The organism is Pseudomonas sp. NPDC098740, from assembly GCF_044760065.1.
GTDB lineage: Bacteria > Pseudomonadota > Gammaproteobacteria > Pseudomonadales > Pseudomonadaceae > Aquipseudomonas > Aquipseudomonas rossensis.
In genome coordinates this window covers 115,344-173,014 of the sequence record NZ_JBIWAM010000002.1, presented here as the reverse complement: position 1 = coordinate 173,014, position 57,671 = coordinate 115,344, and the positions used below count along the sequence as shown (strand labels likewise).

Below are 57,671 nucleotides of genomic sequence, written 5' to 3'. Positions count from 1 at the left end.
GGATCAGCGCGACCACACCTACGTGCTCGAAGCCGCTGGCCTGCCGGACCTCAAGCTGCAAGGCAAGCGCGAGATCAAGGTCGCCGCCGGGGAGATTTTCAGCCAGCCGGTCGAACTGTCCAGCGCACCGGAGAAACTGCCATCGAGCACCAACGAGGTGATATTCATCCTCAAGGATGCCGATGACGACAGCGTCCACATTGAAGCCAAGAGCCGGTTCATCGGCCCACAAGTTCGTTGAGAGAAGTGATCATGCCCACAGCAACTGCCGCAAGTCCCTGGTACAAGCACCTTTGGCCGTGGATCATCATCGCCATCCTGGCGTGTTCCGTGACCCTGACCTTGTCCATGGTGACGATCGCGGTGAACAACCCGGACAACCTGGTCAACGACAACTATTACGAGGCCGGCAAAGGGATCAACCGCTCCCTCGACCGTGAACTGCTGGCGCAGACCCTGCTGCTGCGCGCCAGCGTTCATCTGGACGACGTGACCGGCGAAGTCGACCTGCGCCTGAGCGGCAACAGCCAACCGAAAACCCTGGAGCTGAACCTGATCTCGCCGACCCAGCCGGAGAAGGATCGCAAAATCACCCTGGCACGCAGCGAAACCGAACAGGGCCGCTACATTGGCCAGTTGAACGACAAGGTCGACGGTCGACGCTTTGTAGAACTGCTGGGCGTACAGGATGACAAGACCTGGCGCATGTTCGAAGAAGAACAGGTCAGCCATGACAAGGATCTCCTGCTGGGTGATGAACCGCTGCAAGGCGCCGAACACTTGTAGGAGTTGTCGAGTGAAACGAGGCTGCGATCTTTTGATCTTGCTCTTTCAAAACAACATCAAAAGATCGCAGCCTCGTTTCACTCGTCAGCTCCTACAGGCATGAGCCTTTCCCGGACGATATAGACTTCTCCTCATGACCACTCCACTCCCCTGCTACCACTGCGCCCTGCCCGTCCCGGCCGGCAGCCGCTTCACCGCTGCCGTCCTCGGTGAAACCCGCGAGTTCTGCTGCCCGGGTTGTCAGGCCGTGGCCGAAGCCATCGTGGCCGGCGGACTGGAAACCTATTACCAGCATCGCAGCGAGTCATCGGCCAACCCCGAAGCGCTGCCGGTGCAGTTGGTGGACGAACTGGCGCTGTACGACCGTGCCGACGTGCAAGCCCCCTTCGTTCGCCACGAAGGCGAACTCGCCGAAACCACCCTGTTGATGGAAGGCATCAGTTGCGCCGCCTGCGGCTGGCTGATCGAGAAACACCTGCGTGGCTTGCCGGCGGTAGCCGAAGCGCGCCTGAACCTGTCCAACCATCGCCTGCACGTACGATGGGCCAATGCGCAACTGCCGCTGAGCCAGGTACTCAGCGAATTGCGCCACATCGGTTACGCCGCCCACCCCTATCAGGCCGACCGCGCCAGTGAACAACTGGCCAGCGAAAACCGCCTGGCCCTGCGCCAACTTGGCGTGGCCGGGCTGCTGTGGTTCCAGGCGATGATGGCGACCATGGCCACCTGGCCGGAATTCAACATCGACCTCAGCCCAGAGCTGCACACCATCCTGCGTTGGGTCGCGCTGTTCCTCACCACACCGATCGTGTTCTACAGCTGCGCGCCATTCTTCAAAGGCGCCATGCGCGACTTGCGCACCCGCCACCTGACCATGGACGTCTCGGTGTCGCTGGCGATTGGCAGCGCCTACATCGCAGGGATCTGGACCTCGATCACCGGCGTCGGTGAGCTGTATTTCGATGCGGTCGGCATGTTCGCGCTGTTCCTGCTGGCCGGGCGTTATCTGGAACGTCGCGCCCGCGAACGCACCGCCGCCGCCACCGCACAACTCGTCAATCTATTGCCCGCCTCGTGTCTGCGCCTGAGTGCCGACGGCCAGAGTGAGCGAATCCTGCTGAGTGAACTGCGCGTGGGTGATCAGGTGCTGGTGCACCCCGGCGCGATCCTCCCGGCTGACGGCAAGATCCTCGAAGGCCAGTCGAGCATCGACGAATCCCTGCTCACCGGCGAATACCTGCCGCAACCGCGCACGCCGGGCGATGCCGTCACCGCCGGCACCTTGAACGTCGAAGGTGCGCTGACCGTGGAAGTCCTGGCGCTGGGTCAAGATACCCGACTGTCCGCCATCGTCCGCCTGCTGGATCGTGCTCAGGCCGAGAAGCCGCGACTGGCGGAAATTGCCGACCGCGCCGCGCAATGGTTCCTGCTGCTGTCGCTGATTGCCGCTGCCGTCATCGGCCTGATCTGGTGGGAACTGGATTCGTCGCGAGCCTTCTGGATTGTGTTGGCGATGCTCGTTGCGACATGCCCGTGCGCCCTGTCCCTGGCCACGCCAACCGCCCTCACTGCCGCCACCGGAACGCTGCACAAACTGGGTTTGCTGCTGACTCGCGGCCATGTGCTGGAAGGCCTGAACCAGATCGACACGGTAATTTTCGACAAGACCGGCACGCTTACCGAAGGGCGCCTGGCGCTGCGTTCGATCCGCCCGCTCGGCGAACTCAACAGCGATCAATGCCTGAGCCTCGCCGCGGCACTGGAAAACCGCTCCGAACACCCGATCGCCCGCGCGTTTGGCCGGGCACCGCTGGCCGCCGAAGAAGTCCACAGCACGCCGGGGCTGGGCCTCGAAGGGTTGGTCGGTGAGCAACGCCTGCGCATCGGCCAACCGGGTTTTGTCTGTGAACTCAGTGACGCTGCCGTGCCATCGATGCCGGATGAAGCCGGCCAATGGCTGTTGCTCGGCGACAGCCAGGGACCGTTGGCATGGTTTGTTCTCGACGACCGTCTGCGTGCCGATGCACCCGCCCTGCTCGCCGCCTGCAAGGCTCGCGGCTGGCGCACATTGCTGCTGTCCGGCGACAGCTCGCCGATGGTCGCCAGTGTCGCCGCGGAACTGGGCATCGATGAAGCCCGAGGCGGCTTGCGCCCGGACGACAAATTGCAGGTCCTGCAACAGCTGCACAAGGAAGGCCGCAAGGTGTTGATGCTCGGTGACGGAGTCAACGACGTGCCAGTGCTGGCCGCCGCCGACATCAGCGTGGCCATGGGTTCGGCCACCGATCTGGCGAAAACCAGTGCCGACGCCGTACTGCTGTCGAACCGCCTCGATGCATTGGTCCAAGCCTTTAGCCTGGCTCGACGCACCCGCCGGGTAATCATCGAGAACCTGCTGTGGGCCGGGCTGTACAATGGCCTCATGTTGCCGTTCGCCGCCCTCGGCTGGATCACTCCGGTATGGGCCGCGGTCGGCATGTCCATCAGTTCGTTGACCGTGGTGCTGAACGCCCTGCGCCTGACTCGCATGCCAAACACGCCTGCGGTCAGCGCCACGCCAGAAACCCGTCCGCTGCCGGCCTGAGCCGCGCGGGCATGGAGTCCAGATGCCAGCTCTCTACGTGATGATCCCAGCCGCGCTGCTGATCGTGGCCATCGCTATTTATATCTTCTTCTGGGCAGTCGACAGCGGTCAGTACGACGACCTTGACGGCCCGGCCCACAGCATCCTGTTTGACGACCAGGATCCGAACCACAAGGCCGCAGTCGACGAAGCCAGCGGTCATCCGGCCAAACCGGACGATAAGGCGCCACCCCATGCTTGAGTTGGCGCCGCTGCTGGTGTCTGCGGTGATTCTCGGTCTGCTTGGTGGCGGGCATTGCCTGGGCATGTGCGGCGGCTTGATGGGCGCGTTGACCCTGGCGATTCCCAAGGAGCAACGCAGCCGTCGCTTTCGACTGCTGCTGGCCTACAACCTGGGGCGAATTCTCAGCTATGCAACGGCCGGCCTGCTGATCGGCCTGGCGGGCTGGGCGGTGGCCAACAGCCCGGCGGCGATGTTCATGCGCGTCATCGCCGGATTACTGTTGGTCGCCATGGGTCTGTACCTCGCCGGCTGGTGGAGCGGCCTGACCCGCATCGAAAGCCTCGGTCGCGGCCTGTGGCGGCACATCCAGCCGGTTGCCAATAAACTGCTGCCGGTGTCGAGCGTACCCCGCGCGTTACTGCTGGGCGCGCTCTGGGGCTGGCTGCCGTGCGGATTGGTTTACAGCACGTTGCTGTGGTCGGCGAGTCAGGGCAATGCGCTGGACAGTGCGCTTTTGATGCTCGCGTTCGGGCTCGGCACATGGCCGGTGTTACTCGCCACGGGGTTGGCGGCTGAGCGGGTCACGGCGTTGTTACGCAAACGTAGCGTGCGGATGACGGGCGGACTACTGGTGATCCTGTTCGGCATCTGGACCTTGCCGGGGCCGCATCAGCATTGGCTCATGGGGCATTAAAGCAAAGATCAAAAGATCGCAGCCTTCGGCAGCTCCTACATGGATTGGCGTACACCTGTAGGAGCTGCCGAAGGCTGCGATCTTTTGATCTTGAAGCCCGTTGATGCAAATCAACATGCCCCACCGCCGCGCCCCCTAGACTCGCTGACACTGCCAGCCTATCCGGGGAATGCCCGCATGATGCTCGACGCCATTCGTTGGGACACCGATCTGATCCGCCGTTACGACCTGGCGGGACCGCGCTACACCTCCTACCCGACCGCGGTGCAATTCGACGGTCAGGTCGGCACGTTCGACCTGTTCCACGCCCTGCGCGACAGCCGTAAAGCCCTGCGCCCGTTATCGCTGTATGTGCACGTGCCGTTCTGCGCGAACATTTGCTACTACTGCGCCTGCAATAAAGTCATCACCAAGGACCGCGGCCGGGCCCAGCCCTATTTGCAACGCCTTGAGCAGGAAATCCAGCTGATCGCCTGCCACCTCGACCCCACGCAAAAAGTCGAGCAACTGCATTTCGGCGGCGGCACCCCGACCTTTCTCAGTCACGATGAACTGCGCCAGCTGATGGCCCAGTTGCGCAAAAGCTTCAACTTGCTGGACGACGATTCCGGCGACTACGGCATCGAAATCGACCCTCGCGAAGCCGACTGGTCGACCATGGGCCTGCTCCGTGAGCTGGGATTCAATCGGGTCAGTATCGGCCTGCAAGACCTCGACCCGGCGGTGCAACGGGCGGTCAATCGCCTGCAAAGCCTGGAAGAAACCCGCGCGGTGATCGACGCTGCCCGCACGCTGCAGTTTCGCTCGATCAACATTGACCTGATCTACGGCTTGCCAAGGCAGACACCCGAGAATTTCGCCCGCACCGTCGATGAAGTGATCAACCTGCAACCGGACCGCCTCTCGGTGTTCAACTACGCGCACCTGCCGGAACGCTTCATGCCGCAACGACGAATCAACAGCGACGAGCTACCGACACCGGCGCAAAAACTGGAAATACTCCAGGGCACCATCGAGCAGCTGACCCAGGCCGGTTACCGCTACATCGGCATGGACCACTTCGCGCTACCCGACGATGAACTGGCGATTGCTCAGGAAGAATCGACCCTGCAACGCAACTTCCAGGGCTACACCACCCACGGTCACTGCGACCTGATTGGCCTGGGCGTGTCGGCCATCAGCCAGATCGGCGACTTGTATTGCCAGAACAGCAGCGACCTGAATCAGTACCAGAACACGCTGGCCAGCGCGCAACTGGCCACCAGTCGTGGTCTGCTGTGCAACGCCGATGACCGCCTGCGACGTGCGGTCATCCAACAACTGATCTGTAATTTCAGCCTGGAATTCGCCGAGATCGAACACGCCTTCAACATCGACTTTCAGGGCTACTTCGGCGAACTTTGGCCGCAGTTGCAGGGAATGGCCGACGACGGCCTGATCGAACTTGATAACAAACGTATCACCGTACTGCCCGCCGGACGATTGCTGGTGCGTTCGGTGTGCATGGTGTTCGACGCATACCTGGAACAGCAAAATCGCCAGCGGTTTTCGCGGGTGATCTAGCCATCACCTCACTGGCCGGTCTGCGAAACGCCGACTTTACGACCCTGCGACAAAATCGCCGCGTGCCTGAATGTCCTCCCGTGGGTTACCCTTACGGCTTATGTGTGTTTTCCCACAAGGATTGAAGAAATGTCCGAGCCAGTAAAGCTGCGCGCTCATAGTCAGGCCCATTGCAAGGATTGCAGCCTGGCCCCCCTCTGCTTGCCACTTTCTTTGAATCTGGAAGACATGGATGCGCTGGACGAAATCGTTAAACGTGGCCGCCCGCTGAAAAAGGGCGAATTCCTGTTCCGCCAGGGCGACACGTTTGATTCCGTTTATGCAGTACGCTCTGGCGCCCTGAAGACCTTCAGCCTGAGCGATGGCGGTGAAGAACAACTCACCGGTTTCCACCTGCCGAGCGAACTGGTCGGTCTGTCGGGCATGGACACCGAAAAACACCCGGTCTCGGCGCAAGCCATGGAAACCACATCGGTGTGTGAAATCCCTTTCGAACGCCTCGACGAACTGGCGCTGCAACTGCCGCAACTGCGCCGTCAGTTGATGCGCGTGATGAGTCGCGAGATTCGCGACGATCAGCAAATGATGTTGCTGCTGTCGAAAAAAACTGCCGACGAGCGCATCGCCACGTTCCTGGTCAACCTGTCGGCCCGTTTCCGCGCCCGTGGTTTCTCGGCCAACCAGTTCCGACTGAGCATGTCGCGCAACGAAATCGGCAATTACCTGGGCCTGGCGGTGGAAACCGTGTCCCGGGTGTTCACGCGCTTCCAGCAAAACGAACTGATTGCTGCTGAAGGCAAGGAAATCCACATCCTCGACCCGATCCAGCTCTGCGCCCTGGCCGGCGGCTCGCTAGACGGCTGATTTTGGCGATGGCGGCTGAGCGAAACGGTTCAGCCGCCGTTATACTGCGTCGTTTGCAGCCTGCCAGGATTCTTCGACTATGGCCTTCGACTCCTTCGACATCAAATCCCTCATCCGCCCTGTGATCGACTTTCCCAAGCCGGGCGTGATCTTTCGCGACATTACCCCATTGTTCCAGTCGCCCACGGCCCTGCGCCTGGTGATGGACAGCTTCGCCCATCGTTATGTCGAGGCTGACTTTACCCACATCGGTGCGATGGACGCGCGTGGTTTTCTGATCGGTTCGGTCCTGGCCTATCAGCTGAACAAGCCACTGGTGCTGTTCCGCAAGCAAGGCAAACTGCCGGCCGACGTACTGGCCGAGGGTTATGCGACCGAATACGGCGAAGCCTTCCTCGAAGTCCACGCTGACAGCCTGTGCGAGGGCGATTCGGTGGTGATGTTCGATGACCTGATCGCCACGGGCGGGACGCTGATTGCGGCGGCGAACCTGGTTCGACGCATGGGTGCCCGTGTTCATGAAGCGGCGGCGATCATTGATTTACCAGAGTTGGGCGGGTCGCAGCGTTTGGAAGATATGGGGATTCCGACGTTTTGCCTGACGCAATTTGCGTTGAGCGAGCAGTAAGGCGGCGTCTGTACGGACTACCTATATCGCGAGCAAGCTCGCTCCCACAGGGATTGTGTGAACACCGAAAATCCACTGTGGGAGCGAGCTTGCTCGCGATAGCGTCAGCCGCTACACCGCCGATTAAAGCCCCATCTGCTTACTGATGATCTCGTTCATCACTTCCCGCGTACCGCCGCCGATCGACAAAATCCGGTTATCGCGGTACAGCCGCTCCACCAGGCTCTCACGCATATAACCGAGGCCACCCAAAATCTGCACAGCATCCGTAGTAATCCGATCAGCCGTGTCAGTCGCAAAATTCTTGGCCATGGAAATCTCCTTGATCACACTCTGCCCCGCCGCCATCTTCGCTGCCTGGCGGTAGGTGAATTCCCGTGACACCTCCAGCGCCGTGGCCATTTCGGCAAGGCGATGCTTGAGCACCTGCAACTTGCCGATGGGTTTACCGAATGCTTCACGCTGGCGAGCCCATTTCAGGCTCTCTTCCAGCGCCAGTTGCGCGGTCATGTTGGCCATTAGCGCCAGCGCCAGGCGTTCGCTCTGGAAGTTGCCCATGATGCAGGCGAAGCCCATGTTTTCGGCACCAATCAGATTTCCTACCGGCACCCGGCAATCGTCGAAGAACAGTTCGGCAGTGTCCGACGCCCACCAACCCATTTTCTTCAACTGACGGCCGACGGTGAAACCGGGCGTGCCCTTCTCGATCAACAGCAGGCTGATGCCACCGAAACCCGGCGCACCGGTACGCACCGCGACGGTGTAGAAATCCGCGCGGACACCACTGGTGATAAAGGTTTTGCTGCCGCTGACCCGGTAGCACTCGCCGTCACGCACAGCACGGGTTTGCAGGTTGGCGACGTCGGAGCCGCCGCTGGGCTCGGTAACGGCCAGGGCGCTGATCTTTTCGCCAGCGAGCACCTGCGGCACAACGCGATCGCGGACTTCAGGCCTGGCCCACTTGAGGATCGGCGGCAGACCGATGTCCAGCGAGCCGAGCCCCGCCACCAAGCCGCCGGAGCCACAGCGCATCAGCTCTTCGCTGGCGGCGACCTTGGCGAACAGATCACCTTCGTGACTGCCACCCAAGGCTTCGGGGTAACCGATCCCCAGAATGCCCGCCGCACCGGCCTTTTGGTAGAGCTCACGGGGGAAGCTTTCAGCTTCTTCCCACTGGTTGATGTCTGGCAAGATCTCGCGCTCGACGAAACGTCTGACGCTGTCGCGGACCAATTGGTGGCTGTGGTCGAAGTATTCCTGAAAGGCAGGCATCGGCGAGCTCCACTGAAGGTTCAGCGAAGTTAACCGAGCGCTTGCTTGGTTTTCAAGTGAAGGAGGTGTGGAAGATCAAAAGATCGCAGCCTTCGGCAGCTCCTACAATGGCATGCGTACACCTGTAGGAGCTGCCGAAGGCTCGGGCCGCGTTCGGACGATCTTTTGCTTTTAACAATTACAGAGCGATCGGCTTACGCCCGGCAAACGAATGCGCCAACGTCCCGCCATCCACCAATTCCAGCTCGCCGCCCAATGGCACGCCGTGGGCGATACGCGAGGCGATCAGGCCTTTGTTGCTGAGCAATTGGGCAATGTAATGCGCTGTCGCCTCACCTTCCACGGTCGGGTTGGTCGCGAGAATGACTTCAGTGAACGTGCCCGCCTCTTCGATCCGCGCCAGCAGCTGCGGAATACCGATGGCTTCCGGCCCGAGTCCGTCGAGTGGCGACAGATGGCCCTTGAGCACGAAGTAACGACCACGGAAACCGGTCTGCTCCACCGCGTAGACGTCCATCGGCCCCTCCACCACGCAGAGCAAAGTGTCGTCGCGACGGGTATCGGCGCATTGCGGGCAGAGGTCATCTTCAGTCAGCGTGCGGCACAACCGGCAATGGCCCACCCCTTCCATGGCCTGGCTCAGCGCCAAGGCCAATCGCGAGCCGCCGCTGCGATCACGCTCGAGCAGCTGCAACGCCATGCGTTGGGCAGTTTTCTGACCCACACCTGGCAAAATTCGCAGGGCGTCGATCAGTTGGCGAATCAAAGGGCTGAAGCTCATGGGGAAAAGTCCGACAAAACAACGAGACGCGGTTTATACCCGCGCCTCTGTTTAGCGTCAATTACTCAGTCCTGGGCGACCCGCACAACCAGTTTCCCGAAGTTGCGTCCTTCCAGCAGACCGATGAACGCTTCGGGTGCCTGCTCCAGGCCATCGACCACGTCTTCGCGGAACTTCACCTTGCCGTCGCGCACCCACGGCGCCATGGCGCTGACGAATTCCGGCTGACGATCACCGTAGTCGTCGAACACGATGAAGCCCTGGATTCGCACGCGCTTGGTCAGCAGCGTGCGTTGCAATTGCGGCAGTCGATCCGGGCCGGTCGGTGCTTCGTGAGCGTTGTACGACGCGATCAGACCACAGAGTGGAATTCGCGCCTTGGGCTTGAGCAACGGCAGCACAGCATCGAACACCTTGCCGCCGACGTTTTCGTAATAGATGTCGATGCCTTCGGAGCACGCCTTGGCCAATTCATCGGCGAAGTTCGGGCTCTTGTGATCGATGCAGGCATCAAAACCCAGCTCATCGACCACATACCGGCACTTGTCCGCACCACCGGCCACGCCGACCACGCGCAGGCCCTTGATCTTCGCCACCTGACCGACCACCGAACCCACGGCGCCGGATGCAGCCGCAACCACCAGGGTTTCGCCGGCCTTGGGCTGGCCGATGTCCATCAGGCCCATATACGCAGTCATGCCGGGCATGCCCAACACGCCCAACGCCATTGACGGGCTCGGCAGCCCGGACGGCACCGGAATGATGTCGCGACCGTCGCTGAGGCTGTGGCTCTGCCAACCGGTAGAACCGACCACCAGATCACCTTCGTGGAATTTCGGATTCAGCGAGCGCTCGACCCGGCTGACAGCGCCACCGGTCATCACCTCGCCGATTTCAACCGGAGCGGCGTAGGACGGCGCGTCGCTCATGCGTCCGCGCATGTAGGGATCGAGTGACAGGTAAAGGGTCTTGAGCAGCACCTGACCGTCGGCCAGGTCCGGTAGCGCAACGCGCTCCAGGCGGAAATTCTCCGGCGTCGGCGCGCCTACCGGGCGGGACGCCAGGACGATACGTTGGTTGAGGGTCAATGCGTCTGGCATGTGAGCGTCTCCTTTTATCGATGAATTCGACGGTATAGGGAGCAGACCGTTGTGACGGTGTGGCGTTCGATGTTTCGTCAGTTGTACCGAGGTGACTTCATCGCGGGCAAGCCACGCTCCCACAGGATTTAGGTGATCCCTGTGGGAGCGGACTTGCCCGCGATGGCTGCCTTTAAGGCAGCACATTTCCAACTGGCAGAAACAAAAATGCCAGGCGCGATGCCTGGCATTTTTTTGTAGCCCATCCGACGCGCTTTGGCGAATCAGAATGGCAGTTTCATACCCGGTGGCAGTTGCATGCCAGCGGTCATGCCGGACATTTTGTCCTGGCTGTTGGCTTCGATCTTGCGCACGGCATCGTTGACGGCGGCGGCGAACACAGCCTCCAGCATCTCTTTGTCGTCTTCGCTCAAGCCTTCGACCAGGCTTGGATCGATGGTCACGCGCTTGACGTCGTGACGACCGGTCATCACCACGGTGACCATATCGCCACCGGCTTTACCGGTGACTTCGGCGTTGGCCAGTTCTTCCTGCATCTTGGCCATTTTTTCCTGCATCTGCTGTGCCTGCTTCATCAGGCCGGCCATGCCACCTTTCATCATGGGAATCACCTCAAAAGTACTTGGATAAATACAGCGCCCGGCCCTTTCGGCCGAACACCTTCAGTTATTAGCCCTGAGTGACCAGGGTCTCGACAGGTTCAATAGTATCGTTACGGACCACCGCACCGAACTGCTGCATCATTTGCTGGATGAACGGATCACCGTGGATCGACTCTTCGGCCTCGCGCTGACGGTTCGCACGGCGCCGGGACGCGGCCTGGGCCGGGGTTTCCTGCTCGGGCTTGATCAGTTCCATGCTCAGGGTCAGCGTACGCCCGTGAAACTGGTTCAACGCATCGTTCAAGCGACGCTGTTGAGTCGCGTTGAACAGCGCGCTGTGGGCCGGGTCCAGGTGCATCAGCCAGTGGTCACCCTCGACGGCGATCAGCGTGCAGTTGGCGGCAATGCTGCCGGTCATGCCGGAGATCGGCAGTTTCGGGAACAACTCCAGCCATTGCAGCGCCAGACCGGTGGCCGGCATGGCGGCCGGTTCAGGTTCGGCTTCCGGCGTTGGCTCGGCGGTGTGTTCGCTGGCCAGTTCATCGAGGTAGCTGTAGGCCGATTCGATGTCTGGCTCGATGTAATCCTCATCAAGCGGCGGCTCGTCGTCCAGGTCCATGCCCGGCGTGGCTGCATCGACTTCGGCTACCGACGGCTCCGGAATCGGCGCAGCGGCCCATTCCGGCGCGTCCGGCACCACGCTGTCGGGGGTTGGCAATGGCATCGGCGCCAATTCGGGCTGTTCGCTGGCGGTTTCCAGCACCGGCTCGACGGCGGGTTGTTGAACGACGTCGGGTTCTATCGGGTCGTTCCAAGGCAAATCGACGACGGCTTCGACCGCTGCTGCTACAACGACAGGCTCTGGCGCATCGACGGGTGCAACCGGCTCAGGCTCGGGCGGCTGCACTGGAGCAACCACCGCCGCAACCGGCGCAGGCGCGACGGGTGCAACTGCCGCAGCGACTACCGGCGCAACAATGGGCGCGGCAGCCACTGAATTTGCGGAATCAACTGTGGCTTGGCTGATCCCCACTGGCTTTAGCGGTTGCCTCGGGGCGTCCGTGGTGTCTGCCGGTCGGAACGCGAGCATTCGCAGCAGGACCATTTCGAAGCCACCGCGCGGGTCTGGCGCCAGCGGCAAGTCGCGACGACCGATCAGGCCCATCTGGTAATAGAACTGCACGTCTTCGGCCGGCAAGGCCTGAGCCAGTGCCAGCACCCGGTCACGGTCGCCATGACCGTTGTCGACGCCTTCAGGCAGGGCCTGGGCGATGGCGACACGGTGCAGCACGTTGAGAATTTCCGAGAGCACGCCGTTCCAGTCCGGGCCTTGTTCGGCCAGGTGACGGACGGCTTCGAGCAAGGCCTTGGCGTCGCCTTCGATCAGCGCATGCAGAACGTCGTAGACCTGACCATGATCGAGCGTGCCGAGCATCGCCCGAACGTCGGCGGCCATGACTTTGCCTTCACCGAAGGCGATCGCCTGGTCGGTCAGGCTCATGGCGTCGCGCATCGAACCGTCGGCAGCACGGCCCAGCAGCCACAGCGCGTCGTCTTCGAACGGCACGTTCTCGACACCCAGCACATGGGTCAAATGCTCGACCACACGCTCCGGTGTCATGTTCTTCAGAGAGAACTGCAGGCATCGCGAAAGAATGGTTGCAGGAAGTTTCTGCGGATCGGTGGTCGCCAGGATGAACTTGACGTAGGGCGGCGGCTCTTCAAGGGTTTTCAACAGCGCATTGAAGGAATGGCTGGAGAGCATGTGCACTTCGTCGATCAGGTAGACCTTGAAGCGCCCGCGGCTCGGCGCGTACTGCACATTGTCGAGCAGTTCGCGGGTGTCCTCGACCTTGGTCCGGCTCGCGGCGTCGATCTCGATCAGGTCGACAAAGCGGCCTTCATCGATCTCGCGGCACACCGAGCACTCGCCGCAAGGTGTTGAAGTGATACCTGTTTCACAGTTCAGGCATTTGGCGATGATCCGCGCGATGGTGGTCTTGCCGACCCCGCGGGTACCGGTAAACAAATAGGCGTGGTGCAGCCGCTGGCTGTCCAAGGCATTGATCAGAGCCTTGAGCACATGGGTCTGGCCGACCATTTCGCGGAACGAGCGCGGACGCCATTTACGTGCAAGAACCTGATAACTCATCGAAAACCGTCGCAACTAAGGAACAGAAGCGGCTAATGCTAGCGGAGCAAGGCCAAAATTGCATCCGGCGCGCTCGTCTAATCTGGCTAAGATGGTCTTTGGGGGGGGCTTTTATCGGCTCGGGGTTTATCAATACCGGAGCGTTTATGCGGCTGGCCTTTGGGGCACTGCTGTTGATCAGCCTGAATGTCGCTGGCGCCGAGCCGCCATTGCGCTTCGTGGTGCCCGACAGTTGGGCGATGCCGATGGTGCAACTGGAACGCGGCCACCCCACCCAAGGCATCCTGCACGACGTGATGGTCAGCCTCGCGACCCAGGTCGGCGTGCCGGCCGAATTTCACGTACTGCCTCGCACGCGAGTGCAAAACGCCATGGAGCACGGCGAAGTCGATATCCGCTGCTATGCGGCGCAGTCCTGGCAGCCGAATCAGTCCGGGGACTACATCTGGAGCATTCCACTTTGGTTTCAGCGCGACATGCTGATCAGCCGGCCAGATCCGCTGACCTCAGTGACGCCCGCGGACTTGTCGCGACAATCCATCGGCACGGTACTCGGCTACAGCTACCCGACCCTGCAACCGCTGTTTGACGCCAACCGACTGCATCGCGAAGACGCGCGCAACCAGGAGCAGGTGCTGGAAAAACTACTGGCCGGACGCTATCACTACGCCGTGAGCAATCAATGGACGCTGGATTGGTTCAATCAGCGCCTGCTGCCTGGCCGGCAACTGCAAGGCGTGGCGGTTTTGCAGGAACAGAGTGTCGGTTGTTATGTGCGCAACGATCCCAAGGTGCCCGTGCAGCGCATTTTGCGCACCTTGGTGCGAATGAAAATGTCCAGGGAAATCGACGACATTATCCGGCTCTACATTGGTGGCGAGCCACTCAAGGCGCCCAATGGCAAGCCTTGACCCGCCTGCTCCAGCACCTGCCATTGCGGCGGCGCTACAAAACCCTCGACCCAGCCCGGTACTTCTGCGGGCGGCATCGGCCGGGCAATGAAATAACCTTGAGCAACTTCGCAGCCCAGGCGCAGCAGCAATTCACCGTGCTCGATACTTTCCAGCCCTTCGGCGATCACCTGCCGGCCAAAGGCCCGAGCCAGGCCAATGACCGCCATGGTCAGGGCCAGATCATCACGATCATTAACGATGTCGCGCACGAACGACTTGTCGATCTTGATGGTTTGGGTTTGCAAACGCTTGAGGTAGCTCAGGGACGAATAACCGGTGCCGAAGTCCCCCAGTGAAAACTGCACCCCCAGCGCCTGACAGGCCTGTAAACAGGCGCTGACATGCTGAATGTTCTCAATCGCCACCGACTCGACGATTTCCAGATCGAGCATCCGCGGAGCCACCTCGGCATGCCGGGCGAGCACGTGTTTGAGCCGGTCGACGAAATCCGCGCGCTGGAAATGTCGTGCCGCTATATTAATGCTGACTGGCCAGCCCTGCCCCGCTTGCTGCCAATGGTGCAACTGCGACAGGACCTGATCCATCACCCATTCACCGATATCGATGATCAGGTCCGTTTCTTCCACCAGCGGCAAAAACTCCCGGGCCGGCATCATGCCGTGTTGCGGATGCTCCCAACGTAACAACGCCTGAAAGCCGACAACCTCGCCACGACGCATGTTCACCTTGGGCTGAAAATGCACACGCAACTCACCGGCAGCCAGCGCCTGGCGCACTCGCTCGACCGTCTGGTGAGTGGCCTTGACCTCCTGATCCCGGGACACGTCGAACAAATGAAAGCGATTGCGTCCGCTTTGTTTCGCCACGTACATGGCCTGATCGGCATGACGCAACAATGTTTCGGCATCTTGATTGTCGTGGGGGAACAGGGTGACGCCGATACTGGCAAACACATTGACGCCCTTGCCATGCAGCGAGTACGGCGCCGAAATGGCGCCCAGCACCCGGTTCAACGCCGCACGCAGTTCCGGCAGATCTCGCACGTATCGCAACACCAGCACAAACTCGTCACCGGCCAGCCGCGCCACCACATCTTCGCCGCGAACAATGGCGCGCAAACGCTTGGCCACCTCGACCAACAGCAGATCGCCACTGGCATGCCCGTAGCCATCATTGACCGCTTTGAAGCCGTCGAGATCAAGCATGCATACCGCCAGCGGGATGTTTTCGTGACGGGAGAACTCCAGCGCCTGATCCAGCAAATCCGAGAGGAACGCGCGATTCGGCAGCCCGGTCAGCACGTCATGCCCCACCCGCCATTGCAGTGAATGCAGCAATTGGTGTTTTTCGCTGATGTCGAAACGAATCGAAAGATAACGGTCAACCCGCCCGGTGGCATTATCGAGCACCGGCACCATGGTGCTGTCGACCCAATACAGGCTGCCGTCCTTGGCGCGATTACAAATCTCGCCTTTCCAGACCTTGCCCAAGGCGATGGTGCGCCACATGACCGCGAAGAAATCGGCGGAATGCAGACCCGAGTTGAGGAGACGATGGTTCTGCCCGAGCAGTTCTTCGCGGCTATAGCCGGACACGGCACAGAACTGATCGTTGACGTGGGTGATCCGGCCGCTCAGATCGGTCTCGGAAAAAATCGCGGCGGCATCCACGGCCCTGCGGTATTTCTCATCCATGAGTCAGGCTCGCTGTGGCTAGCGGTGGTACCGCTCGACCCGTGCAGGATGCCCGGAAGAGATGTTTTTATAGGTAATGCGCAGCAACACGATATCACTCCATGAACAGTGTTTGATGGCCTCCTGACAGCAGAGATCAACTAACCTTAAAGGCCCAAAATACCCATTTTGAGCGGCGATTCTACGAAATGCATCACATTTTGCAAAGCAAGGTGATGGATCATGCAGTTGTCTAATGCAAAAATCTATCGTTAGGTTCTTGATTCTAAATGGGAATTAAGCGATGCAAATTTCAAGTTTGGGTGCGGCCATTCGGCGCTACCGCAAGGTCGCTGGGCTTACTCAGGCTGAACTCGGCGAAAAAACCGGTTTTGACCCCAAAACCATCAGCCGCTTCGAAACCGGCACCTACACCCCCAGCGTGGAAGCCTTGTTCCTGTTTGCCGATGTGTTGGGTGTAAAGCTGAACGCCTTTTTCGCAGATTTAGGCGATGAAGATGAACAGCGGGCGTATCTGTTCGGTGTCATACATAAAGCCACCCCGAAGGATCTGGGAAAGCTGATTGCAGCGGTTGACCAGGCCTTGTCCAAGCCTTAGTGCCAGAAATAAAAAAGGAGGCCGAGTTGTCGCATTCGACAGCTCGGTCTCCTTTTATGTGTTCGCTCTGAAAACCGGAAACGAAAAAACACCGCCCTGGACAAGATCCGTGGCAGAGCAACAAGAATGTATTTTTAGACAGATAACGCGAGAGAGGACTCGCGGTGCGTTATGGAGGCAACCCCACCAGCCACACCCCGGCACACAATGTTCCCGCTGTGGCTGCTTCCTTCCGGATCTGACCAGGTTCACGGGTAATCGTTGCGGGGGGACCGATGGGGTCAGGGTTACAGGCTCTTTGGGTTGCAATATTTCTACCGTGCAAACTCGCTGCACGGGCAGTCAGAAAACGGGGTGTAGTCAGCACTGTACAACTTTGCTGTACAACACAGGTGTACAACATGGCCTACATAACCCGCCGTGGACCCGTCTATTACCTGAATCTCAGGCTACCCGAGCATCTCTTCCCGAGGTGTAACACCTTGCGTTTGAGCCTGAAAATTCGGCACCGGCAGAGCGCCTTGTTCCTCGCCAGCTCACTAGCTCAGCAGGTGCATAGCCACCTCTCCGAACACCCTCTGACAGACCTTCTGACGTTGCGTAAGCTTTGCACTGAATGGCGAGATACATGCCCTGCCCCGAATTCAATGCATCGATCACACCAGTTCATAGCCAAGCCTGCGGAATCAGTCGCTAATGGTCCCGCACTGTCTACCCTGTCGAAACTCTATATAGATGAGGGAAAGCGTGGCGGTACGTGGCGAACCGTCAGTACCTTCGAGGTGGAACGCGCCCTACGCGATTTGTTCGAGCTAACGGGTGACATGCCAGTTGAAGCCTTCGACGCTCGACAAGCCCGACTACTGAAAGAAAGACTGTGCCGATGCCCCCAGTACTTCGGCCTACGCCCTGAATTCAAAGGAAGAACCTTGAAGGAAGTGGTGGAATCTGGCAGCACCTACAAGACCATCACGGCAGTAACGGTGAACAACCGGCTACGCAAACTCTCTGCCTTCCTTAACTGGTGCAAGGCCAATGGCTACATCACGGAGAATCCACTGGTGGGACTGAAGGTAATGACTGGAGCGGCCAAGGAAGCACGTCTGTCCTTCGACCAACACGACCTGACTATCCTCCTCGACCTTAATGTGCTCCAAGACGAAGCTCGTAATCATCCTTGGCGATACTGGCTACCGCTCATGGGGCGAGCCACCGGAGCTCGACTGGAAGAGTTATGCCAACTGCGTGTTGACGACTTCATCCAGCAACAGGTTATTCATTGCATCCGTATCGATGACAAAAGTGAAGGCCAGAATCTGAAGAACTCCAGTAGCCGACGTGTACTACCCATTCACCCCACTCTGGTCGAGCTGGGTCTACTGCGGCATGTTGAGTCAGTCAGGGCCACCGGGGCAGATCGCCTGTTCCCTGAACTTGAACCCGTACGAGGAAAGCTGGGCCATGCACCATCCAAATGGTTCGGACGTTACAAGGTGAAACGCGGGATCACCGACTCCAAGAAAACATTCCACAGCTTTCGACATACTCTGATCGATGATCTTCGGGACTCAGGAGTCCAGGACTCTCTAATCAAGCGAATAGCAGGACACGAGGACGGTGCTGTGACGTTCAGCATCTACGGCAGTCGCAGCCCATTGAAGGCAATGGTGGACGCACTGCGACACATTGAGCTGATACCCGGCGCATAAAAAAGGGGTGCCTTTCAAAGCAGTATCCATCGACAAGGCACCCCAAACAATTAAATCAAAATAAAAACAAATAACTAATACCACAGCACACCACAAACAAAACAGCGCCAATAACGATTTGATCAAATCCTTATTCAATACAAGTAAACAAGCCCCCAGCAAAATTCTTACACCCCCTAATTAAAACTTTTGATTCTGTTTAGGATCATCATGATTCGTAGTATGATCAGCTCAACAAAACCGAAATCCCCGCTGACCCCGACGACCCCCGTCATTATCAGCTAGGATTAATTCACCCATAAAAAGGTACATTAGTAATGCCCACTAAATCTATTTACACCGCCATTGCGGCACCAGGCGCTGGGAAGACCCAAGCCGTAATCAACAAGATTCCAGCTTATATTAAACACGGATGCAAAATTGTAATGGCGCTTCCTACATTAAAATTAAATAATGATATTTTTATCTCCATGAACACAGCGAAGCTAACCCCTCGGATCATCAACAGTGAACAGGACGAAGTTAAGCACAATCAGACATCAGTAACCAAAGTTCTGACCGACGCTCTGATAAGTGGAAATGACTCTTTGATTATCATCACGCATGATTCACTGAGACGCGTGGACCCCAACCTTCTTGAACCCTACATTTTGATAATTGACGAAGTTCCGTCGATCATTGATATCAATCACTTTACAGTGAAGGCTTGGGACGCAATAACAATTTTTGCTGCAACTGATGCGTTTAATAACCAACTGAAAATCAAGGATAGGCAGCTTGTTGCAATCAAGGAAAAGGTTAAGACCTATAAAGCATCTTTGACAAATAATGGATATGCGTCCACGCTATCCGGACTGGAACATAAAATTTATGACGCCATTCTGACCGGTAATATTGTTCATTTTGATGTGGAAGATGGTGGAAAGATAACCTTCCACATCATTGTTGAACGGTCAATCTTCCCACACATTGACAGAGCTCGGCGAACACACATTTTGGCAGCCAATATCGATGGAGGTATCTTCGACCTTTTTGCTAAAAAATTAGGGTATCGATACAAAAAATCCGAGTTCACTCCTGAGTCACCCGGTTACATGTGCGATTTTATATTTACCCGATGCTGAATGGTCACTGGTCAAAACGTAAAGTGCTAGGAAATGAACAAGGCGACCAAAGTCATATTCACACCGGAACAAATGATCAGTTCATTGATAAAATTTTCGAAACCGCACTACAACATACTCCGAGCAGAAAACTGTTGATCGTACAAAATAAATGGGGGAAATTTAGCGAACGTTATGCGCCGTCAAATTTGAAGGCAATGAAAAAAATTGAATTTCTTCAATTGGACTGCCGTGGCCTGAACTGCTATCAAGACAGTAATGCTGCACTATTGCTATTTGGCGGAAATCCAAGCCCCAATGACAAGAGAAGTTTTAAAATGATCAGTGACAAACACAATATCAGCGTGGCGAGCCTTAATGATGCGTGGATCGTGCAAAACAAATTCGAGGCTAGCTTACAAGCTTTAACTCGAACCGCAATTCGGACTCGAGGCAATACGAGTTCCGTTTATTTTTACGTGCAAGATATGACAGTCGCAAATTATCTAAAATCAACCTATATGACCAATGCAATCATTGACGACTGCCTTGCTTTAACTATCGAAAAACCAGATGGCAGGTCTAAAGTCCCACCCAACGAAAAAGCTAAAGCGGTTAACTTTATCAAACTAGCTTTAAACAGAGGCACCAAACAAGCCGATATCAATAACGCCCTGGTGGAGCTTTGGAGCGTAGCAAAGAGAACTGCCCGCACATGGACAAAGAACGTACGCGAAAGCTTACCAGTCGAGCCTGCCGAAGGTCTTGAACGGTTCTTCGTATAATACTGATTCCGCCCGGTGAAAGCTGGGCGGCTAGTCTGCATAAAACGGCCGTAATCCTATGAATACTTCTTAGAGATATAGCCGCCTATAAAACCTCAAAGCCTTTAAGCTTCTAAAACTCTAAAAGCTTTAAGTCTTTCTAGAGCTCTATTAGCCATAACAATCAAAGACCAAATCAGAAGGCACGAAGTGCGTTCTCCGTGCGAAGCGCGGTTATCCAACCCCATTAACACCATGATAGTTCTAGACTCAGAAACAACTAGAACTGGATAATCTCAGCCTTCGGCTTCGAACCTTAAACATTATCAACGACACTAGTCGCCATTGAATTATTTAAAAGCCAAAGATACCCATCAGTTCATATTGATTCTCTGCCCCGTACCGGGGCACACTCGCGAGCTCGTGTAATCAAACCTAACAGACGATAACCCTAGCGATCATCTATGATGTTTTAAAAGCATAGAGATTTAACAAACACATCCGTTCCGATTGCCCACGGCGTCACCTCGGACATTAACCAGGAGTTCCACATCAAACGCTATGCAGTTTGAGTAAAATCACACCCCGTATAAAACAACAGGAAATATTAATATAAAAGCATTTCTTGTTATTTTTAACGTCACGACTTTCACTGACCACAGTCTAAAAACCTGAGGACAAGTGACAAAACCATTGTACCAATGCGCCAAAACACGCCATTTAGAGGCATTTCTTTAAACAACAGTATGATAGAGCGACCAGACCACATAGCACTGGCCTTATGTGCCTTTTTATATTTCGAGCTGAGTCATTCCATCCTATGACCTAATAAATTGGGGGCATCCTAGAGGACGCAATACAACAGACCAAATAACCTTCAGAAATAAATTCGCATGAAAAGCCCCTGAAAACGGGGCTTATACCATTAATTTTTATCCTACCTTCAAACTTAACCAAACTTATAAAGAATGAGAAGCGACGATATCAAGGCACTGTTGACGCACTTCGAGCCTCAGCACGGTTTAGGCCTGCATAAGTTCGCTCGATCTGCGTCGATCGACTGCGACGCCCACACCCAAAGTACAGGAATTAAAATCCAAGGGGTTCGTCCAATCAGCCACAGCATCTGACCTAGGAGTCAGTCTAAGCAATGTCAAAAGGTTGTGGAACAAGGCTATAAAACCTAATCTAGCCTACCTTCCCTACCTAAAATTTGATATCCCCCAATTTCAGGGGCTGAAGACCTATTTGGATCCCCGTGGCCTGATTGGAACTAGGCTCTAAGTTAGAAGCTTAAAAAAAGCGCCACCATTTAGCCATAGTTCAGGTTTTTCCATTAGACTCGTTTTTTTGGATACCGTGAGAATATGGAAGTGGGCCAATCATTCGTAGACAAGAGTTGGAATTCCTATGCACGTCCGTTGCTTCTGGGGCTTTGCCTCATGCAGACGGCGCTCTATACGCATGCTTCGCAGGATCTAATCGAAAACAAGAGTATGGCCGAAAACGGCGATACCTCTGCCCAAACACTGTTCCATTCCAGAGAAAGTGCCGAGGCGGAAGCTAAGGCAAAGGCCGCCGAATATGCCAAGGCTCGGATGGTAGAAGATGCTAAGACTAAGGCGGCAGAAGAAGCCAAGACTATCACACAGCTAAAGGCTATAGAAAATACCAATGACTTGAAGTATTCAGGGGGGCTATCAGAAGCACTACAAAACAACAAAGATAAGGGGTTAGACTGGTTCAAGAACAAGCTGTTCAAGCTAGACAAAGCCTCTGTCATCACCATGTGCGATCCAGGCATATGCTACGTTGTAGCATTTAGTGGGTTATCGGGTCTTGGAATAACCTCAGAAAATGGAGACTTCAACGGTCGACAGCTGCAAGGGCAGCTTGTACGTGTTATTGGCACGGACCGGTTCGGAAATATTGTGGTCACCAGATTAACCACAAATGATAAACCCTCGCAAAAATCACGTCCAAACACGCAGGAAAAACCAGCACAACAGCCAAGTCTAGCTAGTCCTGCAACTTCAAATTACGCCGAGATAGTGAATAGCATTGATGATTTGATCACAGAGCGAGTAGTTGAAAACTGGGCTCGCCCACCGTCGGCGCGAAATGGCATGGTGGTCGTGGTACAGGTTGAGATGGTGCAGGATGGCACGATGAGGTCAGTCAATGTCGCCAAGTCCAGTGGAGATGTTCCTTACGATAACTCGGTGGTAGCGGCAGTCAAAAGTATCGGTCGCTTGTCGGAAATGCAGGAACTCAAGCCGAGTGATTTCCAGCCATACCGTTCATTCAAGCTGACATTCTCACCTGAAGATCTAGCCTTGTGATCAATGGCACCCGGCTTGCGCGTAGGGTGCGTCGACGATTGGCCGCACATTCGTCTTCCTAGATGGTTGGAGTCACCATAGCCAAATAACATTGCCCAGCCCCCAGCGTCATTCCGCAGGGGGCTTGGACTATTAAAACTCTGCTTGCTCGATAATCCCGGCAGCCCACATTCGATCACCACCCATTCAAGGATGACCACCATGCCAGACAACACAGATGCCGACATCGCCACAGCGGACGTACTGACCTTGCTACTGCACAACCAGCACGCACTAGCCGCAGCAATTGAAGAAGTCGCCTTGTGGGCAAGGTCAACTGGTTCGCCCGAAGCACATAACAACGCCATCACGGCGCTGGATACACTCGACACAAATGCCTCGGCCATCACCGCTGGGATTCTCAAGTTGAGGCAATAACCGCTATCAAAGACGCCTAGGATCAAGGAAATAGCCATTGTTGTCGTTCGAATAAAGCTCCCGTCTCCCCCACCTCCAAGCCCTGATTAAGCTGGGGTAATATGATCACCAGGAAGCCAGGAGTAATTTATGGATAGCAAGCAGGCGATAGAACTGGGCGCTAAGGTCATAGCAATACAGACATTAATGATCGCGTTTGCCACCGATGGCCGGACCTCTACTCAACCTGCCGAATACCGGGAGCTCTATGCGGAGGTGACGATTGATCTGGAAGAAGCGAAATATGCGAATCCCAACCCGCACAAATCTCTCGAAGTCTTCATGGCATTTTGCAAGCTCCAGGTAATGAGCACCTATGCTAGTCGGCGTGTCTACGTGCAGGAACTCTATGCAGATGTCTTGCTCGACCTAAAACGGATACAACGACACGCTCCATCATCTAGGAATTGGGCCAAGGCAAATGAAGCGTTGGCCAACGAACTGACGCCAATCCGTGCGCAATGGCTAAAGGCGAAGAACTTCATCTACTCAGCAACGCCTGACTTCGAAAACTCCATAAAGGAGTCAATCAGCTCCGTTGAATCAAGCCTCATGGTGCTTCTGAATGAGCCGAACGGAACGCTCGGCAAGATCATCAGACAAGCAAAGCTCGACGCTGATATTGAACGCTTGATCACCCAAGCCTATGGCTATGCGAGTAACAAAGATTTCGTTAGGCACGGTGGCACAATCGAGTCAGGCCTTTCAAAGGCAGAAGCAGAGTTTTTCCTTGAGTTCGCAGCAACATCCATCGTCTATATCACTAATCGGCTAAAAAAGGGGTGACACGGGGGGACCGACTACGTGCTCTCAGAAAGAGCTAAAGGGGCTAAATCGATCCACCTTATTGGTATTGTCGGATCAAAAAAATCGCCGCGCATATTTTTTGCGTCCCGAGGTTTTCGGGCTGCGAAATTTAAGTACAACACCTACGTACAATGCAGAAACGAAAAAACAAAGTGTCCACGTATCTATGCAAGTAGAGCATCATTAAACGACCGTTAAACGATACCTTTCTGATGAGCGGTATTCGGTATCATAAAAATAGCCTTCAAGGATTGTCGATACCTTAGTACACTGATACCACCTTAAGTGATACTAGTGGAGTCACTCGCCATGTCCCGCACTTTCCTTTACTGTCGCGTTAGTACTGCTACCCAGTTCACCGAGAACCAGGTGCAAGAAGTGAAAGCCGCTGGTTTCGATGTGCAGGCGAGTCGAGTAGTCGAGGAAACCATCTCAGGCAGCATCCCCGCCACTGAGCGTAAAGGCTTCCAGACCTTGCTAGGCAAGATGGAGTCAGGTGACGTGCTGATCGTAACCAAGCTGGACAGGTTAGGCCGTAACGCGATGGATGTACGCCAGACCGTCGAGCACTTGGCATCTGCTGGCATCCGTGTTCACTGTCTCGCACTTGGCGGTGTGGACCTCACCAGTGCAGCAGGCAAAATGACCATGCAAGTTCTCGGTGCCGTCGCGGAGTTTGAGCGTGACTTGCTGATCGAGCGTACTCAGCAGGGTTTGATTCGTGCCAAGGCGGAAGGTAAGAGGCTGGGGCGTCCAGAAGCAACGGACACTACAGCGGCAGTACAGAGACTCAAGGCGAGGGATATGACACAGGCTCAGGTGGCGACTGACCTCAATATCGGTATTGCCACCGTCAAGCGACACTGGAACAAGGCCTGATCCTCTCATCAGCCGCCCACGGGCGGCTTTGCCATGCCGCAGATATTTGCCGATTTGAGCCGGCGATAGCATGTTGGCCCGGTAATGCCGTCAAGGAGCCCGCTCCATAGTGTCCAGTTCTGCCGATTTCCCCGATGCCGCCTATTGATATTCGCCCTCTATTGTATGGGCCGATATTCGATTGGCCTGCCGCGGACTTCGGAGAATCTGCCTTAGGTGTCTCTGGCGATAAAAGTCAGACTAGGCTTGGGCGTTCGGTTAATTTCTTAACTGGTATACTAATCCGGCTCGCTGCTAGACAGCTGCTGGTCCGGAGGGGACATGGATATCAAAGCCTTTTGCGTTGAACACGCTATCGATATGAGCAAGTGTGGTGTGTCTCTAATAGGCGGGAGCTTCAGTTTGGTCGAGTTGGTCGAATTGGAAGTTTCCCCAGTTGAGTTTCTTATCCTGGCAGAAGAAGACTTCCAACGGGGCGGGCAGTCGGCACTAATAAATGCTACGTCAAACATCAAGCGAGCAATAGTCAGTCAAATGGATCGGTTGCTGAATTCTTTTGGCTTTAAATCATCAAGACTGGATGTAAAGGAGAAGATTGAGAAGTTAAGAAGGCTCGGGTTGTTGGCCCCCGGTGTCTTACGCAAAGTGGTAAAGCTGCGTAATACTCTAGAGCACGAAAATAAAACTCCAACGATGGAGCAGGTTGAAGATGCTCTTGATATCGCTAGCCTCTTTGTCATGTCTTCATCGGTAATGTTTACGCCTTTTGAAGATGCACTACAGTTTTCTTTGCGTAAGGCGTCTGTCCCGCACCCGATCAAATATTTAACAGTTGGGTTGAGTCGGGAGACCAGTAGCGTGTTTTATACGGTGTATGTCTATGGGGCGGATAATTCTGAGTGCCTTGGTCGATGCACTATTCAGTCCGGACATCTACTGTTTGATCAGCTGGTTAAGCTTTCTGCATATCTGATGATGAAGTACAAAGTTGATCAGGCGTGTAAGGACTTCGATGCGGTGTACGCCGCCTTATAGCAAGAGTGCACACGCTGCTCCTGCAGTAAGATAAGTAATGGATGGAAGGAAGCCCTCTTGAAAGATGACTAACGTGCTAAGTGCTTTAGGCGTCAACAAGCACGCCATATGTGCGGCGATAGAAGAAGTCACCAAGTGGCTCTCTGACAATGGAGTGGGGAGTGTTGCTGCTAACGCTACAGCGGCTTTGGAAACGCTGGACATGAATGCACGGGAAATCACAGATGCGATTATGCGGATACGACAATCGTAGGCATCAATCAGCCCTTCAAGCGATGCAACCCCGTAGCCAGCTACTAAGCACCCAACCAAGCAAATGGGCAGTCACGCTAAATGCAACCAGGCAATAGTCCCAACGTTGCGATCAAACAGCTACAGATACACATCCTTGTGTATATTGAGCGAGGCAAGCTACTTAGTGCCACATCGAACTATAGCCAGCTATAAAATTGCGACCTGAGACGCATAGTGCTCATAATGCGGATGGTGATGATTGAAAACATTGCTAAATCCCATCATCAAACTACTTGTAAAACTATCATTATTAACTGTTTTACTTGCACCGTTTCTAGCCACCAGACGGTTGACTCTTTTCATCGCAGCTGTCGCTAAAAAATGCCCTCTCATGAAATCCAAAGCTCTATATCTCGTTTTACCAAAAACAGCTTTTACCGTCAGCATGTTGTTCTGAAGAGGAACATCAGCTGCGTGTTTCACAACCGCTGCCTCTATTTTTTTGGTGCATGGCGAACAAGACTGCTGACTGGTCATAAAACGAGTGCAGTTATCTGAAAGCACACCAACACCCATTTCATTGATTTGATTGGCCGCATCGTAGAAAATCAAATCCACAAAACTATTTTCTAAGTCATCCAACCATTCATCGAAGTCTGCTTCAGAGATTTTACCATCTGGGATACGGCCATATATCTTCGCAAGCTGAAATAGCGCCATCGAAGTTACTAGCGAGTTTTCAATCGAATGCCCATATGTCACCATTACATCTTGAACCACTTTATAGGCGGGATCCAACCTAGTAAAATCAGAATCTCTTGCAGCCACAGAGTCAATTTGCCGAGCTTCAATTTTCTTGATTTTCTTTTTTAACTCTTCTACCCCATCAACGGATTCGACTTTAAAGCCGCTTTTCTGAAAAGCACGCAGTATCGACTCCCAAAAAATAACATCATCCTCACCCTCAACGTACAGCATTCGACTCGCACCGAAGAAGGCTGCACGCACGTTTAGAGCTGCATCCGAGTAGTCAAGCACGGCCATTGATAACATCCTTCATATCGATAATGCACTTCGGATATTTAGATGCGACCTCTGGAGAGTGAGTAGCAGCGATGATCTGTGCGTTCTGATTGAGTTGCTTGATGGCCGGCAGAATTTTTCTCTGCCAATCTATATGCAATGATAGCTCTGGCTCATCCGCCAAGTACACATAGTGCCTGCCCCGCTGGAGCAAAGCTTCCGCCAACAGAATGATCAGTTGTTTTTCGCCAGAGGAAAGCTTGGGAATAGGAATCTCCTCACACTTCCCCTCCGTACTAGCAACCTTCAACTCACCAGAACTAATACTAAAACTCTTATCAGGAATAAACTCCTTAAGAGTCGAAGTAAACTGATTGATTTCACTATATATATCTAAAGTTTTCTCTTCCGCCTTTAGCGACATATCTACAATATCTTGAGTCCTTAAGAAAGACTCAATTGCGGTAAAGTGCTTTTCCTTCATTTCCGCATGAGAACCTGAAAAGAAAACCTTGAACGCCTCATCAACGGCCAAGATGTGCGCCGATATTTTTCTTTGAGTGTTTGAATCACTTGCACCCAATCTTGTGTAAGCATTCACAAGCTTCCTGTGCTCTTTTTCTTTTTCAAAACTCGATGGCACCACCCTTGAATTAGCGCCATCCGTGAAAAGAATTGAAGCAAGTACATCTTTCTGTAGATTCGACGAAACTTCCCGAGCCTTCAGCGACAACTCATATTGGTACTTAGTTATATCCGCTCTCAGCTGCATCAATCTAAAGTCAATTGGAGAGATAAGCCGCCTACCCGACCTATCTTTAATTTCATAATCTTCCGAACTTTTAAGCCGATAGACTGACAACGAGGACAGACTAATCAGTTCAGAGAGACAACCACGCACCGTTGCTGCTTCTTCTAGTATACGCTTCCTGTAACCCATTGGAACGCGCACTTCATCGCTAGCCGCAATTGCCCTAAGCGAATAGCGCCTATTGGAAATCCTATAATCTATGGAGTGAAAATTAAAGTTGGGGATTTCCCCTTTTGTCACACGCACAAGCCGGCTTTTACTTCCCTTAACCAGCTTTATTGTAATGGTGGTAAAGTCATTTTCGGCCAACTCATCCAAATCCACTGTCAATGCAGCGTGCAGTAGATTCATGAATGTAGTTTTACCAGTACCATTCCGCCCAATAATAATGTTTACATCATCATTAAAGACGCATTTAGCATCTAGTCGATGCCAGAAATTATCTATTCCTACTTCCCTGACGGTATACATTCCTACCCCGACTTTAGATTAAGCATTCGCTTGACATAGCCTTCGAATGTACCAAGAGGCTGATGGCCATCATGGAAATGTACTACAACGAGGTCATGCCCTGAAGACTTTAAGCAGCAGAAGATTGAGATAGTCCGAATCAAAGGGAACTAACGGGAGACACAGAGGGGGGGGGCAGCGAGGACTAGGCGTTGCAACTCAAGAAACAAAGGCTTTGGAATGAGGGTGATTGCTAGCTAATATGGGACAAGGCTGCACCACTTAGGTGTACCTAAACGCTGTCACACTTCGAGATTTTTGACTGACAAATCCTTGTAAAATCAAGGACTTAGAGATAGGTGGCAACCCCACCAGCCACACCCCGGCACACAATGTTCCCGCTGTGGCTGCTTCCTTCCGGATCTGACCAGGTTCACGGGTAATCGTTGCGGGGGGACCGATGGGGTCACCATAACGACGCTCACCTGACGGCGAGCCGCGCCATTGTACCTATCTGAGACGAAGTTACAACCGTTCGGGGGGATTAAAAAAATGTGCTGCTTCAAGGACATGCGCTGACCTTTGAAAGATCGCAGCCTGCGGCAGCTCCTACATGGATCGGCGTACACCTGTAGGAGCTGCCGCAGGCTGCGATCTTTTGATCCTATTGCGCCAACACCTCATCCGCCCGGCCGCCCTCCTGCTGGATCACCAGATGGATGAAGTGCAGCTTGGCGATCACTGCCGGCGGCAGGACGAACGGATAGAAATCCGGCTGCCCCATGCTGCGCGACAACTCATTAAGCATGCCGGCCAGTTCGATCCACGCATTGACGAATGACAGGAACGCCGCGCCGCCGGGATGCTGCGGGTCGTAGAGAGTGCTGGTCGGAAATGGCTTGTAGTCGAAGTCCATTTCCCGCGCGCTCATTCCGAACCCCAACGCCGTATCCACCGCGTCCATCATGTGCAGGTAGTGAGCCCAGGTTTCGGCCCAATCCTCCCACGGATGCATGGTCGCGTAGGCGCTGACGTAATGTTGCTGCCAGTCGAGCGGTGCGCCTTGCTGGTAATGCCGTTCGAGAGCGTCGGTGTAGCTGGCGCGTTCGTCGCCGAACAGGCCTCGGAACGGTTCCAGCCAATGGCTGTTGGCGATCAACCGATCCCAGTAGTAATGCCCGACTTCATGCCGAAAATGCCCGAGCAGCGTGCGATAAGGTTCGTGCATCTGCACCCGAATCTGCTCGCGATGGGCGTCGTCGGCTTCTTTGATATCGAGGGTGATCAGACCGTTGGCGTGACCAGTGGTTGGCGGCTTGCCTTCGAGGTCGACACCGATGAAATCAAAGGCCAGCCCCGTTTCTTCGTCCACGCTCTTGGGGATCACCTGCAAACCCAAGCTGACCAACTGTGCGACCAGCCGCCGCTTGGCCGTTTCGACCTTGCGCCAGCGTTCGTGGTTTTCGGCAATCGACAGGTCGGGGATGGTGTGGTTCAGGCTACAGGCGATGCATAACGCATCGTGGTCATTGGCGGGCAACAGCCAATTGCACGCGGCCGGGGAATCGAGGTTGGCGCAGCGGCGCAAGACACCTGCTTCGGGATCGGCGTCGAGCAACCAGGTATCAGCCTGCAAGCCGGGCTGCAGCGACGATAGGCGACTCTGCTCCGGCTGATAACCCAACGCCGCCGAACACGCCAGGCACTGGCTGTTGCGAAAAAACAGCGACTGCCCGCAGCGGCACTGCCAGACCTTGCTGTTGCGCGAGCTTTCGCCGATGAAGGGCGCGGCGATGCGTGAACTGAGCTGTTCGAAGAAGCGGTACATGGCGATCTCTCCCTGAGGCTTGCCAAGACTAGATCATCCCCGCGCCGTGATCGTTCCCGCGTTTTGCGCGGGAACTGCACCACTAAACCGAAATGCCGTGTTTGCCGAGAAACTCGACAAAAGCCTCTTCATCCAGAACCTTCAACCCCAGCTCATTGGCCTTCGCCAACTTGGAACCTGCACCCGGTCCAGCGACCACACAATGAGTCTTGGCCGACACCGAGCCCGCTACCTTGGCACCGAGGCTTTCAAGTTTGTCCTTGGCGATGTCGCGGCTCATCAACTCCAGCGAACCGGTCAGCACCCAGGTCTGCCCGGCCAGCGGCAAGCCTTCAACGACTTTCTTCTCGCTCTGCCAGTGCATGCCGAAATCGCGCAGCTGTTTCTCGGCGGCTTCAGCGATTTGACGATTTTGCGCAACCGCAAAGAACTCCCGAACCGAAGTGGCCTGTTTTTCCGGCAGCGCCTGGCGCATATCCAGCCAGTCGGCGCTGAAAACACCTTCAAGCGAACCAAACTTGTCCGCCAGCTTCTGCGCCCCACCCGGCCCGACCGAAGGTATGTGCAACTTGTCGAGGAAACCACCCAACGTGGTGCTGGCAGCAAACTCGGCGCCCAGCTCACCCTGATCCTGAATCTGTAGCCCGTGCTTGAGCAGGTCCTTGATCACCTGCTGGTTATGCGCATCTTCGAAGAAGCTGTGAATCTCGTGAGCCACTTCCAGGCCAACGTCCGGCAAATACGTGAGCACTTGCGGCAACGCCTGCTGAACCCGCTCCAGCGAGCCGAGAGAACGCGCCAGCACCTTGGCTGTCTCTTCGCCGACATCGGGAATCCCGAGGGCATAGATGAAGCGTGCCAGGCTTGGCTGCTTGCTGTCTTCGATGGCGCTGAGCAAGTTCTTGCTCGACAACTCGGCAAAGCCTTCCAGATCGACAATCTGTTCGAACGTCAGCGCGTACAAATCAGCCGGCGAACTCACCAGCCCTTCGTCCACCAGTTGCTCGACGCTCTTCTCACCCAGACCTTCAATATCCATGGCGCGACGGGAGACGAAGTGAATGATTGCCTGCTTGAGTTGCGCACCGCAGGCCAGACGGCCAACGCAGCGGTACACCGCGCCTTCGCTGACGGTCTCGCGACCTTTGCTGCGCTTGACCAGTTGCGTACGCTCGACATGGGAACCGCAGACCGGGCACTGCTCGGGAATCTGTACTGGCCGTGCGTTGTCCGGACGGCGCTCGGCGACCACTTGCACCACCTGCGGAATCACATCGCCGGCGCGGCGGATGATCACCGTGTCGCCGATCATCAGGCCCAGACGCGCCACTTCGTCCATGTTGTGCAACGTCGCGTTGGCCACGGTGACACCGGCCACCTTGACCGGCTTCAAGCGCGCCACCGGCGTCACCGCACCGGTACGACCGACCTGGAATTCCACGTCGAGCAATTCAGTGAGTTCTTCCATCGCCGGGAATTTGTGCGCGATCGCCCAGCGCGGTTCACGAGCACGGAAGCCCAGCTCACGCTGAGAGGCAATGCTGTTGACCTTGAACACCACGCCGTCGATTTCGTAGGGCAGTGAATTTCGGCGCTCACCGATGTCACGGTAATAATCCAGGCATTCAACGATGCCGTGAGCCAGTTTCAACTCATGACTGATCGGCATGCCCCAAGCCTTGAGCTGCTTGAGATTGCCAATGTGCGTATCAGCAATATCGGCCGAAATCTGGCCGATGCCATAGCAGCAGAACTCCAGTGGACGGTTGGCCGTGATCTTCGAATCGAGCTGGCGCAAGCTGCCGGCCGCCGCGTTGCGCGGATTGGCGAAGGTCTTGCCGCCGACTTCCAGCTGCGTGGCGTTGAGGCGTTCGAAACCGGCCTTGGACATGAACACTTCGCCGCGCACTTCCAGGGTCGCCGGCCAGCCAGTACCGTGCAGCTTGAGCGGGATGTTGCGCACGGTGCGTACGTTGACGCTAATGTCTTCGCCAGTCGTGCCATCGCCGCGAGTCGCGCCGCGCACCAGCACGCCGTCCTGATACAGCAAGCTAACCGCCAGGCCATCGAGTTTGGGTTCACAGCTGTATTCCACCGCCGCACCGCCACCGAACAAGTCGCCGGCCGGCAGGTCGAGACCTTCGGTTACCCGGCGATCGAACTCGCGCATGTCGGTTTCTTCGAAGGCGTTGCCGAGGCTGAGCATCGGTACTTCGTGACGCACCTGAGTGAACGCCGACAGCGCCGCGCTGCCGACTCGCTGGGTCGGCGAGTCGCTGGTGATCAGTTCGGGATTGGCCGCTTCGAGGGCTTTGAGCTCATTGAACAACCGATCGTATTCGGCGTCCGGAATGCTCGGTTCGTCCAGCACGTGGTAGCGATAGTTGTGCTGATCCAGCTCAGCGCGCAGCTCTAGAATGCGGTTTTTGACGGCGGTCATGGGTGTTCTCTCATAAAGCAAAAGAGCAGCCGAGGCTGCTCTATCTCATATCATCAGGATCCAGAGATCGCAGCCTCGTTTCACTCGACAGCTCCTACAGAAAATCGCGACCCCTGTAGGAGCTGTCGAGTGAAACGAGGCTGCGATCTTTTGACCTTAGCGCTTCTGGGTCAGGGCGCGACGTTCGAACTCAACGATGCGCTGACGGTAATGCTCAATCGTCTGGGCCGTCAGCACGCTGCGCTGGTCGTCTTTCAGTTCGCCGTTCAGCTCCTGGGACAGTTTGCGCGCCGCGGCCACCATCACGTCGAAGGCTTGCTTCGGATGACGCGGGCCTGGCAGACCGAGGAAGAAGCTCACTGCCGGTGTGCTGAAGTGGTCGATGTCGTCCAGATCGAAGACGCCCGGCTTGACCGCATTGGCCATCGAGAACAGGACTTCGCCGTTGCCGGCCATGCTTTCGTGGCGGTGGAAGATGTCCATCTCGCCGAAACGCAGACCGCTTTCCAGAATGTTCTGCAACAGCGCCGGGCCTTTGAAGCCAGCAGCGTCGCGGCAGATCACGCTGATCACCAGCACTTCTTCGGCTTGCGGTTGTTCCTTGTCGCTGGCCGAACTCGAAGCCTTGGTGTCATCCGGGAAATCGTCGTCACGGCTGCTGAAGCTCGGGCCGCCGTCCAGATCCAGACTGAGGTTCATGTCGCCCTGGGAAGGCTCGCCATGGCCACGCTTGCCGCGCTTGGAACCCGACTCACGCGACTCACGGGCAGGCATGCTCACCGACGGCAGATCGTGCTCGTCCAGTTGCGGTTCTTTATGCGTATCCAGCACGCGGGGCGGGCCCAACAGCTCGGCGCTGGTGTCCTCGTCCGGCAAGTTGGACAAACTTCGGTCGAGACGGAATTTCAGTTTCCCCTTGCCGCCGCGCATGCGACGCCAGCCATCGAAAAGAATACCGGCAATGACAATAATGCCGATGACGATCAGCCACTCGCGCAGACCGATTTCCATGTAATCCCGTGCCTCTATAAAAAATGCTGAAAAATAAGAGGTTTACAACTCGTAAACCGCTTTAAAACGTGGCGCCAACTCTATGTTCTGACAGGCGTTTTGCCCACGTATACGAAAAATTGACATTAAACTAGCACGACCAAAGGCAACTTTACACCGTCTGTCACAACGGCTTGCGCGAATATGTCGATTGGCCAGCAAGTCAGGGCAGGTAAATAAGTCCTACAACTCAAAAATACCTCTCCTACAAGCGCCGACTCAGGCATCCACCATCGCCATCGCCTCCTCGACATCCACTGCCACCAGACGCGAGCAACCCGGTTCGTGCATCGTCACCCCCATCAGTTGATCGGCCATTTCCATGGCGATCTTGTTGTGGGTGATATAGATGAACTGCACCGTCTGCGACATCTCTTTGACCAGCCGTGCGTAGCGTCCAACGTTAGCGTCATCCAATGGCGCGTCAACTTCATCGAGCATGCAGAACGGCGCCGGATTCAACTTGAAGATGGCAAAAACCAGAGCCAAGGCAGTCAGGGCTTTTTCGCCACCGGAGAGCAAATGGATGGTGCTGTTCTTCTTTCCTGGCGGCTGCGCCATGATCGTTACCCCTGTATCGAGTAGATCTTCGCCCGTCAGTTCCAAATAGGCGCGTCCTCCACCGAAAACTTTTGGGAAAAGGGTCTGTAAACCACCATTGATCTGATCAAAGGTATCTTTGAAGCGGTTTCGGGTTTCCTTGTCGATCTTGCGAATCACGTTCTCGAGCGTATCCAGCGCTTCCACCAGATCGTCGTTCTGCGCATCCAGATAACGTTTACGCTCGGATTGTTGCTGGTATTCGTCAATGGCCGCCAGGTTGATCGCACCGAGACGCTGAATCCGCGCGGCAATGCGTTCGAGTTCTTCTTCGGCGTCTTTCTCGTTGGCGTCGGCCACCAGGGTGGCGAGCACGCCGTGGAGGTCGTAACCGTCTTCCAGCAACTGATCTTCCAAGGTCTTGCGGCGCACGGTCAGGGCCTGCCATTCCATGCGCTGGGTTTCCATCTGCCCCCGAATCAACTGCGATTGCTGCTCGGCCTGGTTGCGACGTTTTTCCGCATCACGCAATTCACGGTCAGCGTCTTCCAGAGCGATCTGCGCAGTCTTGAGTTCTTCGTCGACGGTCATGCGTTTGTCGAGCAGTTCTTCAAGCTTCAGGCGCAACTCTTCCAGCGGCGCCTCGCCCTCCTCCAGGTTGAGGCTGAGCTGTTCGCGCTTCTCGGTCAGGCGCTCGGACTGCATTTCCAGACGTTCCAGCGCCTGACGCGTCGAGTCGTGTTGTGCCTTGAGCGAACCCAGACGCACCGCCAGTTGATGGGCGTGATCCTTGTGCTGCCGGGCTTCCTGCCGCACCCGATCGAGTCGCTCGCGCAAGCTGTCGCGCTGAGCCAGCAGCAACTCGCGCTGCTCGGTGTCCAGCGCCATGCTGTCGAGGGCTTCCTGCAATTGCAGACGCGCCTCGCCGATATTTTCGTGCTCAAGAGCGCGTTGCTCAGCCAATTCGGTGAGCTCTTCGTCCAGGCGTGTACGGCGCAAGGTCAGTTGTTCGGCCTTGGCTTTACCGGCGGACAATTGCGCTTTCAACTCACCTTGCTGACGGGCTTCGTCTTGCAGCAGACGGCGCAGATGTTCGCGACCGTTTTCCTGCTGACGCTGTTGCGCCCTGAGATTCTGAAGTTGGGTTTCCAGGGTTTCGACCGTGGCTTCGCGCTCTTCGCGCTCGAGGCCCAGACGCTGGATTTCCTGACCACGAGCCAGCACACCGCTTTCCGCTTCGCTGGCCCGGCGTACGCGTAAAAAGTGTCGACCAACCCAGTAACCATCGCGGCTGATCAGACTCTGGCCGGCGGTCAATTGATTGCGCAGGGCCAACGCCTGTTCGAGGCTGTCGACCGGTTTAACCTGCCCCAACCATGGCGCCAGATCGATCTGCGCTTCAACTTTATCGAGCAAGCTGCCGGGCACGCGCACGCCATCAGTGGCAGGGCTGAGCAAGCGCAAATCGCCCTGGGCAAAACCGGCCAGATCGAACTCGCCGAAGTCATCCACCAGCACCGCTTGCAGGTCGGCGCCGAGCACGGTTTCCACCGCCAGCTCCCAACCTGCCTCGACTTTCAGGCCTTCAGCCAGACGTGGACGGTCCGCCAAATGTTGTTCGCGCAGCCATTCAGCGGTGCCCGCGCCCGGATCGAGTGCGGCTTGCTGCAAGGCTTCAAGGGAGGCGAGGCGACCGTTCAGACGCTGCAAATCGCCCTGAGCCTGCTGCTGATTTTGCAGCGCTAATTGCAATTCCTGACGCAGTTGCTCGAGGCGTTCGACCTGGGCTTCTTCGCTGGCCTGCAAGTCTTCCAGCGTCGCTTCACTCGCCGCCAGTTGCTCGCTAAGTTCCATGATCGCCGCGTCTTCCGGGTCCGCCGAGAGCAACGCGCGCTCTTCGCCGAGACGCTTCTGGCGATCGGCCAGCCGCTCCATGCTGGTTTCCAGCTGCTGGATCCGCGACTGCTGAACTTCGGATTGGCGACGCGGTTCGGCGGCCGTCAGGTTGAAGGTGTCCCATTGCTCTTGCCAGGCGTGCATGGTGGTTTCGGATTCTTCCAGCGCCGCGGCGGCTTCTTCGGCGGCGGCACTGGTGACTTCCTGTTCGGGGGTGAGCATGTCCAGCTCTTCGCCGAGGGTCAGCAGCAAGGTGCGGTCGTGGCCCAGGTGAGACTCGGTTTCCAGTCGCGCGCGCTCGGCTTCTTTCAGGTCGTCCTGCAATTGGCGCAAACGCTGCTGACCGTGCTGGATACTCTGCTCGACCCGGGCGATGTCGCCGCCGACCGAATAGAAGCGCCCCTGCACCAGATTGAAGCGCTCGGACAGATCGTGGTGCCCGTCACGCAAGCGTTCGATAGCCGCATCGGCGTTGCGCTGCTCGGCCACCAGCGCTTCGAAGGTGACTTCCTGATTGCCGATGACCGCTTCGCGCTGACCGACCTGTTCATTCAAAGCCTGCCAGCGCAGGGCCGACAGCTGGGCCTTGAACTGACGCTCCTCGCCCTTGTATTCCTGATACTTCTTGGCGGCCTCGGCCTGGCGGTACAAGCGTTCAAGCTGACGCTCGAGTTCTTCGCGCAGGTCGGTCAGGCGGGCCAGGTTTTCGTGGGTGCGGCGAATGCGGTTTTCAGTCTCGCGCCGACGCTCCTTGTACTTGGAGATGCCCGCCGCTTCTTCAATAAAGTTGCGCAGGTCTTCGGGCTTTGACTCGATCAGCTTGGAGATCATCCCCTGCTCGATAATCGAGTAGCTGCGCGGGCCGAGGCCGGTGCCGAGGAAGATATCCGTGATATCACGACGGCGGCACTTGGTGCCGTTGAGGTAGTAGGTGGTCTGGCTGTCGCGGGTCACTTTGCGGCGAATGGAAATCTCCGCGTAGGCCGCGTATTCGCCGAGCAGGGTGCCGTCGGAGTTATCGAACACCAGCTCGATGCTCGCCTGGCTCACTGGTTTACGGCTGGTCGAGCCGTTGAAGATGACGTCGGTCATCGACTCGCCGCGCAGGTTCTTGGCCGAACTCTCGCCCATCACCCAGCGCACGGCGTCGATGATGTTCGACTTGCCGCAACCATTGGGCCCGACCACCGCCGCCATGTTACTGGGGAAGTTCACCGTGGTCGGGTCGACGAAGGATTTGAACCCCGCCAGCTTGATGCACTTTAGCCGCACGCTTAAGCGTCCGTCAGGGCAGAAACCACCAGATCACTGCTGCGCTGGGCATACGCCGCCAGCACAATGCGGATCTGCGGAAAATCACGGGCCAGCACGGCGGCGAGCAAGCGTTCGAACAGTTCGAGGAACTCGCTCATCGAGGCCTTGCGCTGTTCCAGGGCGAGGAAATACGCGCGGCTCATGGCCGGCTGCAGATTCTCTACGGTTTCCTGCAAGTACGGGTTGTTGGCGAACGGATACGCGGCGCGCATCACACTGAAGCTGTCGTCGACGAAGGTGCGAATGTCCTGGCGTTCGTAGCTGGCGGTCAGACGCTGCTGGATTTGCACGAACGGCGCCATGTCGGCCTGGACTTGCCAGCCGCTGGCCACTGCATTGCCCAGCAGGATGTAAAGCTCGCTCATCAGCGTGCACAGACTCTGGACCTTGTGAACCGTGAGCTCGGTCACGTGGGCGCCGCGTCGCGGCAGGATCGCGATCAGGTGGCGACGCTCGAGGATCAGCAAGGCTTCACGGACCGAACCGCGGCTGACATTGAGGGCCAGCGTGACCTTCTGTTCCTGGATGCGCTCCCCGGGCTTCATTTCGCCACGAATGATGCGTTCGGCGAGGTGGTGAGCAATTTGCTCGGCGAGGCTGTCCGGCGCCTTGAACGTCATGGTTGTCCTTCAAACTCTTCGATTTGCACAAGCGGCGCAGTGTAGCGCACATGAAGGGTCATGGCGGAGTGCCCACTCAGCGGTTTTTGGCACGATTCAAGCAAAAAGCAGGCTATCCCGTGAGGGTCAATAATGAAGGTACGCGTCGTTGATCGACAAAATGCTATTTCCTGACCTTTAAGTCAGAAAATCATTGACCGCAAAGTCAGACCTGATAAATTCGGTTCAAGTCGGTTAACAACAATAATGAGTCTGCGAGGCCTTCCGTGATCCAGTTTTTACTTAACCAGGAACTCCGTAGCGAGCACGCCCTGGACCCAAACCTGACCGTGCTCAATTATCTGCGCGACCATGTGGGCAAACCCGGCACCAAAGAAGGCTGCGCCAGCGGTGACTGCGGCGCCTGCACCGTGGTGGTTGGCGAGCTGCAAACGGATGACGATGGCCGCGAACACATTCGCTATCGCAGCCTCAACTCGTGCCTGACGTTCGTTTCGTCACTGCACGGCAAACAACTGATTAGCGTCGAAGATCTTAAGCACCAAGGCGAGCTGCACAGCGTGCAGAAAGCCATGGTCGAGTGCCACGGTTCGCAATGCGGCTTCTGCACCCCGGGCTTCGTGATGTCATTGTTCGCGTTGCAAAAGAACAGCGATCAACCGGATGCTCATAAAGCCCACGAAGCGCTGGCCGGCAACCTTTGCCGCTGCACCGGCTATCGGCCGATTCTGGCTGCCGCCGAACAATCCTGCTGCGGCAAGCAAACGGACCAGTTCGATGCGCGTGAAGCCGACACCATCGCTCGCCTGAAAGCCATCGCCCCTACCGACATCGGCGAACTCAACAGTGGCGACAAACGCTGCCTGGTGCCGCTGACCGTTGCCGATCTGGCTGACCTCTACGACGCTTATCCACAAGCCCGCCTGCTGGCCGGCGGCACGGATCTGGCGCTGGAAGTCACGCAATTCCACCGCACCCTGCCGGTGATGATCTACGTCGGCAACGTCGCCGAGATGAAGCGTATCGAACGTTTCGACGATCGTCTGGAAATCGGCGCCGCCACTGCCCTCTCCGATTGCTACGAGGCCTTGAAAGCCGAGTACCCGGACTTCGGAGAATTGCTGCAACGCTTTGCTTCGCTGCAGATCCGCAACCAGGGCACCCTCGGCGGCAACATCGGCAACGCCTCGCCCATCGGTGACTCGCCGCCCCTGCTGATTGCACTCGGCGCGCAGATTGTCCTGTGCAAAGGCGAAGTCCGCCGCACCATGGCCCTGGAAGATTACTTCATCGATTACCGGGTCACCGCGCGGCAAGAAAGCGAGTTCATCGAAAAGATCATCGTGCCGCGTGCCAGCGCCGAACAACTGTTCCGCGCCTACAAGGTGTCGAAACGTCTGGACGATGACATTTCCGCCGTCTGCGCCGCGTTCAACCTGCGCATCGACAACGGCGTGATCGCCGACGCTCGCGTCGCCTTCGGCGGCATGGCTGCTACACCAAAACGTGCCAAGGCATGCGAAGCCGTATTGCTCGGCGCCACCTGGAACAACGACACCGTTGAACGCGCCTGCGCTGCGCTGGCCGAAGATTTCACGCCGCTCTCGGACTTCCGCGCCAGCAAGGAATACCGCCTGCTCAGCGCGCAAAACCTGCTGCGTAAATACTTCATCGAACTGCAAACACCGCACATCGAGACTCGGGTGACCGCTTATGTCTAATCATCACGCCGTAGAGAAGACCCAGGCCGAATTGGCTGAACTGTTCGCCAAGGACCTGACCACCGGTGTCGGCCGCAGCGTCAAGCACGACAGCGCCGCCAAGCACGTGTCCGGTGAAGCGCAGTACATCGACGACCGGCTGGAATTTCCGAACCAGTTGCATGTTTACGCACGGCTATCGGACCGCGCCCACGCGAAAATCATCAGCATCGACACCAAACCTTGTTACGCCTTCGAAGGCGTGCGCATCGCTATCACCCACGAAGACGTACCGGGCCTGAAAGACATCGGCCCATTGCTGCCGGGCGATCCGCTGCTGGCCATCGACGACGTGCAGTTCGTCGGTCAACCGGTACTCGCCGTCGCCGCGAAAGATTTGGAAACCGCACGCAAAGCCGCGATGGCCGCGATCATCGAATACGAAGATCTGGAGCCGGTACTGGACGTGGTTGAAGCGCTGCGCAAACGCCACTTCGTGCTCGACAGTCACACGCATCAGCGCGGTGATTCGGCCGGTGCCCTGGCAACCGCCGAGCATCGTATCCAGGGCACGCTGCACATTGGCGGCCAGGAACACTTCTACCTCGAAACCCAGATCTCTTCGGTGATGCCGACTGAAGACGGAGGGATGATCGTCTACTGCTCGACGCAGAACCCCACCGAAGTACAGAAGCTCGTCGCCGAAGTGCTCGATGTGTCGATGAACAAAATCGTCGTCGACATGCGCCGCATGGGCGGTGGTTTCGGTGGCAAGGAAACCCAGGCTGCCAGCCCAGCGTGCCTCTGCGCAGTTGTTGCGCACCTCACCGGTCAACCGACCAAGATGCGCCTGCCGCGCGTCGAAGACATGCTGATGACCGGCAAGCGTCACCCGTTCTACGTCGAATACGACGTGGGCTTCGACAGCACTGGCCGGCTGCACGGCATTGCGCTGGAACTGGCCGGCAACTGCGGTTGCTCGCCGGACTTGTCGGCGTCGATTGTCGACCGCGCGATGTTCCACGCCGACAACTCGTACTACCTGGGTGACGCGACCATCAACGGTCACCGCTGCAAAACCAACACCGCATCGAACACCGCTTACCGTGGTTTCGGCGGCCCGCAAGGCATGGTTGCCATCGAAGAAGTGATGGATGCGATTGCCCGTCATCTGGCCCTTGATCCGCTGGCGGTGCGCAAGGCCAACTACTACGGCAAGACCGAGCGCAACGTCACCCATTACTACCAGACCGTCGAGCACAATATGCTCGAGGAAATGACCGCCGAACTCGAAGAAAGCAGCCAGTACGCCGAGCGCCGCGAAGCGATTCGTCGCTACAACGCCAACAGCCCGATCCTGAAAAAAGGCCTGGCGCTGACCCCGGTGAAATTCGGTATTTCCTTCACCGCCAGCTTCCTCAACCAGGCCGGTGCGCTGATCCATGTCTACACCGATGGCAGCATCCACCTGAACCATGGCGGCACCGAAATGGGTCAGGGCCTGAACACCAAAGTCGCGCAGGTCGTGGCTGAAGTGTTCCAAGTGGAAATGGACCGCGTGCAGATCACCGCGACCAACACCGACAAGGTGCCGAACACCTCGCCGACCGCCGCTTCCAGTGGCGCCGACCTTAACGGTAAAGCCGCACAGAACGCGGCGGAAATCATCAAGAAACGCTTGGTTGAATTTGCCGCGCGGCAGTACAAAGTCAGCGAAGAAGACGTGGAATTCCACAACGGCCACGTGCGGGTCCGTGATCACATCCTGACCTTCGAATCGCTGATCCAGCAGGCGTATTTCGCTCAGGTTTCGCTGTCGAGCACCGGGTTCTACAAGACCCCGAAAATCTTCTACGACCGTAGCCAGGCACGTGGTCGGCCGTTCTACTACTACGCCTTCGGCGCAGCGTGCTGCGAGGTGATCATCGACACCCTGACCGGCGAGTACAAAATGCTGCGCACCGACATCCTCCACGACGTCGGCGACTCGCTGAACCCGGCGATCGACATCGGCCAGGTCGAGGGCGGTTTCATCCAAGGCATGGGCTGGCTGACCATGGAAGAACTGGTGTGGAACAACAAAGGCAAACTGATGACCAACGGCCCGGCCAGCTACAAGATCCCGGCGGTGGCGGACATGCCGCTGGACCTACGGGTGAAGCTGGTGGAAAACCGCAAGAACCCGGAAGACACGGTGTTCCATTCCAAGGCCGTGGGTGAGCCGCCGTTCATGCTGGGTATCGCGTCGTGGTGTGCGATCAAGGACGCCGTGGCCAGTCTAGGCGACTACAAGCATCAACCGAAAATCGACGCACCAGCGACGCCGGAGCGGGTGTTGTGGGGCTGTGAGCAGATGCGGCAGTTGAAGGCGGCCAAGGCTGTCGAGGCTGAAGTCGAGTTGGCTTCGCTTTAAGACCGAGTCGCGGCCTTCGCGAGCAAGCCCGCTCCCACAGGGGGGGTTTGTGAACGCCACCAATCCAATGTGGGAGCGAGCTTGCTCGCGATGGCGGACTGACAGACAACAGAGATGTTGAGGTGAAACATGTACAACTGGATCGACGCCCTCGCCGACCTGCAATCCCAGGGTGAACCCTGTGTGTTGGTCACCATCATCGAAGAGCTCGGCTCGACGCCGCGTAACGCCGGCTCGAAAATGGTCATCAGCGCCAGCCAGACCTTCGACACCATCGGTGGCGGGCATCTGGAATACAAGGCCATGCAGATCGGCCGCGAGATGCTGGCCAGCGGTAAGCAGGACACGCACCTTGAGCGCTTCAGCCTCGGCGCCAGCCTGGGCCAGTGCTGTGGCGGCGTGACGGTGTTGCTGTTCGAACCGATGGGCCAGGTCCAGGCGCAGATTGCCGTGTTCGGTGCCGGCCACGTCGGCCGGGCGCTGGTGCCGCTGCTCGCCAGCTTGCCCTGCCGGGTGCGCTGGATCGATTCGCGGGAAGCCGAATTCCCGGAACAGATCCCCCACGGCGTACGCAAAATCGTCGCCGATGAACCGGTGGACGAAATCGATGACCTGCCCGCCGGCAGCTACTGCATCGTCATGACCCACAATCACCAGCTCGACCTCGAACTCACCGCCGCGATCCTCAAGCGCAACGACTTCGCCTACTTCGGCCTGATCGGTTCGAAGACCAAACGGGTGAAATTCGAACACCGCTTGCGGGACCGTGGTTTCGACAGCGCCGTGCTGCAACGCATGCGCTGCCCGATGGGCATCGGCGAAGTCAAAGGCAAGTTGCCTGTGGAAATTGCCATCTCCATCGCCGGCGAAATCATCGCCACCTATAACGCCAATTTCGGCCAGCACACCGCCAGCGCCGGATCATCGATCGCCAAACTGCTGCCTGCCTCACGCCGCAGCCAAGCCACGAATTGAGAAATTTTATGCCTCTGACTCGCAAAGCCTACCGCGCCGCCATTCTGCACAGCATCGCCGATCCTGCCGAAGTCGGTATCGAAGCCTCTTACGAGTATTTCGAAGATGGCCTGCTGGTGGTCGATAACGGCCAGATCAGCGCCCTTGGTCACGCCAGCGACTTGCTGCCGACCCTGCCGACCGATATCGAAATCACCCATTATCAGGACGCGCTGATCACCCCGGGCTTCATCGACACCCACATTCACTTGCCGCAAACCGGCATGGTCGGCGCCTACGGCGAACAGCTGCTGGACTGGCTCAACACCTACACCTTCCCGTGTGAAAGCCAGTTTGCCGACAAGGCTCACGCTGACGAAGTCGCGGACATTTTCATCAAGGAACTGCTACGCAACGGCACCACCACCGCGCTGGTCTTCGGCAGCGTGCATCCGCAATCGGTGAACTCGTTCTTCGAGGCAGCCGAACAGCTGGACCTGCGGATGATCGCCGGTAAGGTGATGATGGACCGCAACGCCCCGGACTACCTGACCGACACCGCCGAATCCAGCTATGTCGAAAGCAAGGCGCTGATCGAACGCTGGCACGGCAAGGGTCGCCTGCACTATGCGGTCACCCCGCGGTTCGCCCCGACCAGCACCCCGGAACAGCTGACCCTCGCCGGCCAGTTGCTCAGCGAATTTCCTGACGTGTACATGCAGACCCACATCAGCGAAAACCTCAAGGAAGTGGAGTGGGTCAAGGAGCTATTCCCGGAGCGCAAGGGCTATCTGGACGTCTACGACCACTACAAACTGCTCGGCGAGCGCTCGGTGTTCGCCCATGGCGTGCACCTGTGCGATGACGAGTGTGCGCGGCTGGCTGAAACCGGCTCGGCGATCGCCTTCTGTCCGACGTCGAACTTTTTCCTCGGCAGCGGTTTGTTCAACCTGCCGATGGCCGAGAAGCACAAGTTGAATGTCGGCCTCGGTACGGACGTCGGTGGCGGCACCAGTTTCTCGCTGCTGCAAACGTTGAACGAAGCGTACAAGGTCATGCAGATGCAAGGCGCACGACTGAGCCCGTTCAAATCGCTGTACCTGGCGACCCTCGGTGGTGCGCGTGCGCTGCGTCTGGAAGACAAGATCGGCACCCTGCAACCGGGCACTGATGCGGACTTCCTGGTGCTGGACTACAACGCCACACCGCTGCTGAGCTATCGCTTGAAGCAGGCCAATAACATTGCCGAGACGTTGTTTGTGTTGATGACGCTGGGGGATGACCGGACGGTGTTGCAGACGTATGCGGCGGGGAATCAGGTGCATCAGCGTTAAGATATTCCGGACGTAAAAAATCCCCCGTTGCTTTACAGCACGGGGGATTTTTGTTGCCTGTCAAAAGATCACAACCGACAATCAGAGTTTGACCGCTGGCCGCCCTGGCTTCTTGGTCTGCAACAAATGCGAGAACACCGCATGCAAATCATCCGACGCGCTTTCTTCGTCCAGGTTGAGTTTGCTGTCGATGTGATCCATGTGATGCATCATCAGGTCTACCGCCAGCTCAGCGTTGCGCGCTTCGATGGCGTCGATCAGCTGGGTGTGCTCGTCGTAGGAACAGTGGGAGCGATTGCCGCTTTCATACTGGGCAATGATCAACGACGTCTGGGACACCAGGCTGCGCTGGAAGCTGATCAGCGGCGCATTTTTCGCGGCTTCGGCCAACTTCAAGTGGAACTCGCCCGACAGACGAATACCGGCGCCGCGATCGCCACGGGAGAAGCTGTCGCGCTCGTCGTTGACCATCTGGCGCAACTCGGCAATCTGCTCGGCAGTGGCGTGCTGCACCGCCAATTCAGTGATCGCACGCTCCACCAGACGCCGGGCCATGAACACCTGGCGGGCCTCTTCGACACTCGGGCTGGCGACTACAGCTCCACGGTTCGGCCGCAGCAGCACGACGCCTTCATGGGCCAGGCGCGACAGCGCGCGGCGAATGATGGTGCGACTGACCCCGAAAATTTCCCCCAGCGCTTCTTCGCTCAACTTGGTACCGGGCGCCAGACGCTGTTCGAGGATGGCCTCGAAGATATGCGCATAGACAATATCGTCCTGGGTACCGCTGCGGCCGGCTTTGCCTGCTCGCGGTTGTTTCTTTAGGGGTTGCAACTGTTCGTTCATGGGCACTCGAGTCGGAAGAACTGCGGCGAATTGACCGTGACTGTAATACGGCACAGTGGGTCGCTGGCAAGTATCGCGTAAAAAACACTGCGATTGTACACAATGGAGGGTGGCAACACGACTGTACGGCTGTTTGTCGCTTCCGCTGTATTGCAACGACTGGTTACTTTTGAGTTTAGGCTTGAACGCAGAATCCGCAGCCTGAATGCAATTCCCTGTGGGAGCGTGGCTTGCCCGCGAAGGCGTCGTGTCAGTCAACGTTGATATCGACTGACACGAAGCCTTCGCGGGCAAGCCACGCTCCCACAGGGTTCAGCGTTGATTCGACATCTTTATCAGAACAAGGAACACCGCTGTCATGAACGACGTCACACACACGCAGCTACGCCCTTTGGCCGATACGTCGCCTTCGGCCATCGTCGCCGGCTTCATCGCGATGATGACCGGCTACACCAGCTCGCTGGTGCTGATGTTCCAGGCCGGGCAAGCGGCGGGCCTGACCAGCGGGCAGATTTCCTCGTGGATCTGGGCGATTTCGATTGGCATGGCGGTGTGCTCGATTGGCCTGTCTCTGCGTTACCGCACGCCGATCACCATCGCCTGGTCGACACCCGGCGCAGCGTTGCTGATCACCAGTCTGGCCGGTGTGACCTACGGCGAAGCCATTGGCGCCTACATTACCTGCGCGGTGCTGGTGACGATTTGCGGCCTGACCGGCAGCTTCGAGCGGCTGGTGAAAAAGATTCCGGCTTCATTGGCCGCCGCTCTGTTGGCGGGGATTCTATTCAAGATCGGCAGCGAAATCTTCGTCGCCGCGCAGCATCGCACCGCGCTGGTATTGGGCATGTTCTTCACTTATCTGGTGGTCAAACGCCTGTCGCCGCGTTATGCCGTACTGGCCGCGCTGTTGATCGGCACGGCGCTGTCAGGGTTCATGGGCCTGCTGGACTTCAGCGGTTTTCATCTGGAAGTGGCGACGCCGGTCTGGACCACGCCGCACTTCTCCCTGGCCGCGACCATCAGCATCGGCATTCCGCTGTTTGTCGTGGCGATGACCTCGCAAAACATGCCCGGTATCGCCGTTCTGCGCGCCGACGGTTACACCGTGCCGGCCTCGCCGCTGATCACCACCACCGGCATCGCTTCGTTGCTGCTGGCGCCGTTCGGTTCCCACGGGATCAACCTGGCGGCCATCAGCGCGGCGATTTGCACCGGGCCGCATGCCCATGAGGATCGCAACAAGCGCTACACGGCGGCCGTCTGGTGCGGGATTTTCTACGGGATTGCCGGAGTGTTCGGCGCGACACTGGCGGCGCTGTTTGCCGCGCTACCGAAAGAGTTGGTGCTGTCGATTGCGGCACTGGCGTTGTTCGGCTCGATCATCAATGGCTTGAGCATCGCCATGAGCGAAGTGAAGGAACGTGAGGCAGCACTGATTACCTTTATGGTCACGGCGTCGGGGCTAACGCTGTTTTCCATCGGCTCGGCGTTCTGGGGGATTGTGGCGGGGGTGTTGACCTTGCTGATCTTGAACTGGCGTAAAAGCTAAAAGATCGCAGCCTCGTTGCACTCGACAGCTCCTACCTTGGAATGCGTTTTCCCTGTAGGAGCTGTCGAGTGCAACGAGGCTGCGATCTTTTGATCTTCCAGACATAAAAAAACGGCGACCCTCAGGTCGCCGTTTTTCATGACATCAAGCTACCGGATTGATCGGCTTTTCCGGGTACCAGACGTCGATCAGCGGGCTGACAGTCGCTTCGGTCAATTCGCTGCGGCCTTTGAGCCAGGCTTCAACAGCGGCACGCTGCTCTTCGGACACCGAGCCACGCTTCTGCAGGCAAACCAGACCGAAGTCGTCGCCGCCAACATAGCCCAGACCGTTGGCTTCCATGGCTTCTTTCAGGAACGCGTCGAGGAAAGCATCAATGGCTTCATCGGCCAAATCTTCTTTGAAATCCAGGTTCAGTTCGAAACCCAGCTCTTGAAATTCATCGACGCACAGTTTTTTGCGCAGACGCTGGGAACGGTTAGTCGCCATTGGAACAATCCTCATAAGTAATAACGGGCGGCACTTTAGCAGTTTAAGGCGCCGATTGCCCGTCTCTCTGGGTTGCAAGCCCTACCGTCGGTAAAAAATAGCGGATTAGAAGGCCAGGGCACGGCACAAGCCGCTACACCTTGGGGCATAATGCCGACACTTTCATGACCACTGAGGGAATTTATCTTCATGCCCTCGTCTTTTCCCCCTCGGCTGTAGGGTTTTATTACAGATGATCAAATCTTTGCGTCCCTTGTTGCTGGCCAGTCTTCTTTTTCCCCTGGCCCTCCCCGTTTCCGCCGCCACCATCAACACCGGCCTGTCGCCCAACGTTGAAAAAGCCCTCAAGGCCAGCAAGATGCAGGACAACGCCCTGTCGCTGGTGATGATCCCGCTCAACGGCCCTGGCACCCCGACGATTTTCAATGCTGACGTCTCCGTCAATCCGGCCTCGACCATGAAACTGGTCACCACTTACGCGGCGCTGGAAATGCTCGGCCCGAACCACCAGTGGAAAACCGAGTTCTTCACCGACGGCACGCTCAGCGGCGGCATCCTCAACGGTAACCTCTACCTCAAGGGTGGCGGCGATCCGAAGCTGAACATGGAAAAACTCTGGTTGCTGATGCGCGACCTGCGCGCCAACGGCGTGACGCAAATCACCGGCGACCTGGTGCTGGACCGCAGTTTCTTCGTACAACCGCAACTGCCCCAGTTCAACGACGATGGCAATGACGACAACAAACCGTTCCTGGTCAAACCCGATTCACTGCTGGTCAACCTCAAGGCCCTGCGTTTTGTGGCGCGTAACGACAACGGCAGGGTTCTGATTTCGGTAGAACCGCCGATTGCCAAGATTCGCATCGAAAACCAGGTCAAAGCCGTCAATTCCAAGCAATGCACCGGTGGCGTGCGTTACAACCCGGTGCCCCAGGCCGATGGCAGCGTGACCGTGACGGTTGGCGGCCAGTTGGGCGAGGGTTGCAGCTCCCAGACTTACCTGTCGCTGCTCGACCACGCGACCTACACCGCAGGCGCCGTGCGAGCGATCTGGAAGGAACTGGGCGGCAGCATTCAGGGCGTGGACCGTTTGGCGCCAACACCCAAAGACGCCAAGGTCCTGGCTCGGGCCTTCTCGCCGGACCTGGCGGAAATCATCCGCGACATCAACAAATACAGTAACAACACCATGGCCCAGCAGCTGTTCCTGAGCCTGGGGGCGAAGTTCCGCACCGAGGCCGACGGTGACGATGCCAAGGCTGCACAGCGTGTGGTGCGTCAGTGGCTGGCGAAGAAAGGCATCACCGCGCCGCACCTGGTGATGGAGAACGGTTCCGGTCTGTCCCGTGCGGAACGGGTGAGTGCGCGTGAAATGGCCGGCATGCTGCAAGCGGCCTGGAAAAGCCCGTATTCGGCCGAGTTCATCAGTTCGATGCCGATTGCCGGCACCGACGGCACCATGCGCAAACGCCTGAAGACCACTGCGATGCGCGGTGAAGCCCACGTCAAGACCGGCACCCTGAATACGGTGCGGGCGATTGCCGGCTTCAGCCGCGACATCAACGGCAATACCTGGGCGGTGGTGGCGATTCTCAACGACAAGGCACCGTTTGGCGCGTCGTCGGTGCTGGATCAAGTGCTGCTGGACCTGTATCGCCAGCCGAAACTGCCGGAAACGGCTTCGGTGCTCTAACCCCGAACCTCCAGTCACTGGAGATCAAATGTGGGAGCGAGCTTGCTCGCGATAGCGGTGTGACAGTCAACATCAATGTTGAATGTCAGGGCCTCATCGCGAGCAAGCTCGCTCCCACAGGGGTCCGCATGGAGGGTTAGTTCATCTCTCCTGCTACCCGATCTCGTCCTGCCAGTTTCGCCGCATATACCCCCGAATCCGCCCGCAGCAGCAGCGCATCCGCGCCCTCCCCGACTCGCCAACTGGCAATCCCGAAACTCGCAGTCACTGTCCCGACGCCTTCGATCGGCGAACTGCGCAACCCTTGCCATAGCTGCAAGGCCAGGACATGGGCATGCTCGCCGTTGATCTCCGGGCAAAGCACCATGAACTCCTCGCCACCCAGGCGACAGAACACGTCGGTGCGCCGCAGCCGATGGCCGATGCGTTCGCACACGATCTGCAACACACGATCGCCGACAGCGTGGCCATGCTGGTCATTGATGCGTTTGAAATGGTCGATATCGAGCATGATCACCGACAGTTCGCCGCCACCACGCTCGACCCGGGCCATTTCGGTGGTCAGGCGTTCCTGGAAATAGCGGCGGTTGTGGATCCCGGTCAGCGAGTCGGTGATCGACAGCGCGCGCAATTCTTCTTGCACTCGCTTGAGGTCGGAGATGTCCGAGATGTAGCCGTGCCAGAGCACGCCGCCACCGGGCAGTTCCTCCGGCGTCGCCTCGCCACGGACCCAACGCAGGCCGCGCAGGGGCAGCTGCACGCGGTATTCCTCGCGCCAAGGGCTGAGGGTGTCCGCCGACGCCCGGATCGAGGCGCGGACCCGGGTGGTGTCTTGCGGATGAATCCGCGTGAAAATCGCTTCGGCGTTGAGCAACAGCACATCCGGTTCAAGTTCGTAGATCTCGCGAATACCGTCGCTGGCGTAGATCACGCTGAAGCGCCCATCGAACTCCATCTTGAACTGGTAGATCCCGCCGGGCACATGGGCGCTGAGTTTCTTCAACAACAGGTCCCGTGCCGCCAGAGCCTCATGGACCCGCTTGCGTTCAGTGATGTCGATGCAGATCGCCAGGTGCCCAACCCACAAGCCTTGCTCGTCGAGGACCGGGGTCGCCAGCATGTTCACCGTCAAATGGCTGCCGTCGCTACGCAACAGCGTCCATTCCCGCGCTTCGTGACCGCCCTCCTCGCCGCCCTCGACCAACATCGCCTGGCAGGTCGGAATCGGTTTGCCATAACGCGCGCTCAACTCCGCCGAACGTGCCAGGAGCTCTCGGGGCAGGTGCAGGTTTTCCAGGGTCATGTGGCCCCCCACTTCGGCGCTGGTGTAGCCAAGCATTTGCTCGGCACCAGCATTAAAAGTTTGGATAACCCCGCGCAGATCAGTGGCGATGATTGCCACCTGGGTCGCGGCATTCAGCACGCCACGCAACTGGCCATGGGTGCCGCGCAACTCCTGCTCACGGGCGCGCAGTTCCTGGGTCCGTTGCTCGACCATTTTCAGCGCCCGTTGACGCTGACTGACCAGCACATAGAGCAAGGCACTGAGCAACAGACTGAGCAAACCGCCCAGCACCACCAGGGTGGTCACCGAAGAGTGATTGGCTCGCAGGAAGGCATCGCTGGGCTGAATGTCGACTTGATAGTCATGGTCAGCAAGCCGCAGCAGCCGGGAAGCGGTCAACTCACTGGGGGCCGGGTTGTTGGGGGACTCATAAAGCACTTCGTGCTGATCGTCTGTGGATAAGTCGAGGATACGCACCGATAGGTAGTCACGCCCCGCCTCCGGCAGCCCGTCCGCCAGCAACTGGCGCATGCTGATCACAGCCATGACATAGCCGAACGGTTTCACCCCCGCCGTGCCCGGGCTATTGCGCAGCATCACCGGTGCGACCAGCAGCACGCCGCGCGCATAGGCCGGCTCGATACTGACCAGTTGCATCGGCTGCGATACCGCCATGCCTCCGTGCAGATCAGCCCGTTCAAGGGTGGAACGGCGCAAGGGTTGAGCCAACAAGTCGTAGCCCAGCGGCGAACCCAGTTTGCTCTGGGTCTGGCTATACAGCACCGCCACGTACTCCTCCCGCTCGGCCGCCAGTTGCAGCTGGCCGTCGGTATTGAGTTCACGAAGGGTGAAGTCGGGTAAACCCTCTGCACGCACCTTGCGTTCAAATTCCGCCCGTTCGGCGCGGGTTACCCTCTTGGCGTAGGAGTACGCCTGAGTCCGGTGCAGCAGCGGTTGGGTGTAGCCGTCGAACTCCTCGCGGGAGACCGAATCGGAATTGGCAAAGAACCGGCGCAGGCCATCGAGGCGCTGCTCCTGATCTTCGAAACGCTCTTCGATACGGCTGTAACGTTCACTGGCCAGCAGTTGGAAACGTTGCCGCAATTGATGGTGGAACAGATTCAGCGTCGACCACGCCAGCAATCCCGTGAGAATCCCGCCGACAACCAATACCAGCAGTGCGACCAGCCAGGCCGAGACATCTTCACTGATAAACCCCAGGATCTTCGGGCGCACGGCGGGCAACGACATAGACGCAACTCAAAACGCCAGGTGCGGGAAAGCCCATTGGCCATGCGTTGAGTTATAGCTATTAGCCATCAATTTGACCAGCACAGAAAGAAGCCAAGAGCCTTTAAAAATCAAGGCTCTGTGGATCCAATCCCTTCAAGTGTCAGCGAGCCGTGATTTTCCAGGCACGGTGGATCTTGCCATTACGGGCGAAATCCGGATCGATGGTCTGGGCGGTGATTTCCTCGACCGCATAACGCTCGGTGAGGTTTTCCTCGAGCTGGAACTTGCGGAAGTTGTTGGAGAAGTACAACACGCCGCCGGGGGCCAGACGCGCCATGGCCAGGTCGATCAATTGCACCTGGTCACGCTGCACGTCGAAGATCCCTTCCATGCGCTTGGAGTTGGAGAACGTCGGCGGATCGATGAAGATCAGGTCGTATTCGTCACGGCAGGCATCGAGCCAGGCCATCACGTCGCCCTGCTCCAGACGGTTCTTGTCGGAGAAACCGTTCAGCGACAGGTTGCGACGCGCCCAGTCCAGATAAGTTTTCGACAGGTCGACGCTGGTGGTGCTGCGTGCGCCGCCCTTGGCTGCGTGAACACTGGCGGTTGCGGTGTAGCTATACAGGTTGAGGAAGCGCTTGCCGGCTGCCTCTTTCTGAATCCGCATGCGCATTGGCCGGTGATCGAGGAACAGCCCGGTGTCGAGGTAATCCGTGAGGTTCACCAGCAGCTTCACGCCGCCTTCGTTGACCTCGACGAACTTGCCCTGTGCCGCTTGGCGTTCGTACTGCTTGGTGCCGCTCTGACGCTCGCGACGCTTGACCACCACGCGGCTCTTGTCGATGTTCAGGGCCTGCGGAATGGCAGCCAGGGCATCGAACATGCGCGCCGAGGCTTTTTCCGGATCGATGGACTTCGGCGCGGCGTATTCCTGGACGTGGACCCAATCCTGATACAGGTCGATGGCCATCGAGTATTCCGGCATGTCGGCATCGTAGACGCGGTAGCAGTCGATGCCTTCACGCTTGACCCACTTGCCGAGGGCCTTGAGGTTCTTTTGCAGGCGGTTGGCAAACATCTGCCCGCCTTCGCTCAAGCGCGGTTGCTCGATCACCACCGGGGCCGGTTTGATCGGGTTGCCGTTCTTGTTGTACTTCTCGTACTTGCCGGGTGCCACGTCGTTGTCTGCGACTTCGACTTCGGCTTGAACTTGTTCACGCTCGACCTGACGCTGTTCCGGGGTGCGACGTTCGCCAGTGACGAACTGGTCCGGCGTGACTTTGATCAGCAACAACTTGCACGGCAACGCGCCGTTCCAGAACGAATACTGTTTGTGGCTGCGGATGCCCATGCGCTTGCCCAGGTCCGGGGCGCCGGTGAATACCGCAGCTTCCCAGTTCAAGCAGGCCTGACGCAGACGTTCGCCGAGGTTCTGGTAGAGATAGAGCAAGCTCGCTTCATCACCCAGACGCTCACCGTATGGTGGGTTGCAGATCACCAGGCCTTTCTGGTTCTGGTCCGGACGTGGCTCAAACGTCCCGACTTCGCCCTGGTAGATCTTGATCCACTCGCTCAGGCCGGCACGTTCAACGTTGTTGCGGCCCGGTTGAATCAGGCGCGGGTCCGCTTCGTAACCGCGAATCCACAGCGGTGGCTTGGCCAGACCGGCCGCGCAACGCTCAGTGGCTTCTTCGTGAAGCTTTTTCCACAGGGCCGGGACGTGACCGAGCCAGGCCGTGAAACCCCACTGCTCACGACGCAGGTTCGGCGCCATGTCGGCGGCGATCATCGCGGCTTCGACGAGGAACGTACCGACACCGCACATCGGGTCAGCCAGCGCGCCGCCATCGGCCGCAATGCGTGGCCAGCCGGAACGGATCAGGATAGCCGCCGCGAGGTTTTCCTTCAGCGGCGCCGCGCCCTGCTGCAAGCGATAGCCGCGCTGATGCAGGCTGTGGCCGGAGAGGTCGAGGGACAGAATCGCTTCGCCGCGATCCAGGCGCAGGTGAATGCGCAGGTCCGGATTGAGCTTGTCGATGGATGGACGGTCGCCCTGCGGGGTGCGCAATTTGTCGACGATGGCGTCCTTGACCTTCAAGGCGCCGAAGTGGGTGTTGTCGATGCCCGAGCCGTGACCGCTGAACTCGACGGCCAGGGTGCCGTCGTTGAGCATGTGGTCTTGCCACTCGATATCCAGCACGCCGTGATAGAGGTCTTCAGCGTCTTTCATCGGGAAACGCTTGAGCACCAGCAGCACCCGGTTCGCCAGACGCGACCACAGGCACAGGCGGTAAGCGGTTTCCATGGTTGCCATGCCGCGCACGGCAGAGGTGTGCTCACGCGCTTCTTCAAGGCCAAGCCCGACGGCTTCCTCGATGAGCAGGCCTTCAAGGCCTTTTGGGCAAGTGAGGAAGATTTCGAATTGATCGGACATTGGAATTTCAGAGCCTTTGGCTAAGTGAACCGACAACGCATTGCCGGCCCGGTTTTCAATCAGGCACTTTTCTAAAAGAGCGCCCGCGTGGCACGAAGGTGTGCCGTTCCACCCTTGCTGCTCGGGTTAAAAGAGCTTAGATGCAAAGGCAGATAAAAAAGTTGATGCAACAAAATGTCATAAGTCGACCCTTCGTCGAATAGTCCCCCTGCTCAACAGGAGGTATTCTCACTTAGGGATTCAATCCATCATGCAGCGCAGGGCCGATCATACCGGGGTTTTGCCAATAAACACGGGACAACATCGTGTTACTTATGGCCATACCACCTTAATAGTTACGTCCTTATGACAAAACGATCATTCCCTCGATGTGACGCATTGGTTAGAACTCAACACAGGTTGACACCGCAATGACGTCAACACCTTGGCTCGCGACGCCGGCAGCGAGCCCCAACGGCAGGAGTTTTTCTGCCAGACCTCGATTGAGGTCGACGCGATAAATACAGTCAACAAGTGAGGGCAACACCCTATGAGAAGACTTAAGCGTGATCCGTTGGAAAGAGCATTTTTGCGCGGATATCAATATGGCGTTGGTGGCAAATCCCGCGAGCTTTGCCCATTTACTCTACCGTCGGTACGCCAAGCCTGGATTAACGGCTGGCGAGAAGGACGCGGCGACAATTGGGACGGTATGACCGGCACTGCGGGAATCCATAGACTCAACGAACTTCACGCCGTCGGCTAACACAGGGCACACACTCCGACACGACAATCTGATTACGTAACGACTTACCACGCACGCCCCATCCGGGCGGCGGGCTTCGGCCCAGGGGCTCCTTCGAGGAGCCCTTTTTTATGCCTGTTCTCTGGCCAAACACTCTCTCACTGTAGGAGCTGCCGAAGGCTGCGATCTTTTGATCTTGCTTCCTGGCAATCAAAATCAAAGTCAAAACATCGCAGCCTTCGGCAGCTCCTACGGGGTTTAGCGCAAGGCCGCGATGGCGTCTACGGATTCACGAATCAGCGCCGGGCCTTTATAGATGAAGCCGGAATAGAGCTGCACCAGGCTGGCACCCGCAGCGATTTTCTCAGCCGCGTGCTTGCCTTCGGTGATGCCGCCCACGGCGATGATCGGCAAGCGACCGGCCAACTCGGCCGCCAGCACCTTCACGGTGTGGGTGCTCTTGTCACGAACCGGTGCGCCGGACAGACCGCCCGCCTCGTCACCATGCTCCATGCCTTCTACGCCAACGCGGCTCAGGGTGGTATTGGTGGCGATCACCGCGTCCATCCCGGTTTCGATCAGCGCTTGCGCGACCTGAGCGGTTTCTTCGTCGGTCATGTCCGGCGCAATCTTGATCGCCAGAGGTACATGTTTGCCGTGGCGCAGCGCCAGTTCTGCGCGGCGCGTCGCCAGGTCGGCCAACAATTGCTTCAGCGAATCTCCGAATTGCAGGCTGCGCAGGCCCGGGGTGTTCGGCGAGCTGACGTTGACCGTCACGTAGCTGGCGTGGGCGTAGACCTTGTCCAGGCAGATCAGGTAGTCGTCGACCGCCCGCTCAACCGGGGTATCGAAGTTTTTGCCGATATTGATACCCAGCACGGCCTTGAACTTGGCCGCCGCCACTCGAGCCAGCAGGTGATCGACGCCGAGGTTGTTGAACCCCATGCGGTTGATGATCGCCTCGGCTTCCGGCAGACGGAAGATGCGTGGCTTCGGATTGCCCGGCTGCGGGCGCGGCGTGATGGTGCCGATTTCGACAAACCCAAACCCCAGTTGCGCAAAACCGTCGATGGCCGCGCCGTTCTTGTCCAGCCCGGCCGCCAGACCCACCGGGTTCGGGAAGTCCAGGCCCATGACGGTCACCGGCATTTTCGCCGGCGCCTTGCACAGCAAGCCGTTGAGGCCCAAACGCCCGCCCGCGCCGATCAGGTCCAGGGACAGATCGTGGGAGGTTTCCGGGGAAAGTTTGAACAACAGCTGACGGGCCAGGGTGTACATGGGCGGGTTTGACTCTGGGCTACGAAAAGTGGCGGCGATTATAGCCGGGCATCGGGGTTGCAGGCGAGGCGCGCGACAAAATCAGCGAGCGATGGCATATGCCTTGCACCGTCACTGACATCAGCACTCATGCCAACGGCGGGATGAGTCGAAAGACAAAGGCGTCGTCACTTGGCCTTGCTCTGGCAAGCAGCCCGGTCCGGCGCTTTTTTATGGAAGGTGTTTACTGATGATTGAAGTTCCAGCCAACCCTCTGGCCTGGGTCAACGGCAGCGATGCCCCGGAAAAGACCGAAATCAACCTCGGCTTCATGGCCCTGAGCGACTGCGCCTCGGTAGTGGTCGCGGCCACGCAGGGCTTTGCCCAACCTTATGGCCTGACCCTGAACCTCAAGCGCCAGTCGTCCTGGGCCAACCTGCGGGACAAACTGGTCAGTGGCGAACTCGATGCCGCCCACAGTCTGTACGGTTTGATCTACGCGGTGCATTTGGGCATCGGCGGTGTCGCGTCGACCGACATGGCGGTGCTCATGGGCCTGAATCAGAATGGCCAGAGCATCAACCTCTCCCATGGCTTACAGGCGCTGGACGTGACCGGTCCTGAAGCACTGGAACGGCACGTGCACCAAAGTCGCCCAAAACTCACCTTCGCCCAGACATTTCCTACGGGCACCCACGCCATGTGGTTGTATTACTGGCTCGCGAGTCAGGGTATTCATCCGTTGCAGGACGTCGACAGCGTGGTGGTGCCGCCGCCGCAAATGGTCGCGCACCTGCAAGCCGGGCGCATCGACGGCTTCTGCGTCGGCGAGCCATGGTCCGCCAGCGCGGTGCAGCAAAATCTGGGGTTCACGATGGCAACCACCCAGACCATCTGGCCCGATCATCCGGAAAAAGTCCTCGGCTGCACCCGCGCCTTTGTCGAGCAATACCCCAACACCGCACGGGCGCTGGTGATGGCGATTCTGGAGGCCAGCCGCTTCATCGAAGAAAGCACCGAGAATCGCCGCAGCACCGCGAAGCTGTTGAGTGCCCCGCAATACCTCGACGCACCGCTCGACTGCATCGAACCGCGATTGCTCGGTGACTACGCCGATGGCCTGGGTCATCGCTGGCAAGACCCGCACGCACTGCGCTTCCATGGTGATGGCGAGGTCAATCTGCCGTATCTGTCCGATGGCATGTGGTTCATGACTCAGTTCCGCCGTTGGGGTTTGTTGCGCGACGACCCGGACTACCTGGGCGTGGCCCGTCAGGTCCAGCAACTAGACTTGTATCGAGAGGCCGCCACCGCTGTAGGTGTGGCCGCGAGTGATCAGCAAATGCGCAGCAGCCAGTTGATCGACGGCAAGGTCTGGGATGGCCTGGACCCCGCCGGCTATGCCCACAGTTTCAAGCTGCACGCCATGAGCGACAGCTCGCCCCTTCTCGCCAGCCGCTGACAGGAGACTACGAATATGTTGCGTATCCTGCTGATCAACGACACTGCGAAGAAAGTCGGTCGCCTTAAGGCGGCCCTGACCGAAGCCGGATTCGAGGTGATCGACGAGTCGGGCCTGACCATCGACCTGCCCGCGCGCGTCGAAACGGTGCGTCCGGACGTGATTTTGATCGATACCGAGTCACCGAGCCGCGATGTGATGGAACAAGTTGTGCTGGTGAGCCGCGACCAACCGCGGCCAATCGTGATGTTTACCGATGAACATGACCCCGATGTGATGCGTCAGGCGATCAAGTCCGGCGTCAGTGCCTACATCGTCGAAGGCATCCACGCACAGCGCTTGCAGCCGATTCTCGACGTGGCCATGGCGCGTTTTGAAAGCGACCAGGCCCTGCGAGCCCAGCTCAACGCCCGCGACCAGCAACTGGCCGAGCGCAAGCGCATCGAGCTGGCCAAAGGGCTGCTGATGAAAATGAAGGACTGCAACGAGGAAGAGGCCTACACCCTGATGCGCCGCCAGGCCATGAGCCGCCAGCAGAA

General features: G+C 57.5%; 45 protein-coding genes, 2 other RNA genes and 1 pseudogene (2 of these 48 cut by a window edge). 28 read left to right on the top strand and 20 right to left on the bottom strand.

The window, feature by feature from the left end; all coding sequences use genetic code 11:
• From ccoG to ACIQU2_RS03285, 8 genes are all read left to right on the top strand, one after another.
• Positions 1 to 241: the end of a cytochrome c oxidase accessory protein CcoG gene (ccoG, locus tag ACIQU2_RS03320; protein ID WP_403138562.1), read on the top strand. 1,172 nt of this gene lie to the left of the window's left edge; the window shows 241 of its 1,413 coding nt (coding positions 1,173-1,413); its start codon lies beyond the left edge, outside the window; it ends in the stop codon at positions 239 to 241.
• Between the two features lie 11 nt (positions 242 to 252).
• Complete coding sequence (locus ACIQU2_RS03315; protein WP_129442868.1) at positions 253 to 786, top strand: FixH family protein; 534 nt, start codon at positions 253 to 255, stop codon at positions 784 to 786.
• A gap of 133 nt (positions 787 to 919) precedes the next feature.
• Positions 920 to 3,370, top strand: coding sequence for a heavy metal translocating P-type ATPase (locus ACIQU2_RS03310; protein ID WP_403138561.1), 2,451 nt, complete (start codon positions 920 to 922; stop codon positions 3,368 to 3,370).
• Between the two features lie 22 nt (positions 3,371 to 3,392).
• Positions 3,393 to 3,611, top strand: a complete 219-nt coding sequence (gene ccoS, locus ACIQU2_RS03305; RefSeq protein ID WP_007905420.1) for a cbb3-type cytochrome oxidase assembly protein CcoS — start codon at positions 3,393 to 3,395, stop codon at positions 3,609 to 3,611.
• Positions 3,604 to 4,287 (top strand): sulfite exporter TauE/SafE family protein, encoded by a 684-nt coding sequence (locus ACIQU2_RS03300; protein WP_033055657.1) that lies wholly within the window; start codon positions 3,604 to 3,606, stop codon positions 4,285 to 4,287. Before ccoS ends, ACIQU2_RS03300 begins: the two co-directional genes overlap by 8 nt.
• Before the next feature lie 180 nt (positions 4,288 to 4,467).
• Positions 4,468 to 5,850 (top strand): oxygen-independent coproporphyrinogen III oxidase, encoded by a 1,383-nt coding sequence (gene hemN, locus ACIQU2_RS03295; RefSeq protein ID WP_403138886.1) that lies wholly within the window; start codon positions 4,468 to 4,470, stop codon positions 5,848 to 5,850.
• Between the two features lie 129 nt (positions 5,851 to 5,979).
• The gene (fnr, locus tag ACIQU2_RS03290; protein WP_046047868.1) at positions 5,980 to 6,714 is read left to right on the top strand and encodes a fumarate/nitrate reduction transcriptional regulator Fnr; all 735 of its coding nucleotides are present in this window, start codon (positions 5,980 to 5,982) and stop codon (positions 6,712 to 6,714) included.
• Between the two features lie 79 nt (positions 6,715 to 6,793).
• Positions 6,794 to 7,342 (top strand): adenine phosphoribosyltransferase, encoded by a 549-nt coding sequence (locus ACIQU2_RS03285; protein ID WP_134421759.1) that lies wholly within the window; start codon positions 6,794 to 6,796, stop codon positions 7,340 to 7,342.
• A 123-nt stretch (positions 7,343 to 7,465) separates the two neighbouring features.
• Here the strand turns inward: ACIQU2_RS03285 and ACIQU2_RS03280 are convergent, their stop codons facing one another.
• The 5 genes from ACIQU2_RS03280 to dnaX all read right to left on the bottom strand — a co-directional run bounded on the left by ACIQU2_RS03280 (position 7,466) and on the right by dnaX (position 13,249).
• Positions 7,466 to 8,614 carry an acyl-CoA dehydrogenase family protein gene (locus ACIQU2_RS03280; protein ID WP_347802994.1) on the bottom strand — a complete coding sequence of 383 codons (1,149 nt, stop codon included), beginning with the start codon at positions 8,612 to 8,614 and terminating at the stop codon, positions 7,466 to 7,468.
• Positions 8,615 to 8,792: 178 nt separating this feature from the next.
• Positions 8,793 to 9,395, bottom strand: a complete 603-nt coding sequence (gene recR, locus ACIQU2_RS03275; RefSeq protein WP_033055661.1) for a recombination mediator RecR — start codon at positions 9,393 to 9,395, stop codon at positions 8,793 to 8,795.
• A 65-nt stretch (positions 9,396 to 9,460) separates the two neighbouring features.
• Positions 9,461 to 10,495, bottom strand: coding sequence for an NADP-dependent oxidoreductase (locus tag ACIQU2_RS03270; protein ID WP_347802995.1), 1,035 nt, complete (start codon positions 10,493 to 10,495; stop codon positions 9,461 to 9,463).
• Between the two features lie 263 nt (positions 10,496 to 10,758).
• Positions 10,759 to 11,097 carry a YbaB/EbfC family nucleoid-associated protein gene (locus ACIQU2_RS03265; RefSeq protein WP_008028561.1) on the bottom strand — a complete coding sequence of 113 codons (339 nt, stop codon included), beginning with the start codon at positions 11,095 to 11,097 and terminating at the stop codon, positions 10,759 to 10,761.
• A gap of 67 nt (positions 11,098 to 11,164) precedes the next feature.
• Positions 11,165 to 13,249 (bottom strand): DNA polymerase III subunit gamma/tau, encoded by a 2,085-nt coding sequence (gene dnaX / locus ACIQU2_RS03260; RefSeq protein ID WP_403138556.1) that lies wholly within the window; start codon positions 13,247 to 13,249, stop codon positions 11,165 to 11,167.
• Between the two features lie 146 nt (positions 13,250 to 13,395).
• On the opposite strand from dnaX, the gene ACIQU2_RS03255 reads away from it, so the two are divergent.
• A complete protein-coding gene (locus ACIQU2_RS03255) occupies positions 13,396 to 14,160 on the top strand; it encodes a substrate-binding periplasmic protein (protein ID WP_403138554.1) in 765 nt (254 codons plus the stop codon).
• Here the strand turns inward: ACIQU2_RS03255 and ACIQU2_RS03250 are convergent.
• Complete coding sequence (locus ACIQU2_RS03250; RefSeq protein ID WP_403138552.1) at positions 14,115 to 15,857, bottom strand: putative bifunctional diguanylate cyclase/phosphodiesterase; 1,743 nt, start codon at positions 15,855 to 15,857, stop codon at positions 14,115 to 14,117. The genes ACIQU2_RS03255 and ACIQU2_RS03250 overlap by 46 nt on opposite strands.
• 283 nt (positions 15,858 to 16,140) lie before the next feature.
• On the opposite strand from ACIQU2_RS03250, the gene ACIQU2_RS03245 reads away from it, so the two are divergent.
• Entirely contained in the window at positions 16,141 to 16,455 is a 315-nt protein-coding gene (locus ACIQU2_RS03245; RefSeq protein ID WP_403138550.1) for a helix-turn-helix domain-containing protein, read from the top strand.
• Between the two features lie 181 nt (positions 16,456 to 16,636).
• Here the strand turns inward: ACIQU2_RS03245 and ffs (ACIQU2_RS03240) are convergent.
• An RNA gene (ffs, locus tag ACIQU2_RS03240) (signal recognition particle sRNA small type) lies at positions 16,637 to 16,733 on the bottom strand.
• 123 nt (positions 16,734 to 16,856) lie between these two features.
• Between ffs (ACIQU2_RS03240) and ACIQU2_RS03235 the strand changes: the two genes are divergently transcribed.
• The 9 genes and pseudogenes from ACIQU2_RS03235 (at position 16,857) to ACIQU2_RS03195 (ending at position 25,803) form a co-directional block, all read left to right on the top strand.
• Complete coding sequence (locus ACIQU2_RS03235; protein WP_403138549.1) at positions 16,857 to 18,164, top strand: site-specific integrase; 1,308 nt, start codon at positions 16,857 to 16,859, stop codon at positions 18,162 to 18,164.
• A gap of 317 nt (positions 18,165 to 18,481) precedes the next feature.
• Positions 18,482 to 19,288, top strand: a complete 807-nt coding sequence (locus tag ACIQU2_RS03230; protein ID WP_403138547.1) for a hypothetical protein — start codon at positions 18,482 to 18,484, stop codon at positions 19,286 to 19,288.
• Positions 19,282 to 20,052 carry a hypothetical protein gene (locus tag ACIQU2_RS03225; RefSeq protein ID WP_403138544.1) on the top strand — a complete coding sequence of 257 codons (771 nt, stop codon included), beginning with the start codon at positions 19,282 to 19,284 and terminating at the stop codon, positions 20,050 to 20,052. The genes ACIQU2_RS03230 and ACIQU2_RS03225 overlap by 7 nt, the downstream gene beginning before the upstream one ends.
• Positions 20,053 to 22,085: 2,033 nt before the next feature.
• Positions 22,086 to 22,373: pseudogene (locus ACIQU2_RS03220) on the top strand (cell envelope integrity protein TolA); the annotation flags it as partial.
• Positions 22,374 to 22,574: 201 nt separating this feature from the next.
• A complete protein-coding gene (locus ACIQU2_RS03215) occupies positions 22,575 to 22,790 on the top strand; it encodes a hypothetical protein (protein WP_130205842.1) in 216 nt (71 codons plus the stop codon).
• Positions 22,791 to 22,919: 129 nt separating this feature from the next.
• Positions 22,920 to 23,615: a hypothetical protein gene (locus ACIQU2_RS03210; protein ID WP_403138540.1), complete on the top strand. Its 696-nt coding sequence runs from the start codon at positions 22,920 to 22,922 to the stop codon at positions 23,613 to 23,615.
• A 330-nt stretch (positions 23,616 to 23,945) separates the two neighbouring features.
• Positions 23,946 to 24,515, top strand: coding sequence for a recombinase family protein (locus ACIQU2_RS03205; RefSeq protein WP_403138537.1), 570 nt, complete (start codon positions 23,946 to 23,948; stop codon positions 24,513 to 24,515).
• Positions 24,516 to 24,836: 321 nt separating this feature from the next.
• A complete protein-coding gene (locus tag ACIQU2_RS03200; RefSeq protein WP_403138535.1) occupies positions 24,837 to 25,550 on the top strand; it encodes a hypothetical protein in 714 nt (237 codons plus the stop codon).
• A gap of 64 nt (positions 25,551 to 25,614) precedes the next feature.
• Positions 25,615 to 25,803 (top strand): hypothetical protein, encoded by a 189-nt coding sequence (locus ACIQU2_RS03195; RefSeq protein ID WP_403138533.1) that lies wholly within the window; start codon positions 25,615 to 25,617, stop codon positions 25,801 to 25,803.
• 188 nt (positions 25,804 to 25,991) lie between these two features.
• On the opposite strand, the gene ACIQU2_RS03190 is transcribed toward ACIQU2_RS03195, so the two are convergent.
• From ACIQU2_RS03190 to ACIQU2_RS03155, 8 genes are all read right to left on the bottom strand, one after another.
• On the bottom strand, positions 25,992 to 26,828 hold the full coding sequence (locus ACIQU2_RS03190; protein ID WP_403138530.1) for a DUF4435 domain-containing protein: 837 nt from the start codon (positions 26,826 to 26,828) through the stop codon (positions 25,992 to 25,994).
• Positions 26,815 to 28,089, bottom strand: coding sequence for an AAA family ATPase (locus ACIQU2_RS03185; RefSeq protein ID WP_403138528.1), 1,275 nt, complete (start codon positions 28,087 to 28,089; stop codon positions 26,815 to 26,817). Before ACIQU2_RS03185 ends, ACIQU2_RS03190 begins: the two co-directional genes overlap by 14 nt.
• Positions 28,090 to 28,434: 345 nt before the next feature.
• An RNA gene (gene ffs, locus ACIQU2_RS03180) (signal recognition particle sRNA small type) lies at positions 28,435 to 28,531 on the bottom strand.
• A gap of 201 nt (positions 28,532 to 28,732) precedes the next feature.
• Positions 28,733 to 29,896: a putative zinc-binding metallopeptidase gene (locus tag ACIQU2_RS03175; RefSeq protein ID WP_403138525.1), complete on the bottom strand. Its 1,164-nt coding sequence runs from the start codon at positions 29,894 to 29,896 to the stop codon at positions 28,733 to 28,735.
• An 82-nt stretch (positions 29,897 to 29,978) separates the two neighbouring features.
• On the bottom strand, positions 29,979 to 32,336 hold the full coding sequence (gene ligA / locus ACIQU2_RS03170) for an NAD-dependent DNA ligase LigA (protein WP_403138522.1): 2,358 nt from the start codon (positions 32,334 to 32,336) through the stop codon (positions 29,979 to 29,981).
• Positions 32,337 to 32,492: 156 nt separating this feature from the next.
• Positions 32,493 to 33,347 (bottom strand): cell division protein ZipA, encoded by an 855-nt coding sequence (gene zipA, locus ACIQU2_RS03165; protein WP_403138519.1) that lies wholly within the window; start codon positions 33,345 to 33,347, stop codon positions 32,493 to 32,495.
• Positions 33,348 to 33,605: 258 nt separating this feature from the next.
• Entirely contained in the window at positions 33,606 to 37,094 is a 3,489-nt protein-coding gene (smc, locus tag ACIQU2_RS03160) for a chromosome segregation protein SMC (RefSeq protein ID WP_403138516.1), read from the bottom strand.
• 2 nt (positions 37,095 to 37,096) lie between these two features.
• The gene (locus ACIQU2_RS03155; RefSeq protein ID WP_347803003.1) at positions 37,097 to 37,756 is read right to left on the bottom strand and encodes a GntR family transcriptional regulator; all 660 of its coding nucleotides are present in this window, start codon (positions 37,754 to 37,756) and stop codon (positions 37,097 to 37,099) included.
• Positions 37,757 to 38,022: 266 nt separating this feature from the next.
• On the opposite strand from ACIQU2_RS03155, the gene xdhA reads away from it, so the two are divergent.
• The 4 genes from xdhA to guaD all read left to right on the top strand — a co-directional run bounded on the left by xdhA (position 38,023) and on the right by guaD (position 44,157).
• A complete protein-coding gene (xdhA, locus tag ACIQU2_RS03150) occupies positions 38,023 to 39,477 on the top strand; it encodes a xanthine dehydrogenase small subunit (RefSeq protein ID WP_347803004.1) in 1,455 nt (484 codons plus the stop codon).
• Positions 39,470 to 41,869 (top strand): xanthine dehydrogenase molybdopterin binding subunit, encoded by a 2,400-nt coding sequence (gene xdhB, locus ACIQU2_RS03145; protein ID WP_403138512.1) that lies wholly within the window; start codon positions 39,470 to 39,472, stop codon positions 41,867 to 41,869. Before xdhA ends, xdhB begins: the two co-directional genes overlap by 8 nt.
• A gap of 129 nt (positions 41,870 to 41,998) precedes the next feature.
• On the top strand, positions 41,999 to 42,844 hold the full coding sequence (gene xdhC, locus ACIQU2_RS03140; RefSeq protein ID WP_403138509.1) for a xanthine dehydrogenase accessory protein XdhC: 846 nt from the start codon (positions 41,999 to 42,001) through the stop codon (positions 42,842 to 42,844).
• Positions 42,845 to 42,852: 8 nt separating this feature from the next.
• Positions 42,853 to 44,157 (top strand): guanine deaminase, encoded by a 1,305-nt coding sequence (gene guaD / locus ACIQU2_RS03135; RefSeq protein ID WP_403138506.1) that lies wholly within the window; start codon positions 42,853 to 42,855, stop codon positions 44,155 to 44,157.
• A gap of 81 nt (positions 44,158 to 44,238) precedes the next feature.
• On the opposite strand, the gene ACIQU2_RS03130 is transcribed toward guaD, so the two are convergent.
• Positions 44,239 to 45,003: a GntR family transcriptional regulator gene (locus ACIQU2_RS03130; protein WP_129442830.1), complete on the bottom strand. Its 765-nt coding sequence runs from the start codon at positions 45,001 to 45,003 to the stop codon at positions 44,239 to 44,241.
• 358 nt (positions 45,004 to 45,361) lie between these two features.
• Between ACIQU2_RS03130 and ACIQU2_RS03125 the strand changes: the two genes are divergently transcribed.
• Positions 45,362 to 46,552 carry a benzoate/H(+) symporter BenE family transporter gene (locus tag ACIQU2_RS03125; protein WP_403138503.1) on the top strand — a complete coding sequence of 397 codons (1,191 nt, stop codon included), beginning with the start codon at positions 45,362 to 45,364 and terminating at the stop codon, positions 46,550 to 46,552.
• 144 nt (positions 46,553 to 46,696) lie between these two features.
• On the opposite strand, the gene ACIQU2_RS03120 is transcribed toward ACIQU2_RS03125, so the two are convergent.
• Entirely contained in the window at positions 46,697 to 47,041 is a 345-nt protein-coding gene (locus ACIQU2_RS03120) for a YggL family protein (protein WP_007896965.1), read from the bottom strand.
• Positions 47,042 to 47,273: 232 nt separating this feature from the next.
• Between ACIQU2_RS03120 and dacB the strand changes: the two genes are divergently transcribed.
• Positions 47,274 to 48,734, top strand: a complete 1,461-nt coding sequence (dacB, locus tag ACIQU2_RS03115; RefSeq protein WP_403138501.1) for a D-alanyl-D-alanine carboxypeptidase/D-alanyl-D-alanine-endopeptidase — start codon at positions 47,274 to 47,276, stop codon at positions 48,732 to 48,734.
• 136 nt (positions 48,735 to 48,870) lie between these two features.
• On the opposite strand, the gene ACIQU2_RS03110 is transcribed toward dacB, so the two are convergent.
• Together ACIQU2_RS03110 and rlmKL are read right to left on the bottom strand one after the other, a co-directional pair.
• Positions 48,871 to 51,270 carry a diguanylate cyclase gene (locus ACIQU2_RS03110; protein WP_403138498.1) on the bottom strand — a complete coding sequence of 800 codons (2,400 nt, stop codon included), beginning with the start codon at positions 51,268 to 51,270 and terminating at the stop codon, positions 48,871 to 48,873.
• A 142-nt stretch (positions 51,271 to 51,412) separates the two neighbouring features.
• Positions 51,413 to 53,689: a bifunctional 23S rRNA (guanine(2069)-N(7))-methyltransferase RlmK/23S rRNA (guanine(2445)-N(2))-methyltransferase RlmL gene (rlmKL, locus tag ACIQU2_RS03105; protein WP_140893630.1), complete on the bottom strand. Its 2,277-nt coding sequence runs from the start codon at positions 53,687 to 53,689 to the stop codon at positions 51,413 to 51,415.
• A 529-nt stretch (positions 53,690 to 54,218) separates the two neighbouring features.
• Here rlmKL and rmf point away from each other — a divergent pair.
• Positions 54,219 to 54,434 (top strand): ribosome modulation factor, encoded by a 216-nt coding sequence (rmf, locus tag ACIQU2_RS03100; RefSeq protein WP_003223300.1) that lies wholly within the window; start codon positions 54,219 to 54,221, stop codon positions 54,432 to 54,434.
• Between the two features lie 237 nt (positions 54,435 to 54,671).
• Here rmf and ACIQU2_RS03095 read toward each other — a convergent pair whose 3' ends face one another.
• Positions 54,672 to 55,691 carry a quinone-dependent dihydroorotate dehydrogenase gene (locus tag ACIQU2_RS03095; RefSeq protein ID WP_403138496.1) on the bottom strand — a complete coding sequence of 340 codons (1,020 nt, stop codon included), beginning with the start codon at positions 55,689 to 55,691 and terminating at the stop codon, positions 54,672 to 54,674.
• Between the two features lie 229 nt (positions 55,692 to 55,920).
• On the opposite strand from ACIQU2_RS03095, the gene ACIQU2_RS03090 reads away from it, so the two are divergent.
• Both ACIQU2_RS03090 and ACIQU2_RS03085 read left to right on the top strand, forming a co-directional pair.
• On the top strand, positions 55,921 to 57,132 hold the full coding sequence (locus ACIQU2_RS03090) for a CmpA/NrtA family ABC transporter substrate-binding protein (RefSeq protein WP_403138493.1): 1,212 nt from the start codon (positions 55,921 to 55,923) through the stop codon (positions 57,130 to 57,132).
• Positions 57,133 to 57,147: 15 nt separating this feature from the next.
• Positions 57,148 to 57,671, top strand: the 5' portion of a protein-coding gene (locus tag ACIQU2_RS03085; RefSeq protein ID WP_008146285.1) for an ANTAR domain-containing response regulator. Its footprint extends 52 nt past the window's final position; the window shows 524 of its 576 coding nt (coding positions 1-524); the start codon lies at positions 57,148 to 57,150; its stop codon lies off the right edge, out of view.

Bases quoted from the DNA above. Each gene is read 5' to 3' on its own strand.
- ACIQU2_RS03315 (WP_129442868.1), top strand. From the start codon at position 253: ATGCCCACAGCAACTGCCGCAAGTCCCTGGTACAAGCACCTTTGGCCG.
- ACIQU2_RS03310 (WP_403138561.1), top strand. From the start codon at position 920: ATGACCACTCCACTCCCCTGCTACCACTGCGCCCTGCCCGTCCCGGCC.
- ccoS (WP_007905420.1), top strand. From the start codon at position 3,393: ATGCCAGCTCTCTACGTGATGATCCCAGCCGCGCTGCTGATCGTGGCC.
- ACIQU2_RS03300 (WP_033055657.1), top strand. From the start codon at position 3,604: ATGCTTGAGTTGGCGCCGCTGCTGGTGTCTGCGGTGATTCTCGGTCTG.
- hemN (WP_403138886.1), top strand. From the start codon at position 4,468: ATGCTCGACGCCATTCGTTGGGACACCGATCTGATCCGCCGTTACGAC.
- fnr (WP_046047868.1), top strand. From the start codon at position 5,980: ATGTCCGAGCCAGTAAAGCTGCGCGCTCATAGTCAGGCCCATTGCAAG.
- ACIQU2_RS03285 (WP_134421759.1), top strand. From the start codon at position 6,794: ATGGCCTTCGACTCCTTCGACATCAAATCCCTCATCCGCCCTGTGATC.
- ACIQU2_RS03280 (WP_347802994.1), bottom strand. From the start codon at position 8,614: ATGCCTGCCTTTCAGGAATACTTCGACCACAGCCACCAATTGGTCCGC.
- recR (WP_033055661.1), bottom strand. From the start codon at position 9,395: ATGAGCTTCAGCCCTTTGATTCGCCAACTGATCGACGCCCTGCGAATT.
- ACIQU2_RS03270 (WP_347802995.1), bottom strand. From the start codon at position 10,495: ATGCCAGACGCATTGACCCTCAACCAACGTATCGTCCTGGCGTCCCGC.
- ACIQU2_RS03265 (WP_008028561.1), bottom strand. From the start codon at position 11,097: ATGATGAAAGGTGGCATGGCCGGCCTGATGAAGCAGGCACAGCAGATG.
- dnaX (WP_403138556.1), bottom strand. From the start codon at position 13,249: ATGAGTTATCAGGTTCTTGCACGTAAATGGCGTCCGCGCTCGTTCCGC.
- ACIQU2_RS03255 (WP_403138554.1), top strand. From the start codon at position 13,396: ATGCGGCTGGCCTTTGGGGCACTGCTGTTGATCAGCCTGAATGTCGCT.
- ACIQU2_RS03250 (WP_403138552.1), bottom strand. From the start codon at position 15,857: ATGGATGAGAAATACCGCAGGGCCGTGGATGCCGCCGCGATTTTTTCC.
- ACIQU2_RS03245 (WP_403138550.1), top strand. From the start codon at position 16,141: ATGCAAATTTCAAGTTTGGGTGCGGCCATTCGGCGCTACCGCAAGGTC.
- ACIQU2_RS03235 (WP_403138549.1), top strand. From the start codon at position 16,857: ATGGCCTACATAACCCGCCGTGGACCCGTCTATTACCTGAATCTCAGG.
- ACIQU2_RS03230 (WP_403138547.1), top strand. From the start codon at position 18,482: ATGCCCACTAAATCTATTTACACCGCCATTGCGGCACCAGGCGCTGGG.
- ACIQU2_RS03225 (WP_403138544.1), top strand. From the start codon at position 19,282: ATGCTGAATGGTCACTGGTCAAAACGTAAAGTGCTAGGAAATGAACAA.
- ACIQU2_RS03215 (WP_130205842.1), top strand. From the start codon at position 22,575: ATGCCAGACAACACAGATGCCGACATCGCCACAGCGGACGTACTGACC.
- ACIQU2_RS03210 (WP_403138540.1), top strand. From the start codon at position 22,920: ATGGATAGCAAGCAGGCGATAGAACTGGGCGCTAAGGTCATAGCAATA.
- ACIQU2_RS03205 (WP_403138537.1), top strand. From the start codon at position 23,946: ATGTCCCGCACTTTCCTTTACTGTCGCGTTAGTACTGCTACCCAGTTC.
- ACIQU2_RS03200 (WP_403138535.1), top strand. From the start codon at position 24,837: ATGGATATCAAAGCCTTTTGCGTTGAACACGCTATCGATATGAGCAAG.
- ACIQU2_RS03195 (WP_403138533.1), top strand. From the start codon at position 25,615: ATGACTAACGTGCTAAGTGCTTTAGGCGTCAACAAGCACGCCATATGT.
- ACIQU2_RS03190 (WP_403138530.1), bottom strand. From the start codon at position 26,828: ATGGCCGTGCTTGACTACTCGGATGCAGCTCTAAACGTGCGTGCAGCC.
- ACIQU2_RS03185 (WP_403138528.1), bottom strand. From the start codon at position 28,089: ATGTATACCGTCAGGGAAGTAGGAATAGATAATTTCTGGCATCGACTA.
- ACIQU2_RS03175 (WP_403138525.1), bottom strand. From the start codon at position 29,896: ATGTACCGCTTCTTCGAACAGCTCAGTTCACGCATCGCCGCGCCCTTC.
- ligA (WP_403138522.1), bottom strand. From the start codon at position 32,336: ATGACCGCCGTCAAAAACCGCATTCTAGAGCTGCGCGCTGAGCTGGAT.
- zipA (WP_403138519.1), bottom strand. From the start codon at position 33,347: ATGGAAATCGGTCTGCGCGAGTGGCTGATCGTCATCGGCATTATTGTC.
- ACIQU2_RS03155 (WP_347803003.1), bottom strand. From the start codon at position 37,756: ATGACGTTCAAGGCGCCGGACAGCCTCGCCGAGCAAATTGCTCACCAC.
- xdhB (WP_403138512.1), top strand. From the start codon at position 39,470: ATGTCTAATCATCACGCCGTAGAGAAGACCCAGGCCGAATTGGCTGAA.
- xdhC (WP_403138509.1), top strand. From the start codon at position 41,999: ATGTACAACTGGATCGACGCCCTCGCCGACCTGCAATCCCAGGGTGAA.
- guaD (WP_403138506.1), top strand. From the start codon at position 42,853: ATGCCTCTGACTCGCAAAGCCTACCGCGCCGCCATTCTGCACAGCATC.
- ACIQU2_RS03130 (WP_129442830.1), bottom strand. From the start codon at position 45,003: ATGAACGAACAGTTGCAACCCCTAAAGAAACAACCGCGAGCAGGCAAA.
- ACIQU2_RS03125 (WP_403138503.1), top strand. From the start codon at position 45,362: ATGAACGACGTCACACACACGCAGCTACGCCCTTTGGCCGATACGTCG.
- ACIQU2_RS03120 (WP_007896965.1), bottom strand. From the start codon at position 47,041: ATGGCGACTAACCGTTCCCAGCGTCTGCGCAAAAAACTGTGCGTCGAT.
- dacB (WP_403138501.1), top strand. From the start codon at position 47,274: ATGATCAAATCTTTGCGTCCCTTGTTGCTGGCCAGTCTTCTTTTTCCC.
- ACIQU2_RS03110 (WP_403138498.1), bottom strand. From the start codon at position 51,270: ATGTCGTTGCCCGCCGTGCGCCCGAAGATCCTGGGGTTTATCAGTGAA.
- rlmKL (WP_140893630.1), bottom strand. From the start codon at position 53,689: ATGTCCGATCAATTCGAAATCTTCCTCACTTGCCCAAAAGGCCTTGAA.
- rmf (WP_003223300.1), top strand. From the start codon at position 54,219: ATGAGAAGACTTAAGCGTGATCCGTTGGAAAGAGCATTTTTGCGCGGA.
- ACIQU2_RS03095 (WP_403138496.1), bottom strand. From the start codon at position 55,691: ATGTACACCCTGGCCCGTCAGCTGTTGTTCAAACTTTCCCCGGAAACC.
- ACIQU2_RS03090 (WP_403138493.1), top strand. From the start codon at position 55,921: ATGATTGAAGTTCCAGCCAACCCTCTGGCCTGGGTCAACGGCAGCGAT.